Origin of the sequence: Verrucomicrobium sp. BvORR034, assembly GCF_000739635.1 — a bacterium.
Taxonomy (GTDB): Bacteria; Verrucomicrobiota; Verrucomicrobiia; order Verrucomicrobiales; family Verrucomicrobiaceae; genus Verrucomicrobium.
In genome coordinates this window covers 1-57,671 of sequence record NZ_BATQ01000133.1, presented here as the reverse complement: position 1 = coordinate 57,671, position 57,671 = coordinate 1, and the positions used below count along the sequence as shown (strand labels likewise).

General features: G+C 59.9%; 49 protein-coding genes and 1 pseudogene (1 of these 50 running past the window's edge). 30 read left to right on the top strand and 20 right to left on the bottom strand.

Features of this window, described 5'->3' with window-relative positions; translation table 11 throughout:
- Window positions 1-770, bottom strand: the 5' portion of a protein-coding gene (locus tag BV034_RS22390) for a LamG-like jellyroll fold domain-containing protein (RefSeq protein ID WP_050029200.1). It extends 922 nt beyond the left edge of the window; 770 of the gene's 1,692 nt are visible here — the first part of the coding sequence; the start codon lies at window positions 768-770; its stop codon lies beyond the left edge, outside the window.
- Entirely contained in the window at window positions 760-1,332 is a 573-nt protein-coding gene (locus BV034_RS22385; protein WP_050029199.1) for a sigma-70 family RNA polymerase sigma factor, read from the bottom strand. Before BV034_RS22385 ends, BV034_RS22390 begins: the two co-directional genes overlap by 11 nt.
- A 197-nt stretch (window positions 1,333-1,529) precedes the next feature.
- Between BV034_RS22385 and BV034_RS22380 the strand changes: the two genes are divergently transcribed.
- The 6 genes from BV034_RS22380 to BV034_RS22355 all read left to right on the top strand — a co-directional run bounded on the left by BV034_RS22380 (window position 1,530) and on the right by BV034_RS22355 (window position 12,616).
- Window positions 1,530-4,469 (top strand): PSD1 and planctomycete cytochrome C domain-containing protein, encoded by a 2,940-nt coding sequence (locus BV034_RS22380; protein ID WP_050029198.1) that lies wholly within the window; start codon window positions 1,530-1,532, stop codon window positions 4,467-4,469.
- 80 nt (window positions 4,470-4,549) lie between these two features.
- Window positions 4,550-5,986 carry a DUF1501 domain-containing protein gene (locus BV034_RS22375; protein WP_050029263.1) on the top strand — a complete coding sequence of 479 codons (1,437 nt, stop codon included), beginning with the start codon at window positions 4,550-4,552 and terminating at the stop codon, window positions 5,984-5,986.
- A gap of 139 nt (window positions 5,987-6,125) precedes the next feature.
- Window positions 6,126-6,875 (top strand): orotidine-5'-phosphate decarboxylase, encoded by a 750-nt coding sequence (pyrF, locus tag BV034_RS22370; protein WP_050029197.1) that lies wholly within the window; start codon window positions 6,126-6,128, stop codon window positions 6,873-6,875.
- Window positions 6,876-6,986: 111 nt separating this feature from the next.
- The gene (locus BV034_RS22365; protein WP_050029196.1) at window positions 6,987-7,973 is read left to right on the top strand and encodes a malate dehydrogenase; all 987 of its coding nucleotides are present in this window, start codon (window positions 6,987-6,989) and stop codon (window positions 7,971-7,973) included.
- Between the two features lie 423 nt (window positions 7,974-8,396).
- Entirely contained in the window at window positions 8,397-11,078 is a 2,682-nt protein-coding gene (locus BV034_RS22360) for a PSD1 and planctomycete cytochrome C domain-containing protein (RefSeq protein ID WP_050029195.1), read from the top strand.
- Between the two features lie 158 nt (window positions 11,079-11,236).
- Window positions 11,237-12,616, top strand: a complete 1,380-nt coding sequence (locus BV034_RS22355; protein ID WP_050029194.1) for a DUF1501 domain-containing protein — start codon at window positions 11,237-11,239, stop codon at window positions 12,614-12,616.
- 90 nt (window positions 12,617-12,706) lie between these two features.
- On the opposite strand, the gene BV034_RS22350 is transcribed toward BV034_RS22355, so the two are convergent.
- The gene (locus BV034_RS22350; RefSeq protein WP_265593334.1) at window positions 12,707-13,747 is read right to left on the bottom strand and encodes a GlxA family transcriptional regulator; all 1,041 of its coding nucleotides are present in this window, start codon (window positions 13,745-13,747) and stop codon (window positions 12,707-12,709) included.
- Here BV034_RS22350 and BV034_RS22345 point away from each other — a divergent pair.
- Window positions 13,746-14,963 carry an MFS transporter gene (locus BV034_RS22345; protein ID WP_050029193.1) on the top strand — a complete coding sequence of 406 codons (1,218 nt, stop codon included), beginning with the start codon at window positions 13,746-13,748 and terminating at the stop codon, window positions 14,961-14,963. The genes BV034_RS22350 and BV034_RS22345 overlap by 2 nt on opposite strands.
- A gap of 54 nt (window positions 14,964-15,017) precedes the next feature.
- Here the strand turns inward: BV034_RS22345 and BV034_RS22340 are convergent, their stop codons facing one another.
- On the bottom strand, window positions 15,018-15,509 hold the full coding sequence (locus tag BV034_RS22340; protein ID WP_050029192.1) for a cytochrome c oxidase assembly factor Coa1 family protein: 492 nt from the start codon (window positions 15,507-15,509) through the stop codon (window positions 15,018-15,020).
- A 151-nt stretch (window positions 15,510-15,660) separates the two neighbouring features.
- Between BV034_RS22340 and BV034_RS22335 the strand changes: the two genes are divergently transcribed.
- From BV034_RS22335 to BV034_RS22310, 6 genes are read left to right on the top strand one after another with little or no spacing between them, the layout of a single operon-like run.
- Window positions 15,661-16,575 carry a UbiA family prenyltransferase gene (locus BV034_RS22335; RefSeq protein WP_050029191.1) on the top strand — a complete coding sequence of 305 codons (915 nt, stop codon included), beginning with the start codon at window positions 15,661-15,663 and terminating at the stop codon, window positions 16,573-16,575.
- A gap of 46 nt (window positions 16,576-16,621) precedes the next feature.
- Complete coding sequence (locus tag BV034_RS22330; RefSeq protein WP_050029190.1) at window positions 16,622-17,806, top strand: 3-dehydroquinate synthase; 1,185 nt, start codon at window positions 16,622-16,624, stop codon at window positions 17,804-17,806.
- A 39-nt stretch (window positions 17,807-17,845) separates the two neighbouring features.
- On the top strand, window positions 17,846-18,298 hold the full coding sequence (moaC, locus tag BV034_RS22325) for a cyclic pyranopterin monophosphate synthase MoaC (RefSeq protein WP_050029189.1): 453 nt from the start codon (window positions 17,846-17,848) through the stop codon (window positions 18,296-18,298).
- 55 nt (window positions 18,299-18,353) lie between these two features.
- Window positions 18,354-18,842, top strand: coding sequence for a MogA/MoaB family molybdenum cofactor biosynthesis protein (locus tag BV034_RS22320; protein WP_050029188.1), 489 nt, complete (start codon window positions 18,354-18,356; stop codon window positions 18,840-18,842).
- Between the two features lie 23 nt (window positions 18,843-18,865).
- Window positions 18,866-19,279 carry a TfoX/Sxy family protein gene (locus BV034_RS22315; protein WP_050029187.1) on the top strand — a complete coding sequence of 138 codons (414 nt, stop codon included), beginning with the start codon at window positions 18,866-18,868 and terminating at the stop codon, window positions 19,277-19,279.
- A 15-nt stretch (window positions 19,280-19,294) separates the two neighbouring features.
- Window positions 19,295-19,717 carry a secondary thiamine-phosphate synthase enzyme YjbQ gene (locus BV034_RS22310; protein WP_050029186.1) on the top strand — a complete coding sequence of 141 codons (423 nt, stop codon included), beginning with the start codon at window positions 19,295-19,297 and terminating at the stop codon, window positions 19,715-19,717.
- A 122-nt stretch (window positions 19,718-19,839) separates the two neighbouring features.
- Here BV034_RS22310 and BV034_RS22305 read toward each other — a convergent pair whose 3' ends face one another.
- The 10 genes from BV034_RS22305 to BV034_RS22260 form a co-directional block, all read right to left on the bottom strand.
- Window positions 19,840-20,166, bottom strand: coding sequence for a DUF3820 family protein (locus tag BV034_RS22305; RefSeq protein ID WP_050029185.1), 327 nt, complete (start codon window positions 20,164-20,166; stop codon window positions 19,840-19,842).
- Complete coding sequence (locus BV034_RS22300) at window positions 20,163-21,221, bottom strand: DUF72 domain-containing protein (protein ID WP_050029184.1); 1,059 nt, start codon at window positions 21,219-21,221, stop codon at window positions 20,163-20,165. The genes BV034_RS22305 and BV034_RS22300 overlap by 4 nt, the downstream gene beginning before the upstream one ends.
- Window positions 21,222-21,227: 6 nt before the next feature.
- On the bottom strand, window positions 21,228-22,442 hold the full coding sequence (locus tag BV034_RS22295; protein ID WP_050029183.1) for a homoserine O-acetyltransferase: 1,215 nt from the start codon (window positions 22,440-22,442) through the stop codon (window positions 21,228-21,230).
- A gap of 71 nt (window positions 22,443-22,513) precedes the next feature.
- Entirely contained in the window at window positions 22,514-23,983 is a 1,470-nt protein-coding gene (locus BV034_RS22290) for an ATP-binding protein (protein ID WP_050029182.1), read from the bottom strand.
- Window positions 23,980-24,630 carry a response regulator transcription factor gene (locus tag BV034_RS22285; protein WP_050029181.1) on the bottom strand — a complete coding sequence of 217 codons (651 nt, stop codon included), beginning with the start codon at window positions 24,628-24,630 and terminating at the stop codon, window positions 23,980-23,982. Before BV034_RS22285 ends, BV034_RS22290 begins: the two co-directional genes overlap by 4 nt.
- A 39-nt stretch (window positions 24,631-24,669) precedes the next feature.
- On the bottom strand, window positions 24,670-25,884 hold the full coding sequence (locus tag BV034_RS22280) for an ABC transporter permease (RefSeq protein WP_265593332.1): 1,215 nt from the start codon (window positions 25,882-25,884) through the stop codon (window positions 24,670-24,672).
- Window positions 25,885-25,946: 62 nt separating this feature from the next.
- On the bottom strand, window positions 25,947-26,660 hold the full coding sequence (locus tag BV034_RS22275) for an ABC transporter ATP-binding protein (protein WP_050029180.1): 714 nt from the start codon (window positions 26,658-26,660) through the stop codon (window positions 25,947-25,949).
- Complete coding sequence (locus BV034_RS22270; protein ID WP_050029179.1) at window positions 26,657-28,024, bottom strand: efflux RND transporter periplasmic adaptor subunit; 1,368 nt, start codon at window positions 28,022-28,024, stop codon at window positions 26,657-26,659. The genes BV034_RS22275 and BV034_RS22270 overlap by 4 nt, the downstream gene beginning before the upstream one ends.
- A gap of 55 nt (window positions 28,025-28,079) precedes the next feature.
- On the bottom strand, window positions 28,080-29,501 hold the full coding sequence (locus tag BV034_RS22265; RefSeq protein ID WP_050029178.1) for an efflux transporter outer membrane subunit: 1,422 nt from the start codon (window positions 29,499-29,501) through the stop codon (window positions 28,080-28,082).
- 132 nt (window positions 29,502-29,633) lie between these two features.
- The gene (locus BV034_RS22260; protein ID WP_050029177.1) at window positions 29,634-30,107 is read right to left on the bottom strand and encodes a MarR family winged helix-turn-helix transcriptional regulator; all 474 of its coding nucleotides are present in this window, start codon (window positions 30,105-30,107) and stop codon (window positions 29,634-29,636) included.
- Between the two features lie 94 nt (window positions 30,108-30,201).
- On the opposite strand from BV034_RS22260, the gene BV034_RS34245 reads away from it, so the two are divergent.
- Complete coding sequence (locus tag BV034_RS34245; protein ID WP_063768862.1) at window positions 30,202-30,843, top strand: TIGR03067 domain-containing protein; 642 nt, start codon at window positions 30,202-30,204, stop codon at window positions 30,841-30,843.
- Window positions 30,844-30,856: 13 nt separating this feature from the next.
- On the opposite strand, the gene BV034_RS22250 is transcribed toward BV034_RS34245, so the two are convergent.
- From BV034_RS22250 to BV034_RS22230, 5 genes are all read right to left on the bottom strand, one after another.
- On the bottom strand, window positions 30,857-32,314 hold the full coding sequence (locus BV034_RS22250) for a glycoside hydrolase family 130 protein (protein ID WP_265593331.1): 1,458 nt from the start codon (window positions 32,312-32,314) through the stop codon (window positions 30,857-30,859).
- Window positions 32,311-34,596: a glycosyltransferase family 4 protein gene (locus BV034_RS22245; protein ID WP_050029176.1), complete on the bottom strand. Its 2,286-nt coding sequence runs from the start codon at window positions 34,594-34,596 to the stop codon at window positions 32,311-32,313. Before BV034_RS22245 ends, BV034_RS22250 begins: the two co-directional genes overlap by 4 nt.
- A 119-nt stretch (window positions 34,597-34,715) precedes the next feature.
- On the bottom strand, window positions 34,716-35,459 hold the full coding sequence (locus tag BV034_RS22240) for a hypothetical protein (RefSeq protein WP_265593330.1): 744 nt from the start codon (window positions 35,457-35,459) through the stop codon (window positions 34,716-34,718).
- Between the two features lie 168 nt (window positions 35,460-35,627).
- Window positions 35,628-36,059 (bottom strand): hypothetical protein, encoded by a 432-nt coding sequence (locus BV034_RS22235; RefSeq protein WP_050029174.1) that lies wholly within the window; start codon window positions 36,057-36,059, stop codon window positions 35,628-35,630.
- On the bottom strand, window positions 35,962-36,783 hold the full coding sequence (locus tag BV034_RS22230) for a hypothetical protein (protein ID WP_050029173.1): 822 nt from the start codon (window positions 36,781-36,783) through the stop codon (window positions 35,962-35,964). Before BV034_RS22230 ends, BV034_RS22235 begins: the two co-directional genes overlap by 98 nt.
- Window positions 36,784-36,960: 177 nt before the next feature.
- Here BV034_RS22230 and BV034_RS22225 point away from each other — a divergent pair, with 177 nt between their 5' ends.
- Window positions 36,961-38,034 carry a PA0069 family radical SAM protein gene (locus tag BV034_RS22225; RefSeq protein ID WP_050029172.1) on the top strand — a complete coding sequence of 358 codons (1,074 nt, stop codon included), beginning with the start codon at window positions 36,961-36,963 and terminating at the stop codon, window positions 38,032-38,034.
- A gap of 34 nt (window positions 38,035-38,068) precedes the next feature.
- Here BV034_RS22225 and BV034_RS22220 read toward each other — a convergent pair whose 3' ends face one another.
- Entirely contained in the window at window positions 38,069-40,039 is a 1,971-nt protein-coding gene (locus tag BV034_RS22220) for a hypothetical protein (protein ID WP_265593329.1), read from the bottom strand.
- Between the two features lie 167 nt (window positions 40,040-40,206).
- Between BV034_RS22220 and BV034_RS22215 the strand changes: the two genes are divergently transcribed.
- From BV034_RS22215 to BV034_RS35145, 15 genes and pseudogenes are all read left to right on the top strand, one after another.
- Window positions 40,207-42,096: a DUF1549 domain-containing protein gene (locus BV034_RS22215; RefSeq protein WP_050029170.1), complete on the top strand. Its 1,890-nt coding sequence runs from the start codon at window positions 40,207-40,209 to the stop codon at window positions 42,094-42,096.
- Window positions 42,097-42,101: 5 nt separating this feature from the next.
- Entirely contained in the window at window positions 42,102-43,421 is a 1,320-nt protein-coding gene (locus tag BV034_RS22210) for a DUF1553 domain-containing protein (RefSeq protein WP_265593328.1), read from the top strand.
- Window positions 43,422-43,426: 5 nt separating this feature from the next.
- The gene (locus tag BV034_RS22205; RefSeq protein WP_050029168.1) at window positions 43,427-44,875 is read left to right on the top strand and encodes a DUF1501 domain-containing protein; all 1,449 of its coding nucleotides are present in this window, start codon (window positions 43,427-43,429) and stop codon (window positions 44,873-44,875) included.
- Entirely contained in the window at window positions 44,872-45,912 is a 1,041-nt protein-coding gene (locus BV034_RS22200) for a glycosyltransferase family 2 protein (protein ID WP_081888029.1), read from the top strand. Before BV034_RS22205 ends, BV034_RS22200 begins: the two co-directional genes overlap by 4 nt.
- A 57-nt stretch (window positions 45,913-45,969) precedes the next feature.
- Complete coding sequence (locus tag BV034_RS22195) at window positions 45,970-47,952, top strand: hypothetical protein (RefSeq protein WP_050029166.1); 1,983 nt, start codon at window positions 45,970-45,972, stop codon at window positions 47,950-47,952.
- Window positions 47,953-48,038: 86 nt separating this feature from the next.
- Window positions 48,039-49,160, top strand: coding sequence for a glycerate kinase (locus BV034_RS22190; RefSeq protein WP_050029165.1), 1,122 nt, complete (start codon window positions 48,039-48,041; stop codon window positions 49,158-49,160).
- Between the two features lie 42 nt (window positions 49,161-49,202).
- On the top strand, window positions 49,203-50,135 hold the full coding sequence (fabD, locus tag BV034_RS22185; protein WP_050029164.1) for an ACP S-malonyltransferase: 933 nt from the start codon (window positions 49,203-49,205) through the stop codon (window positions 50,133-50,135).
- Between the two features lie 96 nt (window positions 50,136-50,231).
- Complete coding sequence (locus BV034_RS22180) at window positions 50,232-51,251, top strand: enolase C-terminal domain-like protein (RefSeq protein WP_265593327.1); 1,020 nt, start codon at window positions 50,232-50,234, stop codon at window positions 51,249-51,251.
- A 5-nt stretch (window positions 51,252-51,256) separates the two neighbouring features.
- On the top strand, window positions 51,257-52,495 hold the full coding sequence (locus tag BV034_RS22175) for a M20/M25/M40 family metallo-hydrolase (RefSeq protein WP_050029162.1): 1,239 nt from the start codon (window positions 51,257-51,259) through the stop codon (window positions 52,493-52,495).
- A gap of 149 nt (window positions 52,496-52,644) precedes the next feature.
- Window positions 52,645-53,100, top strand: a complete 456-nt coding sequence (locus BV034_RS22170) for a hypothetical protein (protein ID WP_038167105.1) — start codon at window positions 52,645-52,647, stop codon at window positions 53,098-53,100.
- A 253-nt stretch (window positions 53,101-53,353) separates the two neighbouring features.
- Window positions 53,354-53,884 (top strand): hypothetical protein, encoded by a 531-nt coding sequence (locus BV034_RS22165; RefSeq protein WP_050029161.1) that lies wholly within the window; start codon window positions 53,354-53,356, stop codon window positions 53,882-53,884.
- Window positions 53,885-53,951: 67 nt separating this feature from the next.
- Complete coding sequence (locus BV034_RS22160) at window positions 53,952-54,386, top strand: NUDIX domain-containing protein (RefSeq protein ID WP_050029160.1); 435 nt, start codon at window positions 53,952-53,954, stop codon at window positions 54,384-54,386.
- Window positions 54,387-55,856: 1,470 nt separating this feature from the next.
- Entirely contained in the window at window positions 55,857-56,309 is a 453-nt protein-coding gene (locus BV034_RS22155; RefSeq protein WP_050029159.1) for a hypothetical protein, read from the top strand.
- A 98-nt stretch (window positions 56,310-56,407) separates the two neighbouring features.
- Complete coding sequence (locus tag BV034_RS36330) at window positions 56,408-56,542, top strand: hypothetical protein (protein WP_265593326.1); 135 nt, start codon at window positions 56,408-56,410, stop codon at window positions 56,540-56,542.
- 406 nt (window positions 56,543-56,948) lie between these two features.
- A pseudogene (locus BV034_RS35145) lies at window positions 56,949-57,671 on the top strand (IS3 family transposase); the annotation flags it as partial.

The window sequence follows — 57,671 nt, the reverse complement described above, 5'->3', positions numbered from 1 at the left end:
GTGTTGCCATCTTTCCCGACGGAGACTCCCAGCTCTGTGCCAAGGTCCGTGACAGCTCCGCCGGGGGTTTCAATGCAGAACCCTTCTGCGCCTTTTGGCACTCGCAGCCGCACTCGACCATCGTGGCAGAGGATGCGATCGGCGGTGAGAAGGTCGAGCTGTGCTGGTCCTTCCACATGCAGCACGACTCCGCTGGCGAACATGAGGCTCAACCGGCCTGACTTCAGCATCAGAGGACCGGCCGTGAGGTTCATGCCGCTGGCCGGTGGTTGCGGACCCCAGGTGCCGGCCGCTTTGGCATCCTCCACCTGCACCAGAACCGCCAAGGGAGGGAACTTCCGTAAGTCGGTTTCGCGATTGGCTGGTCGCAACGTCAGCCAGATCGTCAGAATTCCGGCAACAGCGATCGTGGCGGCGAGCCCCAGCCAAGACCATCTCGCAGCCCAGCCAGCTGGCTGATGCGAGGGTTCGTCCTGGAGAGCTGCTCGTAAAGTAGCGTCAAACTCCGCGTCTTCATGGGACGTGCCAGTGTTTCCGTTCTCGATCCCGAGAACCTCATTCAACTCAAGCCATCGAGGTTCCGGGGCTTGGGCCAGCCGAGCCTGCGTCAATGTCCAGACTTGCAGTGCCAGTGCTTTGCGAAAGGTCGCATCATCTCGCACCCGTTGCAGAAGCTCTGTCGTCCGCTCCTCGTTGATACCGTGGGAGCTCTCCTGCCAGGCAATGAGGGCATCTTGGAGGTCCTTTTCAAATGTTGATTCAGGATTCACTGGCAACCTCCTTTTCCACGCATTCGCGCAGCAGTTTCAGAGCTCGATATTGCAGTTGGTACACGGCACCGACGGTGGTTTGCATCTCCTCAGCGAGTGCGGTCGATTTTCCGCCATCCATCCAGCCGCGCACCACCTGGCGCATGCGTTCCGGCAGCTTGTGAATGCAACCGAGCATGGCCTGAAGCTGAGCCGCCCCGGTGCGTCCGGCCTCCTCGTCCAGCTCTTTGGCCAGGAAGGTGGAGGCGTCTTTGCGAAACTTTGCCAGGGCATCGTGCCGGCGGCCCGATTTCTCAAAGTACTTCAGCAGCTTGTTGCGGGCGATGCCGCGTAGCCAGGCCCCAAGGTCCTGGTCGCGTCGAAACTTGGGGAGCCCTCGATAGGCGGCGATGAAGGTCTCCTGAGCCACGTCATCCACATCATCCAGATGGTACATCTGGCTCGCCAGATAGGCCCTCAGGGAGGGACGATAGGCGTGAACGATGGTGAGGAACGCATCCGGATTGCCGTTCAGGACGGCCTGGATTGTTTCGTTCAGCGTGGTTGGCGGGACTTCAGCCATTGCTCCATTATTTCAGGCACTGATGCGATTCTCACGAGAATTTCGGCGATTTCTGTGCTGGTCGGTGGAAGGACAATTTTTTGTGAGATATGCCCCCTGGTCAGAAAGTTTGGGGAGTAAGCACCATGTTGACCCGCTCCTTCCCATCTCCTGGCTGTCGTCACCTTTCTACCCCGCTCTTGGGTGCGGTATTGGCCATGTTGGCTCTTCCCATCCCACCTCTGGCTGCCGCAGTAGAGCCGTCGGGCAAGGTGCGATTCAATGAGCAGATCCGGCCCATTCTCTCTGACATGTGCTTTCACTGTCACGGGCCGGATGACAAGACTCGCGATGCCGATCTGCGACTGGACACGCGTGAGGGAGCACTGGAGAACCGGGCTGTCGTCCCCGGCAAGCCGGATGAGAGCGAGCTGATGGTGCGGATCCTTTCCCATGATCGATCAGAGATGATGCCTCCGCCCAAGGCCAAGAAGCCGTCCCTCACAGAGGCGCAGGTGACGACGATCCGCCGCTGGATCGAGCAGGGGGCCGAATATGAAGGGCACTGGGCCTTCCTGCCGCTGCGACAGACTCCTCCCCCTGCACCCAAGAATGAGGCTTGGTCGCGCAATGGAGTGGACCGGTTCATATTGACCCGCCTGGAGAAGGAGGGGATTCAACCCTCCGCCGAAGCGGATCGGGCCACGCTGATCCGTAGAGTCTCACTGGATCTGACCGGGCTGCTACCCACCCCGGCGGAAGTGAGGGCATTTGAGAAAGACGCCGATCCACTCGCCTACGAGCGACTGGTGGATCGTCTGCTTGAGAGTCCCCACTACGGGGAGCGCTGGGGTCGTCATTGGCTTGACCAGGCCCGTTACGCCGATTCCAATGGGTACACCATCGATGGGGAACGTGGCATGTGGCCCTTTCGGGACTGGGTGATCAAGTCCCTCAATGATGACCTCCCTTTTGACCGTTTCACCATTGAGCAACTGGCAGGAGACCTGCTTCCCAAGCCGACAAAGAACCAACTCGTCGCCACCGCATTCCACCGGAACACTCTGATCAACGAAGAAGGCGGCACAGATCCTGAGCAGTTCCGCGTGGAAGCAGTGATGGACCGCGTGAACACGACCGGTGCCGTCTGGTTGGGGCTCACCGTGGGCTGCGCCCAGTGCCATACGCACAAGTTCGATCCCATAACGCATGAGGACTACTACCGCATGTATGCGTTCTTCAACCAGGGCACGGACGTGAACAACAAAGGCACCACCATGGAAGTGGGAAAAGGGGAGGTCTTTGGGAAAATGGTCAAAGCCACCCCGGAGCCCGCCCCGCTGGCGAAGAGGGCCAAGACACCCGCCAGCACGCAAGTGCCGGGCTCGGATGTGATTCACACCCGTCTTGCCAGTCTGATGTGGCAGCCGGTCGAGTATGTGGAGTACGACACCACGGCCAATGCCGGCCTCAAACTGCTGCCGGACAACTCCCTCCTGGCGGACGGTGGCGGTTCCTTCAACGACACCTACCGTGTGGTGGCGAAGAGCTCGCTTAAGAAGATCGCTGCCGTGCGCCTGCGGGTGTTGACACATGAATCCCTTCCCAAGGGTGGCCCCGGGCTCGCGGGGAACGGAAACTTTGTCCTGACCGATGTCGAGATCAGCGTGGGCGGCAGGGAACTGCCCGTCAAACTGGCTTCTGCGGACCACTTCCAGCCGAACTATCCCGCGCAGGCGGCGGTGGATGGGGATGCCAAAACCGGCTGGGCGATCAACGTGGCGAAAGGCTCGGCGACCGGGGCCAGGATGAATGCAGATCACGATGCGGTGTTCGTACTGGAGCAGCCAGTCTCTCTGGATGGCCAGCAATTGGAGGTCAGGCTTCATCATGACCTCAATGAGAAGTATCTCGTGGGACGATTCGCTCTGGAAGTTGTGGAGGCCGTGCCGGATTTGCCCAGGTCTGCACCCGTGGTGGCCACTGCCCCGAACACGCTCACGACCGCAGCCAAGAAGACGAAGCCCGGTGCCACGGGAGACTCGGCAGAACTCATGATCATGAAGGATCTGGAAAAGCCGCGCCAGACGTTCCTGTTCCAGCGGGGTGATTTCCTGCGCCCCGATCAGAAGCTGGGGCCGCTGACGCCTGGTGTGATCGCCGCAGTGCTGGCAGCCATGCCAGAGTTGCAACGTCCACAGCACTTTCAGAGCCGGCTGGACCTGGCCCAGTGGCTTGTGAATCCCTCGAACCCACTGACGCCCCGGGTCACCATGAACCGACTGTGGATGCACTACTTTGGCCGCGGAATTGTGGAGACTGAGGAGGACTTCGGCTCTCAAGGCTCAGCCCCGGTGCATCCAGAGTTGCTGGACTGGCTGGCCGGGGAATTCATCCGCCAAGGCTGGAGCTTCAAGGCCATGCACCGGCTGGTGGTGAACTCTGCCACCTATCGACAAAGCTCACGCAACCGCCCAGACCTGGCGGAAAAGGATCCGCGGAACCTTTTGCTGGCCCGACAGGAACGCGTGCGGGTGGAGGCTGAGATTATTCGAGATGCCGGATTGTGCGCCAGCGGTCTGCTGAATCCTGCGGTGGGTGGTCCGAGCGTTCGGCCTCCTCAACCTGAAGGGGTGTACTCCTTCACCCAGAACAAGAAGAACTGGATCACGAGCGTGGGTCCGGACCGCTATCGGCGCGGCATGTACACCCTCTTCTATCGCAGTGCTCCGCATCCTCTTTTCACCACCTTTGATGCGCCGGACTTCCAGCAGGTCTGCACCCGGAGAAGTCGCTCCAATACGCCTCTACAGGCGCTGACGGTCGCCAATGACGAAGCGTTTGTGGAAATGGCTCGCGCCATGGCCGCCCGCCTCTGCAAGGAGCTGCCGGGGCCGGTGTACGCTGGACTTCGTGAAGGGCGGATTCTGCTCGCCTGTCGCATTGCCTACAGCCGAGGTCCTTCCTTGGAGGAGTTGAAGCTGCTGCAGAAGCTCTCCACCGATCTGCTTGGCGAGTATGAAAAAGACCGTGCTGCGGCTGAGGCCGCCTGGGGGCCGCAGCCCCTGCCTGACAATGTGGCCGTGGCAGAGGCCGCGGCCCTCGTCAGTGTCACCCGTGCCATCCTGAACACAGATGCCTTTGTCACCCGGGAGTGATTTCCTGAATCTTCGAATCTCTTGATCACCTGCTCATGAATCACTGCACTCCACAACTGCTTGCCGAGACGGAACGCCGCATGGTGCACGACCAGACGCGTCGTCATTTCCTCGGTCGCTGTGGCATCGGTCTCGGCACTCTGGCCTTGAATCACCTGCTGCAGCAGGATGGCTTTGGGGCCATGGTCCCGGGCAGCCTGAAGATTGATCCCGCCAAGCCGATGTCGCCGCGGGCGGCCCCGCAGCCGGCGACGGCCAAGAATGTAATTTTCCTGTTCATGGCCGGCGGTCCCAGCCAGTTCGAATTGTTTTCCGACAAACCGAGGCTTCGTGAGTTCAGCGGTCAGGCACCCCCGGCCAGCCTCATGGCGGGCAAGCGCTTCGCTTTTTTGAAAGGCAACGAGACGTTGCTGGGCTCGAACCGCAAGTTCTCGCAGTACGGCCAGAGCGGCATGACCTTGAGCGAACTGCTCCCTCACCACCAGAAGATTGTGGATGATGTGTGCTGGCTGCGCGGGGTGAGTACGGACGTGTTCAACCACGGCCCTGCCAAGCTCTTCATGAACACGGGCTTTCAGGTGCCGGGGCGGCCCAGTTTAGGGGCATGGCTGACCTATGGCCTCGGCAGTGAATCCCAGGATCTGCCCGGCTTTGTGGTGCTCCAGAGCGGTCCACGCGGCCCTCGTGGTGGGAACTCCCTCTGGAGTAGCGGCTTTCTGCCGACTTCCTATCAAGGAGTGCCCTTCCGCAGCAGCGGCGATCCCATCCTGAATCTACGCAGCCCTCAGGGCATGTCACCTGGACGGGAGAGGAAACTCTACGACACGGTGGCAGCGCTGAACCGCAGCCGCCTGGATGAAGTGGGGGACCCGGAGATCATGACTCGCATCAACGCCTATGAAATGGCAGCCCGCATGCAGACCAGTGCTCCGGAACTGATGGATCTCAGCAAAGAGTCCGCGTCCACTTTGGATTTGTACGGGGTGAAGGCCGGGCAGCCCAGCTTTGCCACGAACTGCCTGCTGGCCCGGAGGTTGGTCGAGCGTGGCACCCGTTTCGTTCAGCTCTATCACACAGACTGGGATCATCACGGGGACCAGAAGAACAACCTGAGCGATGCTCTGGAGCAGCGCTGCAAAGAGGTGGATCAAGCTGCCGCCGCCCTGGTGATGGACCTGAAACAGCGGGGCATGCTGAAGGACACCCTCGTGATCTGGGGCGGGGAGTTCGGTCGCACGCCGATGGGTGAGGTGCGGCAGACGGTCGGCCGGGACCACCACATCGAAGGCTTCACCATGTGGATGGCGGGGGGCGGGGTTAAACCCGGCTGCCTCCACGGCGAGACGGATGAACTGGGCTTCGGCGTCACCCAGGACCGTGTGCATGTGCACGACCTGAATGCCACCATTCTGCATCTCCTGGGCTTTGACCACGAGCGCCTGACCTACCGCTTTCAGGGGCGGGACTTCCGCCTCACGGATGTGCACGGGGAGGTGGTGAAGGGGATTCTGGGGTGATGGTAGCCATTGAATCAACCACAGAGGCACAGAGAACACAGAGGGTTTAGGAACCAGGAGAACTGAGATTCTAAAATCCTGAAATTCTCTGTGCCCTCTGTGCCTCTGTGGTTAATCTAGAGGTCCTTTCTTCCCTGACATGACCTACCTCGAAAAGCTCCGCCATCGCATCGCTGTCACCGGTTCCGGCCTCTGTGTCGGCTTGGACATTCGCCTGGAGAAAGCTGACGACGCTGCCCGGGCGTTCATCGCGGACGTCATCACCCAAACCGCTCCCTACACGGCGGTGTACAAGCCGAACTCCGCCTACTTTGAGGCGCTGGGGTGGGAGGGGATGAAGCTCCTTGAGGAAACGATTGCCATGATTCCGAAGGACATCCCGGTGATCCTTGATGCCAAACGTGGCGATATTGGCGAGACCCAGCGGTACTACGCGAAGGCTTGTTTCGACATCCTCGGTGCAGACGCCGTGACGCTCAATCCGTACATGGGACGGGACACCCTGGAGCCGTTTTTGGATTATCAGGACAAGGGCATCTATCTTCTGGGGGTGACCTCCAACCCTGGGGCGGTGGATATTGAGCTCCAGACTTTGCAGGGTGGGGGACAGGTGTTTGAACTGGTGGGCAAGATGACTGCCCAGCATCCCCAAGCTGGCCTTGTGTTGGGGCTGACCAATGCCACTCCGGAAACCCTGGCCCGGATTCCCGATGTGCCGCTGCTGATTCCCGGATTGGGCGCTCAGGGTGGGGACGTCGCGGCGCTCCACGGCGCGGCCCGTACCGCTCCCTGCGTGGTGAACGTCTCCCGCGGCATCCTCTATGCGGAGCCAGAGCTTACCTTCGCCCAGAAGGCCGAGAAATGGGCCCGGGTGATCGCGGGCAAGTGAGTCCCTCCCTTTCGCCTTGAGGGGAAATTGGGATTTCTCGGACACGGGAACGTCAAATTTTCCCGGCGGACCTTGCGTTCCGCTCCGGCTTCGCTTTGGTGTGGGCTCTCTATGAAGTCTCCCATCACTGTTGCTGTCACCGGAGCGGCTGGCCAGATCGGCTACTCCCTGCTTTTCCGCATCGCCTCCGGTTCCATGTTTGGCCCGGATCAACCGGTGGCCCTCAGGCTGATTGAAATCGAACCCGCCCTGCCGACCCTGGGTGGCGTGGTGATGGAGCTTGATGACTGCGCCTTCCCGCTGGTGCACAGCATAACTCCCACTTCCGACCTCAACGAAGGCTTCCGTGGCGTGAACTGGGCCCTGCTCGTCGGTTCCGTGCCGCGCAAGGCCGGGATGGAGCGCAAGGACCTGCTCAACATCAACGGGAAGATCTTTGTGGGCCAGGGCCAGGCGATTGCCAAGAACGCCGCCTCCGATGTGCGCGTGCTGGTGGTGGGCAACCCCTGCAACACGAACTGTCTCATCGCCATGAACAACGCCAAGGAAGTGCCGGCGGAGCGCTGGTTCGCCATGACGCGTCTTGATGAGAACCGCGCAAAGTCCCAGCTCGCCCAGAAGGCTGGCGTGCACACCACGGATGTGACCAATCTGGCCATCTGGGGCAACCACTCGGCCACCCAGTATCCCGACTTTACCAACGCCAAGATCAAAGGCCAGGCAGTGACGGAAGTGATCAGCGATCAGGCCTGGCTCGAAGGTGATTTCATCACCACCGTGCAGCAGCGTGGTGCGGCCATCATCAAGGCCCGTGGCTCCTCCTCCGCTGCCTCCGCCGCCAATGCGGTGGTGGACACCGTGAAATCCCTCGTGACGCCGACCCCGGCGGGTGACTGGACCAGCGTGGCCGTCGTTTCCGATGGCAGCTACGGCGTGGAGAAGGACATCATCACTTCCTTCCCGATCCGCACGGATGGCTCCAAGTGGGAGATCGTGCAGGGCGTGCCGGTCAGCGAGTTCAGCCAGGGCAAGATCAATGCCACCGTCAACGAGCTCAAAGAAGAGCGCGACGCGGTGAAGGAACTGGGCCTCATCTAAGAGCAGATCCCAACGATCTGATATTTCTGGAAGCGGAACCTGCAAGGCGGGTTCCGCTTTTTTGTGCCCGTTGATCAAGGCGCCCGAAGAGAGCAAGGCGGAGCCATTTTGACAAAAAAGACAGTTTTCAGACCAATTCTCCCTAATTCCCATTGACTGAGTGTGGTATTGGGTTAGAACTAGCATGTGCAGGGCTGACCCAACCAATGGGATGCACCTCCGATGCCATGTAGAGCACTGACCGGTCGTCCGGAGTTACTCGCAGGCATTTGCCGCCACACCACCAATAACGACGGGATGACTGTTTCCCGGGCCAGGCATGTGGAGTCGAAGCAAGCGCTTCGGCCATAGATGGCCCCATCTCTCGTTTTCCCTGGCTGGTGAGGCTTCCTCGCATCGCATTGCCATTCCCCAGTTACTTCCATGGAGCCCTCATTCCATCCCTCTCCCCTAAAAGACTTTGTTGGAGCACAGGCAGCCGTGCTGCGTCGCACGGTAGGTGCTGTGTCCGTTGTTGCCGGGCTTGCTGCCCCTTCACTACTGGCCAGTCCAGCGGTGGATGCTGGTCAGGACCAGTCGCCTGAGTTCTTCGAGAAGAAGGTTCGCCCCATCCTCGTCAATCATTGCTACACCTGCCACTCTGCGGAGACCAAGCCCGCCGGCGGTTTGAGAGTGGACGATCGCAATGGCTTGATCATGGGCGGCGACGAAGGTCCGGCTGTGGTTCCAGGAAACCCAGACAAGAGCCTGCTGCTGACCCGTGTGCAGCGGAATCACGCCAAGGTGATGCCGAAGGAGGGTGAACTGCTGACCGACACCCAGATTGCCGATCTCTCCCAGTGGATCAAGGACGGCGCAACGTGGCCGCGGGAGCGCATTCCGGCCTCCATCGGTCGCACCAGCGCGGAGTACGACAAACTCAAAGCGGAACACTGGGCCTGGCAGCCCTTGAAGCCTCCGACGGTGCCTGCAGTGAAAGACACCGGATGGGCTCGCGACACCATTGATCAGTTCATTCTGGCCAAGTTGGAGGAAAAACAACTCTCCCCGGTGGCTGATGCGGACAAGGTCACCTTGATCCGTCGCGTCACCTATGATCTCACCGGCCTCCCTCCCAAGCCGGAGGACGTGTATGCCTTTTTGAAGGATTCATCGGACACTGCCTTTGCGAAGGTGGTGGATCGTTTGCTGCAGTCCCAGCAGTTCGCTGAGCAGTGGGGACGTCACTGGCTCGATGTGGCCCGCTATGGGGAGTCCACCGGCCCGTCCCGCAACATCCCGTATCCTCATGCGTGGAAGTATCGCGACTACGTACTGGATGCGGTGAACCGTGACATTCCTTATGATCAGTTCATTCGTGAGCAGATTGCAGGAGATCTCCTGCCGGCAGAGTCGTCCGCCGAGCGTGACCGGCTGCTGACGGCCACTGGTTTCCTCGCCCTTGGCGTGAAGGATGTGAACCAGCGCTTCAAGGTGCGGTTTACCATGGACAACGTGGACGAGCAGATCGATGCCGTGACCCGTTCTGTCCTGGGGCTCACGGTGAGTTGCGCCCGGTGCCACGATCACAAGTTCGATCCCATCCCGGTGACGGACTACTACGCACTCGCAGGCATCTTCACGAGCACCGACCATTGCGCCGGTGTCCGCAACAAGATGGGTGGGGGAGGACTGGACTATTATGATCCAGCCATGCTGGTGAAGCTGGCCTCCGATGCCCCTCCTGTGCCGGAAGGGGATGTGGAGAAACTCAAAGCTCAAGTAGCGGAAGCCAAGGAAGCCTGGGACAAGATCCGTGGCACGCCAGAAGGCCTTGCTCGTGGAGCCAACGGCCAGCCCAAGCAACGCGCTTTCCGTCTCAAGTTTGACCGCCTCCAGGGCGACCTGTTGGCTCTGACCGATCCCGCGGCTCGCGGCCATGCCGTTCATGGTGTTCGTGACGCTGCGACGGTAGCGGACACGGAAGTTCGTATCCGTGGTGAAGCGGAACGTCTGGGGCCTACGGTACCCCGTGGTTTCCTCAGCGCCTTCCAGGTTCCCGGAACGGAGCCGGTCAATCCCCAGCAAAGCGGTCGTCTGGAACTGGCCAAGTGGCTCACCAGCGCGAACAATCCTCTCACCGGACGTGTTATCGTGAACCGTGTCTGGCAGAGCCTCTTCGGCACCGGCATTGTGAACACGGTGGACAACTTTGGCATCAATGGCGGTCAGCCCTCTCATCCGGAGTTGCTTGACTACCTGACCCAGGAGTTCGTCCGCGAAGGCTGGTCGCTCAAGAAGCTCGTCCGCCGGGTGGTGCTGACCCGCTCCTATCAACTAGGTGTGGAGGCTCCCGATGCCAATCGAGAAGTTGACCCCGCGAACCGACTGGTCTGGCGTCACTCCCCACGCCGTCTTACGGCGGAAGAGATTCGGGACACCTTGCTTGTCACCTCCGGCCAGATCCAGCCCAAACCAGAGGCCTCCGCGGCCAAAGAGTTGCGCATGATTGAGATGCGGGACAACGGCGCAGAGGCGGCATCGATCCATCGCGCTGCAGACAAAAGCCTCTCTCGCAGCGTCTATCTGCCGCTCCTCCGTGGGGTGACTCCTGGGAACTTGCAGGCCTTTGACCCCGTTGAGCAGACATTGGTGACCGGTCAGCGTGATGCCACCACGGTGCCGACCCAGGCGCTGTATCTGCTGAACTCACCCTTTGTGAGGAAGGAAGCGCTTGCTCTGGCCAGCAAGGCGGCCAGTGATACAGCAAGAACACCCGGTGATTGGGTGCGCCAGATCTACCTCTTGACCCTGGGGCGCTCACCCAGCGATGTCGAAGCCGCCCGTGCCGAGCAGTTCCTGGCAGATTATGCGTCCACCTACCAGACAGAGCTCGGTGATGCTCCTGTGCTCGCCCAGGCGGACGTCCGGGAAAACTCCGACACCAGCACCACAGACGAGACGGCCGCCAAACCGCCGGTTGTACCCGAGAACCCTGACAATGTGGACCGCTCCGACCAGGTGGTGGTTGATGAAGCGGTGGTGGCCCCTGACGCAAAAACAGCCGCGTGGCTCAACCTGGTGCAGGCCCTCTATGCCTCTGCTGAGTTCCGTTTCGTGAGGTGATGGGGGAGAGGGTTAAGGATTAGAAGTTATGAGTTATGAGCTGTGAAGGCAATTCCCGGGAGCACTCCCACTTCTAATATCTAACCCTTAACGCCTAACCTTTCTCCTCATCTGAAGTGCCTCCGTCCATTTAACAAGCTTCCCCAATCCTAGTTTCCATGTTTCGTTCTCCTCAATCTCCCCAGCTGTCCCGCCGCACGGTGCTTCGCTCCAGCGGCGCGGGTTTTGGTTACCTCGCCCTCGCTGGCCTGCTTGGCCAGGATGCGCTGAAGTCCCAGGCATCCGCCGCAGTGGAGCAGCCACTGCTCCCGAAGGCCCCGGTGCTGCCGACCAAGGCCAAGCGCATCATCTTCATCTTCATGGAAGGGGCCATGTCTCAACATGACACCTTTGACTACAAGCCGGAACTCATTCGCAGCAATGGCAAATCGGGCCCAGGAGGCGGCACGGTCACGGCCTCCAAGTTCCGCTTCAAGCAATATGGCGAGACCGGCACCTACTTCTCGGAGTTGCTGCCGAACATTGCCAAGCATGCGGACAAGATGTGCTGGTTGCGTGGTCTGCACACGGACACGCCGGCCCATCCGCAGGCAGTGGTGCAGCTTCACACCGGCAGCGCCAATGCCGCACTCACCCGACCCAGCATGGGATCGTGGCTGCTTTACGGTCTGGGCACAGACAACCAAGATCTGCCCGGATATGTGACCATCAACCCGCCGCCGAACTTTGGCGGTGCGGTGAACTACGGCAGCGCGTTCCTGCCAGCCCACTATCAGGGGACGCGCATCACCGATCAAGGATATCTCCCGAATCTCAAAGCCGCCTCCGCTGCGAAGCTGCAGCGCAAGCAGCTCGATCTGATTCAGGGCATGAACCGTGACTTTGCCCGTCAGGCCGGATCCCCAGATCCGGTGGACGGCATCATCGCCTCCTATGAGCTGGGCTTCCGTATGCAGGACAAAGTTCCTGAACTGCTCGATATCTCCAAGGAGCCAGAACACATCCGTGATGCCTACGGCGTGAAGGACGGCGCGGCAGGTTCCTTTGCCCGCCAGTGCCTCATGGCCCGGCGTCTGAGTGAAGCAGGTGTGCGGTTCGTGGAAATCTGCCAGGGCGGCTGGGATCACCACAACAATCTGCACAAGGGCTTGCTGGATCGCACGGCTTCTATTGACCAGCCGACGGCGGCGCTGCTGTCCGACCTAGAGGCCCGGGGCATGCTCAATGACACTCTGGTGCTCTTTGGATCGGAATTCGGGCGTCTTCCCACGGCTCAGGGGCAGGATGGTCGCGACCACAACATTACCGGCTACTCCATGTTCCTGGCCGGCGCGGGTGTGAAGAAGGGCTTTACCTACGGTGCCACGGATGAGCTGGGTATCAAGGCGGTGGAAGGTCGCATGCACACCAATGATCTGCATGCCACCCTGCTCGCCCTGATGGGACTGGATCATGAGCGCCTGACTTACCGCTATGCCGGTCGCGACTTCCGTCTCACGGATGTGGCCGGGGAGGTGGTGAAGGATATCTTTGCCTGAGAACACAAATTATGAATTAGGAATTTTGAATGATGAATTGCGGCTCAAGCATCCCCAGATGTCTTCGATATCTGTAGCCCAATTCATAGTTCATAATTGCTCAGTCCTAATTTGGGTCGTCCCTCTCCTCATCTGCCTACGGAGGGACTGCGGACTCTGTCCGTAGAGTTTGACGAAGGCTTGGCGCATTCTCTCCGCCTGGCCGAATCCCACACTGGCGGCGATGTGCTCAAGCGGCTCATCGCCGTCTTCAATGCGGGGACGGGCGGCCTCGGCGCGAAGCCGTTCCACCGCCCGGGCGGGAGTTTGGCCGGTCTCAGCGAGAAACACGCGCCCGAACTGACGGGTACTCAGGCCCACCGCCGCGGCCATCGCCTCCATGGGGAAGTCTTCAGCCAGATGCTCTCGGGCATAGTGCAGGGCATCGCGGATGCGGTGGGATTCTGGTTCCAAGTCCAGCATGGCCGAAAACTGTGACTGCCCGCCCAGACGGCGGTGGGACATGACCAGTTCGCGGGCCACGGCTTTGGAAACGACGGTGCCCAGATCCTCCTCAATCAAAGCGAGGGCGAGGTCAATGCCGGCCGTGATCCCGGCGGAGCTCCAGACTTGGCCGTCTTTGATATAGATGCGATCGTCATCCAGCATCACCTCCGGGTGTTCCGTGCGGAACCTCCCCGCGTGCCGCCAGTGCGTGGTGGCTTTGCGACCGGAAAGCAAGCCCATGCGAGCCATGAGGAAGGCTCCGGTGCACACGCTGGCCACGCGGCGGGCCCTTTCTGCCGTCCGCCGCAGTTTTTCACATGAGCCGGGGTTGGTGCAGCTCTGATGGACGCCCCGGCCTCCCACCACAATGAGCGTGTCCGGTGGAGAGTGATCGGGAGGGGAAGATGAGACCACCAGACCTGCGGAACTCGGCATCAATCCGCCCGTCTCTGAGACCACCTGGGTGCTGTAGCTGCCGGGGCAGGCACGCTCCGCCAGATCAAACGCTGAGAGCGGTCCGCTTAGATCGAGCAGCTGAAATTGCGGATAGATGAAAAAAGTCACCCTGCGGATCATGGCGTGAAATGTGGGAATAATGTCGTTTGAGACAAGAGTCTTCTGGGCCAACCATGGAAAGTCAACCATGAACCCCAGTACCCACAGCCATCGCAACGCCCGGATTCTCGCGATCTGCCAAGCGCTCTACATCTGCGCCATCTCCATCGACCTCACGCTCACGGGCCTGACGGGGTACGAGCTGGCTCCTGACAAATCTCTGGCCACGCTGCCGTTTGCCATGATCACGGTATCCGGGGCTGTGGTGTCGTATTTTGCGGCCCTTCTTCTGCAGCGTCTGGGCAGGCGGTTGGGATTCACTTTGGGGGCGCTCATCGGCGCTGTGGGAGGTGGGATATCCGTGTGGGCGGTGATGGAAGGGCGCTTCTGGCTCTTCTGCGCAGGCACGGCTGGGGTGGGCGTCTATCAGGCCTTCGCTCTCTACTACCGACTGGCGGCAGCGGATGCGGTGGAGCCTGAAGCCAAGAGTCGTGCCATCTCCACAGTGTTGGCTGGTGGGGTGCTCGCTGCCATCGTCGGACCTGCGCTCGCTGCCTGGAGCAAGGATCTGATTCCTTCAGCCCTGTTTGCCGGAGCGTACCTCATGGTGGCCCTGTTGGGGGTGATTGCAGCAGGGCTGCTTTGGACATTCTATCGTGATGCGGATCCCATTTTGGCGGGTGGTAGTGCATCCATGGACGATGCGGGCCCGCGTCCCCTGGGGATCATTGTTCGTCAGCCTGTATTTGTGGCTTCCATGGCCAACAACGTGATTGGCTCCGTCACCATGTTGTTTGTGATGACCGCTGCACCGCTCGCGGCCGTATCGTGCCACCACAGTATCGATGATGGGGCGAGCATCATTCAGTGGCACTTGGTGGGCATGTATGCCCCGTCTCTTGTCACCGGGTGGTTGATCCGTCGATTTGGGCTGCTCAATCTGCTAGTGGCTGGGGGAGTCCTGAATGTGGCATGCGTCGTCGCGGCCGTGTCTTCGACGAGCTTGCCAGCGTTTTATGTAGCGCTCTTCGCCCTCGGGGTGGGGTGGAACTTCATGTTCGTAGGCGGCAGTACGCTCCAGGCCCAGTCCTATCGCCCCTCCGAGAGGGCCAAGACCCAAGGGGTGTCCGAGTTCCTCCGCTATGCTACCACGGCGGGTGCGACCCTGGCGGCTGGGCCAGTGCTCCAGCACTATGGCTGGAGTACCGTCAATCTTGCCATTCTGCCGCTGTTGCTTGTCGCGACGGCGATGACGCTGTGGTGGGGGCGGACTGAACGTCTCAAAAAAGAGCCCCTGCCAGCGTGACCACTGGCAGGGGCGGATTCGAGAAATTAGACGGATGACTGGGTAGGCCGGTCGTTAGTTCTGCGTGGCAGGAGCCGGAGCTGCCGCAGGATCAGCGGGCTGGCCTTCGGTCAGGAGGTCAATGTCAGGACCGCTCGGGGCGACCTTGGCATTCAGAACGCTGAACTGCCACTCGCCGTCAGCGGGCTTGGTGGCGGAGGCGGTGACCACGGCAGCGCGGCCATTGGTGCCTTCCAGGGTGAGGACAATATTGGCTTCACCGGCACCGTTGTTGATGCTGGCCGAGCCCATCGGCGAGAAGAAGTTCTCCTTGATGGGTGAGCCAATGGCCGCCTGGAGACCGGGGGAGTTCTGGGCCTTGGACAGGGCGATCTTGTACGCATCGGTCTGCTTGATGGCACCCAGAACGATGAAAACGAAGCCCACCACGCCGGCGATGCCGAGCGCGATCAGGCCGAGGCAACCGCCACAGCCAAAAAGGACCCATTTCTTACCGCTGCTCTTCGGAGCGGGATTCTGCTGATATGCGGGAGGTGTCGAGGTCATATGAAGGTATAGATTAACTGTTTTGTGTATCGAGCAACTGACGAAATTGGGATGTATGGACTTCCGCCAATGTGACATAGGATTTACCTGCCCTTGACGTCGGAGTCACGCCTCACGAACGTGCCCGCTCACTTTTTTTGGTGAATCCCTCATGAAATTGCTCCGCCCCTGGCTGGAACTGGCCCGCATCTCCAACCTGCCGACTGCATGGACAAATGTCCTGGCGGGGTGGTTGCTGGCGGGCGGCGGGCGGGACTACGGGGTGGTGGGGTGGATCTTGCTTGGCGGATCGCTGCTCTACACTGGTGGCATGATCCTGAATGATGCGGCGGACGTGAAGTTTGACCGGGAACATCGCAAGGAGCGTCCCATTCCTTCTGGCCGGGTCTCTGCGGGCACGGTCTGGCTGGTGGGGCTGGGGATGATGGTCGCCGGTGCCGGAGCGTTCATTTTTGGCGCCGGTGCCTGTCCCTGGCTGGTCGGGGGGCTGGTGTTGGCCATCCTGGCTTATGACTTCTACCACAAGCCCTGGGCGGGTTCGGTCTTCGTCATGGGCAGTTGCCGCACCTTGCTGGTGCTCTCCGCTGCCTCCGCGGTGACCGGCGGACTCGATCCCCGAGCGGATCTCCCAGTGATCCTGCGGGCCATCGCCTTGGGCGGCTACATCGTCGGCGTCACTCTGATTGCCCGGCACGAATCCCGGCCCGCCCAGGCAGGCGGGTGGCAGCGCGTCGTGGGGTACTTTGGCCTGGCACTCCCGGTGCTGGTCACGGCGGGCATCCTGGCCACCCAGCAGCCGCTGGCTTCCTATTTCCAAAAACCCCAGTGGACTCACGCGGTGGCCCTGGCCGCCATGTTGCCGGTCATCTTCTGCGTGAGGAAGGCCCTCCGGCTCATGCGCACCCCACCGCCGTCAAACATCGGACGCGCCGTCGGCCTTTTGCTGGCGGGGATCGTATTTGTAGATGGGCTCGCCGTCAGTCTGACGGCTCCGGCGTTCACCCTCGTCTTCGTGCTGTGCTTCCCGTTGCTACTTCTGTGGCAGCGAAAGATCGCGGCCACGTAAGCGTAGATATCCACCCTTCATCACCCTCCCAGAAAGACTCTGTTAGATGTTAGAAAATCGGTTCCACGTGGAGTACACGCAGCGTGTGTTGTTTACACGGCACGTGTTTGACAAGGAGAATCTCACCTTGCGCGAGCTGCTTCAATCCGCCCGGGAGGGAGGAAGGCCTACAAAGGCCATCGCCTTTGTGGACAGTCATGTGGCAGATGCCAATCCGACCTTGCTGGCGGACATGGAAAGCTACGCTGCAGCGCATTCTGATGTTTTTGTGCTGGCCGCGCCCGGCGTGATCATCCCCGGTGGAGAGCCGTGCAAGAATGACTTCGATCTGGTCCAACAGTGCTGGCAGCAGATCAATGATGCAGGCATTGACCGCCATTCCCAAGTCTTCGTCATTGGCGGTGGGGCTGCCCTGGATCTGGTTTGCTTCGCCGCAGCCACCGCCCATCGGGGTATCCGTCATGTGCGCTTTCCCACCACCACGCTGAGCCAGGGGGACGGCGGAGTGGGCGTGAAGAACGGAGTCAACTTTTTCGGCAAGAAGAACTGGGTGGGGTCTTTCTCGGTGCCCTACGCCATCGTCAACGATTTTGCCTTCCTGGACACCTTGCCCGAGAGGGAAAGGCGCTGCGGATTGATCGAAGCGATCAAGGTGGCCTTGATCCGTGACGCGGAGTTTTACCTCTGGCTGGAAAGCAACGCGGATAAACTGGCGTCCTTGGAACAGGATGTGGTGGAGGAGGCCGTGCGGGCCAGTGCCGCGCAGCATGTGCAACACATCACCACGAACGGTGATCCCTTCGAATACGGCTCCGCTCGCCCACTCGACTTCGGTCACTGGGTGGCGCACAAGCTTGAGCAGGTGTCCAATTTTGAGATCCATCACGGAGAGGCTGTCGCCATCGGGATGGCCGTGGATTTGCTGTACTCCGTGAAAGCGGGCATCTTGGACGAGGCGATTGCCCAACGCGTCCTCACGCTCATTGAGCAGGTGGGTTTTGCGACCTTTGCCCCCCAGTTGCTGGAGCGCACTCCCAAAGGGGAATTGGTTATCCTCGCGGGCCTGGAAGAGTTCCGCGAACATCTGGGCGGGGAACTCACCATCACGCTCGTGCCGGAGATCGGCCGCAAGCTGGAGGTTCATGAAATGGACCGCGCCAAGATCGTGGCGGCGGTACAGGATCTCAAAGTGCGGGGCAATGTCTTTGGCCGGCAACTGGTGGAAGCCTGAGCTTGAGCCGTGGGCCAGTCCAGCGCTATACAGTTTTTCATGTCACTGACCCACATTAACGAGCAAGGCGAGGCCAGCATGGTGGACATCTCCGGGAAGGCGGTGTCGCGGCGTGAGGCCGTGGCCGCCGGACGCATCCAACTGGATCCTGGCACGCTGGCACTGATCCGTGACAACCAGATTCAAAAAGGGGATGTGCTGGCGGTGGCTCGCATTGCGGGCATCCAGGCGGCAAAGCAGACCCAACATCTCATTCCACTTTGTCACCAACTGGCCCTGACGAAGGTCGCTGTGGACTTTGTGCTCACGGACGACGGCGTCACCGCCACGGCCATGGCCCGCACCACGGGCCAGACTGGCGTCGAAATGGAGGCCCTCACGGCGGTGTCTGTGGCGCTGCTGACCATCTATGACATGTGCAAGGCGGTGGACAAGGCCATGCGGATCGACGGGGTACACCTGGTGAGCAAGACCAAGGAAGCGGTGGGGTAAGCTCGCGTTCGGTTTGCCAGCTTGAATCAGGGTGGGCTTGAGCGTACATCCAGAGATGGCAGCTCCCATCTCTGTTGGCATCATCACTGTGTCTGACCGCGCCAGTGCCGGCGTCTATGAAGACTTTGGCGGTCCGGCTGTGCGGAAGGCATCCGAGGGCTACGGCTGGACGGTGCTGGCCGAGGCGGTGGTGCCGGATGACCAGCCTGCCATTCAGCAGGCGATACGGTCCTTTTCCGCGCAAGGTTGCGGACTGGTGCTCACTACAGGTGGCACCGGCATTGCCGAGCGCGACGTGACTCCGGAGGCGATCCGCGGAATCATGCGTGTGGAGATTCCGGGCTACGGAGAGGTGATGCGGGCGAAGTCACTGGAGATCACCCCCAACGCGATTTTGAGCCGCTGTCTCGCTGCCATTGTGGATCAATCTTTGGTCATCGCTCTGCCGGGCAAACCGCAGGGCGCGGTGGAGTGCCTCAGCTTCGTCGTGGGGGCCATTCCGCACTCAGTGAAGCTCGCTCGCAAAGAACCCACGAGCTGCTAGGCGTTTTTCACCTTTCGTCCACCATGTCTGCCTTCGTTGACTCGCTTTTGGATCTCCTCACGCCTCTAGGCGAGGTGTCGGCGCGCAAGATGTTCGGCGGCTATGGGGTGTACAAGGAATCGATCATGTTCGGGCTGGTGTCGCAGAATCGGTTCTATATCCGCACTGACGACGAGACCAAAGACCGATTCATTGATCAGGGGTGTGAACCCTTCGTCTTCTGCCTGGACAAGGCGGGCAATCCCGTGGTTTCCAAGTACTACGAGCCCCCGGAGATGGCGTTCGCCAATGCGCAGCGCATGAAGCCCTGGGCCACGATGGGGTGGGAGTGTGCCTTGCGTTCGGTCAAGACGAAGGCGGCCAAGAAAAAGCGGGCCAAGTCCGCCCAAGCCGCGGCTGTGGAAAAGCCGAAAACAAAGAAGAAGAAGAGTTCATAACCCTGCATTCATCCTATGGCGGCCCACGCAGACACTTTTTTGATCAACACCCGCGGCAAGGGGACCTATGAAATCACCGACGCCGTCGAGCTCGTCGTAAAGGCTGCGGGCATCAAGACCGGCACCGCTACGGTCTTCGTGCAGCATACCAGTGCCAGCCTCGTCATCTACGAGAATGCTGACCCCTCCGCCCGCAAAGACCTGCATGAGTACTTTGAGCGCCTCGTGCCAGAGAACACACCGTGGTTCGTCCACACCAGCGAGGGCCCGGACGACATGCCCAGCCATCTTCGCATGGTCCTCACTCGGACCAGCGAAGTCATTCCCGTCATCAATGGTCGCCTCGCCCTCGGCACCTGGCAGGGCATCTTCCTCTTCGAGCACCGCCGTGCCCCGCACTCCCGCCGGGTGGTGGTGAGTGTGGTGGGCGAGAAGTAGAGAAATTATGAATTAGGAATGAGGAATTATGAATGGAGAAGCAAGCCGCTTACGCGGTGCGATCTCCAGACTGGCAAAGAAGCCATCCTGTTAATCTGCTCCCCGATCTTGTAAATCCTGTCTCAGAAAGGGTTCTCTTCACCCGCCCGCCACTCTCTCGGCCGTTCTTCGCGCAACTGGCTGCGGCCACCACGGCGGCGGCGCATGCCGTCAAAGGCGGAGTCTGAGCCGTCTGCCTTCATCTGGTGCACGATCTCGAGCAGCTTGCCGAGTTTGCCTTTTGGAAAGCCCTTTTTGGCAAACCAGCCCAGGTATTCTGCGGGCAGATCAAAGATGGGGATGCCGTGAGGAGGGAAAGACTGGGGGCCGAACTTGCCGAACGGCATGTACGTTCTTTCGATGTCGGCCAGATCGGAGGCCATACGGGCGGCGAGTTCCTCAGGGCTCATAGAAGGGTGGCAGGTGGGTTTGAGGAAGGGGAGGTGATGGACGGCGGCAGGAAACCGAGCTTTTCCAGCTCAAGCCGTACCAGGATGGCAATGATGGTCTGTAGGGAGTTTCCTTCAAGCCGGTTGTTCACGTACACGAAAATGGCTTTCCGCGAGGGCTTGGGCGCGGGTTTCAGGTCGTACTCCACCGCAGGGCGGATCAGGGCGGTGGCGGCTTCTCTAGCACCCTCGTGGGGTTCCTTGATGGCCGTGTAGGGCGAGAACAGTTTTACAGCGTCCTCAAAACTACGTCCCTGTTTGAGGAGAAACCGGGCAGTGATGAAGTCCGCGCAGTCCAGACTGCCTGGCAAGGCTATTTGTTCGGAGGCGTCCGGCATGCGGGCCCACTGGTTGATGACATGGCCTACACCGTGGGACTTGAGCATGGCAAAGTACTCTGGGTGGAGGAAATTACGATTCCGGATCTCCACCGCGTAGCGCCATCCTTTGGGCAGAGCTCCCAGGAACTGGTCCAGCGCTTCCATGAAGTCCCGCCCGCGCTCAAAGTCCCGGGCATGAAAGTGGCTGAACTCAAAGATCAAAACGCCCACCTTGGACTTGAACGGTGCAAAGGGCGTGAGGAAAGCCCGGGTGAAGAGGTCCGCATTGAGGAAATGCTCGTTGCGTTTTCCGGCCTTGTCGCCATGCCGGGGTAGATTCGGAAAGGTGCGAGCCGTGATGTCATCGGTGACCTTGAAGGTGAACCGGTAGTGATCGGGCGTCTGCTCCATCAGACCTTCCACATACTTGGGTGAGGGGAAGCGATAGTAGCCTGCGTCCACACAGACGGACGAAAACGTCTCAGCGTGCTCGTACAGACAGTCTCGTTCGAAGCGCGCCTGGGAGAACTTGCCCCGGGTCAGGTAACGTTCGGGGGAGTAGATGCTGCCCAGCCAGCCTTCATACTTCCAGGAAGAGGTGCCGATGTACACCTCCCGCCCGGCCAGCCAGCGCAACTGCGCCGCCAGCAGGTAGCGGTCGATGACGGGAGCGCTGCTGGCGGCGGAAGGGTTCATGTCGGCTCAGATGCCGGGACTGGCGGCATCGTGATCCCAGGCATCATTGAGCTGCACACCCCGGCGCAGCGTGTAGCTGAGGTGCGGGGTGTAGAGTTCCGGTTCCAGGAGAAACGAGTCGTGTCCCTTGTCCGAGTGCACGGTGATGTGCATGGAGGAGACGTCCGCCTGTTCCAGCCAGCGCACGAGCTCCGCCTGTTCTTCCGGATAGAAGCAGAAGTCGGAGTCGATGCTGAACACCAGCCAGTGGTGACCAGCGCGGCGGCTGATGGCGAAGAGGGCACCATGATCCTCGACACCCGCGTCTTTGAGGGGGTCGAAGCGAAGCCACATGTCACAGATGCGCAGGTAGGTGTTCGCGTCGAAGCGCTTCACGAACTTTTTGCCCTGGTGGAGCATGTAGCTTTCCACGTTGTGTCCCACCCGGTACCAGGAAAGCTGGTCGTCCCTCTGAATGACGTCACCGCGGGCGCGGCGCTCGATTGCATCCAGATGGACGAAGGTTTTGTGACTGATCATACGAGCCAGGGCCAACCCATAGGCGGGCGGGTCACTGTCGTAGTACTTGCCTCCTTTAAAGTGAGGATCGTTCTCGATCGCCATCACTTGCTCGAAGACACCAAGGCGGGAGAGCACCGTGGTGCGCTGACCACTGGCAATGGAGACCACCAACCGGACTCGCTCTGGGAACAGGGTGGCAAAGTTTAGCGTGAGCAGGCCACCCACGGAGGCTCCCATCACGGCATGCAACTTGTCGATGCCAAAGTGGTCCAGCAGCAAAGCTTGGGAACGGACGACATCTGCCGTGCTGACCTGGGGAAACTCGGGGCCATATGGCTGGCCCGTTTTGGGGTTCAGCGAGGCCGGGCCGGAACTGCCGTAGCAGCCCCCCAGATAGTTGGCGCAGATGACGAAGAACTTCTGCGTGTCCAGAGCCTTGCCTGGCCCGATGAACAGGCTCCACCAGCCCTGTTGGCAATCCTCAGTCCATCGGTCGCCCGTGTTTGGTACATGGCGACAGACGCCCGAGGCGTGCTGGCTGCCCGAGAGCGCGTGGAAGACAAGAATGGCATTGCTCTTGTCCTCATTGAGCTTGCCGTGGGTCTCGTAGGCCAGGGTCAGATCATCCATGACCATGCCCGAAGTGAAGCGAAAAGGCTTCTCAGGCGTGGCAAAACGCAGAAACTGCGTCTGACTTTCAGGGATGGTCTTGTTGGACATGGGAGGATAACCATGACGGGAACCGCGTTTTAGTAAACCGGCAATTTCCAATAAACCGGAAATTCATGGCGCTATAGGCTCCTGTCGCTCCTGAGGGTAACCTCAAAAGTGGAGCCTTGTCCAGGGGTGCTCTGGACGGCGATTTCTCCGCCGTGGTTGTCCACAATCGCCTTGGCAATGGCCAGTCCCAGGCCCGTGTGTCCAGCGGCACTGGTCCGCGCCTTGTCCGCCCGGTAGAAGCGCTCGAAAATGTGCGGGACATGCTCACCCGGGATGCCTGGGCCGTCGTCGTGGATGGCAAAGAAGGATTCGCCGGTGGCCCGGGTGCCGCTGGAAAGCTGGACGGTCCCCTGGGGACCCTGGTGATGTTGCAGGGCGTTGTTCACCAGGTTGGTCGCCAGCACGGAGAGAGCCCCGGGATCGCCCACACAGGGGGCGGGGTGCAGATCCGCTGCCAGGGTGATGCCCCGCTCCGCGGCCAGCGGCGTGAGATGAATGCGGGTATCCTCCAAGATTGCGGCCAGATCGCAGGTGCTGGCGTGGCCGTTGAGCCCCTGCGTCGTTTCCTGGCGGGCCAGTTGGAGCAGCGCTTCCACGAGGTGCCGCATACGCTGGGCGGTCATGTTGCAGGTCTGCAGTGCTTCACGATACTCCTCGGGGGTACGGTCCCGCTTCAGCACCCGCTGCGTTTCGGAAAGTAGAATGGTGATCGGCGTTCGAAGCTCATGGGAGGCATCGGCGGTGAACTGACGCTGGCGCTCGAAGGCGTCATTGAGACGGTCGAAGGTGTTGTTGAGCACCTTGCTGAGCTGCCCGAGCTCGCTGTCCGTGTCGGTGATGTCGATCCGGTCTTTGAGATTGCCTTCGGCGATGCGGGTGGCTGTGCGTGAGATGGTCTGAATGGGGCGGATTGCCCGGCCGGACAACCACCATCCACCCCCCAGCCCCAGCACCCAAAGTCCCAGGCAGGTTGCGGCTTGAGTCCAGGCAAAGCGGGAGGCGGCATCCAGATCCTGGGAGATGTCCCGACCTACCACAATTCGGAAGCCACTGGGACTGCTCCGGCGCACTTCCCTTCGTCGCTCAATGGTGCGGGTGTCTTCGAGGTGATCCGACTTGGCGGGCGGCAGGAAGATGATGTCTTCCGGGGCATTGGGAGAAGTAAGCAGCACCTCGTCCTGGGAATTGCGGATGCTGAAGTAGGCATAGCCTGGCTCATGTCCTTGAAACAGCGCGGCCACATCGACCGATGGGGTGATGGGTTTCTCGCGGAGGTACTCCATGAGCTGGCCCAGTGAGATCATGGGCCGGTCTCCATCCTTGTCCTTGGTGGTGTCTGGATAGAGAGAGGTGCGTGCCGATTCCATGAGGGAACGGAAGAGGCGACGCTCCATCTGGGAGATATCTTTATCGATGCGCTGAAGCTGGTTCTCCAGGGCGATCTGGTAGCCCGGGGCGCAGAAGCCGGCGACGACCAGAAGGAGCAGGAGGCCGTGCCAAACCTGAAGCCGCCAGCGGATGGATTGGAAGGGGGAGGTCATTCGATGCAGTAGCCGTGTCCACGACGGGTGGTGATGACCTCTGGGCCCAGCTTCTTGCGGAGGTTCGAGACATGAACGTCCAGAAGGTTTGAGAGCGTGCTGTCGTCCTCGTCGAACAGGTGCTCATACAGGGTGGTGCGACTCACCACTTCCCCTTGATGAAGGGCAAGGTACTCCACCAGGGCGTACTCACGGGCGGTCACAGGGATGTCTGCTCCTTTCAGCAGGACCTTGCGCGAAGCGGTGTCGATGGAGAGGTCGCGAATGGAGAGGACCGGCAGGGTCTGCCCGGCCGCACGGCGGATCAGGGCACGGACACGGGCGAGGAGTTCTTCGATGTCGAAGGGTTTCGTCAGGTAGTCGTCCGCCCCCTGGTTGAGTCCTTTAACCCGGTCGTGAACGGCATCCCGGGCGGTGAGCATGAGCACGGGGGTGGTGTTGGCGGGGCGCAGTTGCTGGAGGATCTCCCATCCGCTCAGCTCTGGGAGCATCACATCCAGAAGGATGATGTCGTAGGCATTTTGCTTTGCCTTGTCGAGTCCGTCCCCGCCATCTGCGGCAACGTCCACGGCGTAGTTCTCCTCGCGCAGTGTGGCAGCAAGGCTGCGGCGCAGGTCGGGATCATCTTCTACGACGAGGACTCTCATGTCAGGACGGAGGCGATTCAGGCCAGCAGTGGCTGCCTATCATTCATGCCGGAGGGCTTCAATGGGATCCAGCTTGGCCGCACGGCGGGCGGGTGTGAAGCCGAAGAGGACGCCCACTGCGGCGGAGAAGATGAAGGCGATGACGTTGATGCGGGTGTCGAACTGGAAGGGCACCTGGATCACTTGGGCGAGGAAGTAACAGAGGCCGAGGGCAATGCCGATGCCGACCACGCCACCCACGCAAGAAAGGGTGATGGCCTCCACAAGAAATTGAAGCAGAACTTCCCGGGCGCGGGCACCGATGGCGAGGCGGATGCCGATCTCCCGGGTGCGCTCTGTCACCGAGACCAGCATGATGTTCATGATGCCGATACCGCCCACCAGCAGGCTGACCCCAGCCACGGCGGCGAGAAGCATGGTCATCATTTTGGTGGAGGAGCTCAAGGTCTCTGCAATCTGGCGCGTGTCGAACACGGAGAAGTTGTCATCCTCATTGGGGCTGAGGTTGCGCCGCTGGCGCATGAGTGAGGTGATCTCGCCGATCATGGCGTCGCTGTTCGTGTTGTCCTCGGCGGAGATGTTGATCTGGTTCACCGACCGGGCGGAGGTGCGGCCGGTGAGCCGGCGCTGCAGGGTGGACAGGGGGACGACGATGGTGTCATCCTGGTCGCCCATGCCGGACTGGCCCTTGGCGGTGAGGAGGCCGATGACCTCGCAGGAGGATTTGCCGATGCGGATCTTGGCCCCGATGGGGTTCTCGGAGCCAAAAAGCTGGCGGCGTACCGTTTCTCCAATAACGCACACGGCTGCGCCCGAACGCAGGTCAAGATCGGTGAACAGCCGGCCTTCGCCAATGGTCCATTTGCCGATCTGAAAGTAGTCCGGAGTGCTGCCGGTGATCTGGGTGGTGCGGGCGGTCTGAAGGTAGATGGTGCTGAGGGAGGTCTGGGCCACTGGGGCGACGGCTGCGACGCCGGAGACCTGTTCCATGACGGCCTGAGCATCCTGAGTGGTGAACCGAGGGACCCCGGCTGAAGTGGAGCGCGGGCCGAAGCCTGATCCGGGGCGCAGCACGAGCAGGTTGCTGCCGAGGCTGGAGATCTGGTTTTTCACCGCCTGCGTGGTGCCCTGGCCGAGGGTTACCATGGTGATGACTGCCGCCACACCAATGATGACCCCCAGCACGGTGAGGAATGCCCGCATGAGATTCCGGCGGATTTCCCGGAGGGCGATGAGGAGGGCGTTGAAGAACACGGCGGGTGAAAATTAGGAATGATGAATTGGGAATGAGCGGGGCATCTCCAATTTTGAGCTGATCATTTTGCCTTGCTGAGATCGGACTCAATGTGGCCGTCTTTGACCCGAACGGTGCGTTTGGCGTAGGAAGCGACGTCGTCTTCATGGGTGACCATGAGAACGGTGATGCCGCGATCCTCATTGAGGCGGGTGAGGAGTTCCATGATGTCCTCGGTGGTGGAGGAATCGAGGTTGCCGGTAGGCTCATCAGCAAAGAGGGTGCTGGGGCCGGTGACGATGGCGCGGGCGATGGCAACGCGCTGTTGCTGACCGCCGGAAAGCTCCGCCGGGGTGTTGCGCATCTTGGTGGGAAGCCCGACTGAGGCCAGGGCATCGCGGGCGAGGGCGTGGCGCTCATTCCTGGGGATGCCACGGTAGAGAAGAGGGAGTTCCACATTCTCCAGGGCACTGGTGCGGGCCAGAAGGTTGAAGCCCTGGAAGATGAAGCCCAGGGCATGGCGGCGCAGCAGGGAGCGCTGGTCTGCGTCAAGCGTTTCGACTGGGATGCCCTGGTAGAGGTAGCTGCCTGTGGTCGGGGTGTCCAGGCAGCCAAGGAGGTTCATGAGCGTCGATTTCCCGGAACCGCTGGGGCCCATGACGGCGACGAACTCACCCTTGTTGATGGTGAGATTGATGCCTCGAAGCGCCTGAAAGGCCGCGTCGCCCTTGCCATACGTTTTGGTCAAGCGACGCAGCTCAATCAGGGGTGGGGGCGTGGAGGGGGCGACGCTCATGACGCGGAAGGGATATTGGCACGGATGATCACCTGGAGGCCTTCGGAGACCCCTTCGCCGGAAACCTCGGTATTTCGACCGTCGCTGAGGCCTGCTTTGACGTCCAGCGCCACTGGCTGCCCGTCTTTCAGGATCCAGATGCGGGCCATGCCGTCGTGATGCTGGGAGGACCGCTTCTCCCGCCCGCCGCCGCCACCGGGACCACCACCAGGGCCACCCCCTTCACTGGAACGGGGACGGTTGCTGCTGAACCGGCGGGGGCCAGGCATGAGGTTTTGCACAAAGGACTTCTTCTCCTGGGGAGGGCCGCTACTCTGGGTGGAGGCTGTCGGGTCAAAACGGAGGGCCGCCGTGGGTACGAGGAAAGCATCTTTACTCTCGGCCACGTGGATGTCCGCCGTGGCGGTCATGCCGGGACGAAGGCTGAGGTCTTTGTTGGAAACTTCCAACTCGGTCTGGTAAGTGACGACGTTGTCTGTCACCACTGAGCCAAAGGAGACCCGTCGGACATTGGCGCTGAAGGAGCGGTCCGGCCAGGCGTCCACAGTGAAGGTGGCCTTTTGCCCTGCGGCCACACGGCCGATATCTGCTTCCGCGACAGCGACGTTGAGCTCCATGAGCTCGAGGTTTTCTGCCAGCACAAAAAGTTCCGGGGCGGTGAAGCTGGCGGCGACGGTCTGGCCCGGCTCAAGGCTGCGGGTGAGCACAATGCCGTCAATGGGAGACTTGATCACAGCCTTCTCCAGGTCACGCTCGTTGATCTTCACCTGGGCCTCGTTTTCTTTTACGGAAGCCTCCGCCGCGAGAAGGTCGGCTTGGTCGCGGTTCGTGGCCGCAATGGCAGCGTCCATGTCAGCCTGCGCCGGCATCTTGCCGTTGCTGATGCGCTGCAAATCCTTAAGGCGGCTGAGCGTGGCTTCTGATTCCTTTAGCGTTGCCTGGACCTGGGCGACCTTGGCTTTGGCTGATACAACTGTGGCACGGCTGCTTTCGGTCTGTTGTTCCAGTTTGGTGGTGTCCAGTTTGGCCAGAGGCTGGCCCTTCTTCACCCGGTCATTGATATCGACATAAACTTCGAGCGTGGTGCCCGAAAGCTCGCTGCCGATGGTGACCTCGTTGGTGGGCTCAAGATTGCCGGTGGCGGTGACGGTGAGCCGGATCTCCCCTTTGCGCACGGCTTCAGTGGTGTAGGGGGAAATTTGGTTCTGCGCCTGCTGTTGGAGTTGCCACCAGTACCATGCACCGGCACCGGCCCCGATCAGCAGCAGTATGAGAAAGAGACGAAATACGATGGATTTGCGTGATCCGTTGGCGTGGATGACATCTGCCAGATCCTGTGGTGGGGCGACGGCGGTGGCTTTCATGGGTGAACGGGCGGGGGAGGTTTTTCCTGGAAAGGAGGTGCGAGGAAATCTAATACTAGGAGGTCCAGCCGCCACCGAGGGCCTTGTAGAGCTGGATGTGGGCGCTGGCCTGATTGGCCAAGGTGGTGACTTCCTGGTCTTCCAGGCTCAGCAAGGTCCGCTGCGCCTCCAGCACCACCAGCAGATCCACGAGACCAGCTTCATACTGTTGAGTGGACAGCTCTTCTGCCTGACGCGCGGCTTTGAGGGCCTGCTCAAGGATGACCAACCGCTCTGCGGTACGCTGGATGCCGATCAGGGCGTTCTCCACCTCGGACAGAGAGGTGAGCACGGTGGCTTCCCAGCCGATCAGGGCTTGGGACTCCAGCTCGCTTTGAATGTTGATGTTCTGCCGGATGCGGCCTGCATCAAATATGGGGGCTGCCAGTGAGCCTGCGATACTGGCCGCGACATTCTCAGGGGAGAAGATGCGGCCCGCCTTCAATGCATCCACCCCGATGGAGCCAGAGAGGCTGAGGTCCGGGTAGCGCTCCGCCACGGCGGATTTCGTGCGGGCAACAGCGGCGTCCACCCGGCGTTCCGCCGCGCGGACGTCGGAACGCTGGCGAAGGGTGTCTGCGGGGATGCCGATGGCGATGCGTGCTGGAAGAGATGGCATCTTGTCGGATCGGGTGAGCAGCTTATCCAGCGCACCTGGCGGCAGGCTGGCCAGCAATGCCAGCTGATTCTGCGTCTGGCTGATGGTCTGTTTGAGATTGGGCACTTGGGCGCGTGCCTGCTCCAGGGTGGAAATGGCCTGCTGAGTGTCGACCGATCCGGTGATCTTGGCCTCTTCCTTCCACTTGGCAATCTGGGTGGTCTCGGTACGTGAGGCGAGAGTCCGTTCCACCACCGCCAGTTGGGCCTCAGCCTGTCGCAGGGAAATGTAGGTGTCTGCCACTTCGGCCGCGAGAGAAACTTGGGCGGCGTAGAGATTCTCGGCGGCCTCGTCGAGGTCTGCAGTGGCGGCTTTGATGTTCTGGCGCTGCTTGCCAAAGAGGTCCACCTCCCAGGTCATGTCGATGCTGGCACCGTAGTTCTCACTGGAACTCACACCAGTATTTCGGTTGTCGGTGCGCTCACCACGCGCGGTGACTCCGGCGTCCACGGTGGGGAAAAGACCAGCTACCTGGACCCCTCGACGGGCGCGGGATTCCCGCACCTTGGAGACCGCAGTGCGAATGTCAGTACTGTTGCGCAGGGCGGTCGCGACAAGGTCATTGAGGACCGGATCACGGAAGCGCTCCCACCACTTGGGCAGGGCGGCGGTGTTGAGCGGGCGTTGCGAATAGCCCGCGCGACCAGCGCTTTTCCATTTTCCAGGAACCTTGAGGTCAGACTCCGCCCGGGGAGGGTTGGTACCTACGCACCCGACAAGTCCTCCCGCGAGGGCGAGCATCAACAACGGAGATACAGCCTTGGCAGGCAGACTATTCATAGGCAGGAAGCGTGATGGGGGCGGTTTTTTGACCTGTTGCCGCCCAGTTTGCTTCAGAGAACCTTTAGAGAAGGTGAAGGAGAGGGACGGATTTGTAGAATTTCGCCTTCTGTGGGGAAGAATTGCAGCGGCTCAAAGGCTCTTGTACCCAGGGTGGACGCCCGGAGTCAGCCCGTGGTGGATGGCGAGCTTTTGACAGAGCCTTTTCAGGGTTTCCTGTTCTTCAGATGAGAGGGGCGCAAGAAATGAAGCGTCATGGGTGGCGGCCAGGAGGCGCATTTCGCCGAGTGTTCTCTCACCCTGTTCCGTGAGGGCCAGCTCGTAGTTGCGCCTGTCTGTGGCGCTCCGGCGGCGCTCCAGGAGCCCCAGCTGGGCCATTTCATCTATCAGCACAACCATGCGGCTGGGCAGGATGCCCAGGTGGGTTGCGAGCTTCTGCTGGCTGCAGTCGGGGATCATCGCGACAAGCCGCAGGATCCCTGCGTGCGGAGGCGTGATGCCGAGGGGCTCAATGTGCTCCGCGAAGCGCCTTGCCGCGTGGGTGCCCAGTTGGGTGAGAAGAAACGCAGCACCGGGGGCCCGGTTCTCAGACGACAAGGGAGGCATCGCGATCAGCCTAAACGAAGCCGGATGAAAAAGATAGACACAACAAATGATTCACTATATGAATGATTCATACAGTGAATCAAAATCCATCTCTATGAAGACTGCAACTATCCGCTCCCTTCTCCGCTGGCTTCACATCGTTCTGAGCATTCCGATTTTGGGATACATCTATGGTCCCGTGGCGAGCATTCCTGCCGCCTCGTTTGCCACGAGGTACGTCTTTCTGCCCTTTGTCGTCCTTTCCGGTCTTTGGATGTGGAAAGGGCACTGGATCAGGCGGAAGTTGTCAGCAGGTTTTACTCTGCTGGCCAGTCTGGTGATGCTGACCGGGAGCAACCTCCTGGCGACCGAGCCTGATGCGGCAGTTCCCCAAGAACTCCGTGGGACGTGGCAGGCCACGGCGCTGGAGGCTCACGGGCAAAGTGCGCCTCCCATGGTCGTCGGGGGATTCCGGGTCGAGTTCACGGCGGACAAGATGATCATCAAGAAGCGGACCAGCCGGACCGATCTGGAGTCGGTGGTGAAGGTGAATGCAGCCACGTCCCCCAAGTCCATGGATCTGACATCGCTCAACGGACCCAAAAAGGGACAGACGACGCTGGGAATCTACAGCCTGCAGGGGGACGTGCTGAAGATCTGCACGTGCGAGTTCAGCAATGATCCGCGACCGACAGAGTTCGCCACCCGCGAAAACGATCGCCTTGGGGTGATGACGCTGCGTCGGGTGGCAGAATGAGCCGGACCAGGGGCTAGGCGGTGAGGGCTGCCAGTAGCTTTTTCAGAGGCACGCTGGCTACGGCAGTCGCCTTGTCGCTCATCGCATAGGGCAGGATCAATTCCGTGCCATGGATGAGAGAGCCACAGCTGTACACGACGTTGGGAACATAGCCTTCACGCTCGTTGCCTTCCGGGGAAAGCAGCGGTTCGCGGAGTCTGCCAATGACCTTGGTGGGATCATTCAAATCGAGCAGGGCCGCACCCAGGCAGTATTTTCGCATGGGCCCCACGCCGTGAGTGATGACCAGCCAGCCAGCCTCCGTCTCAATGGGGGAGCCACAGTTGCCCACTTTGACCGTTTCCCACGGTTCTGCGGGACGGAGAAGGATCTGGGGATCATTCCAATGGTGGGGGTTGTCGGAGAACATGATGAAGAGGTTCTCATCATCCTGCCGTGACAGCATGGCATAGCTGCCGTTAACCTTTCGCGGAAACAACGCCATGCCCTTGTTCTGCACCGCGTTGCCATTGAGCGTGAGGATGCGGAAGTGAAGAAAGTCCTGCGTCTCAATGAGCTGGGGAAGAATGGCCCGACCATTGTAGGCGGTGTAGGTCGCGTAATACATGACCGTTCCATCGTCTTCCACAAACCGGACAAACCGGGCGTCTTCTATGCCATTGCTCTCGTTGTCCGAGATGGGGAAGATGATGCGCTCACTGAGCGCGAGATTGGCAGGGAACTGCACCTCATAGTTGGAGTCCGCCAGCCATTGGATGCACTCCAGAGTGCGCCGGAAATCATGAGAGATTGGTTGGGTTTCACGGCGGACCTGGGACACGGTGAGCGTGAGTTCGCTCCTCGTGAAATCGTCGCCCAAGGGACTCATCACTGCGACAGCGCACTCGTTGTAGAACCCGATTTCGTGCAGTTTGACAATGAAGCGTTTCTTGCGGTAGAGGGGATTGGGGACCACCTCTGGAAGGGTGACATAGCGGGATACCGGATTGATGCTAATGGTGCCCTCGGGAGACAAGAGCCCTTCGCGAAACTCAATGGAAGAGATGTGGCCTTCGCCCGTGGCGCGAAGGCTCATGATGAAGCGGAGCCCGCCTTCGGGCACATTGGTCTGATCCGGGTGGGGAACGATGGAGGGATTGAAGAGGGCTGCCGACTCGAGGGCATATTCGCCGGAGAACTGGGCACCAATGAGGAGGCGACGCTCACGTGAAGGGGGACGGTCGGTGAAGATATGTCCTTGCACCTTGAAGAACTGCTCCATAAGCAGAGTCGCGACATCAAAATGCCGGGAATCAAACTCCCCAAAAACAGACTGCAACTCCCGGGCAACCTCCTCATCTGAAAGGGCCAGCGTCCGGCCGATGATGGTGGCGATGCGTTGCGGGCTGGTGGGAATGAAAGGCCGGATGATGACGCGCGCGCTCTCCGGACCTAGGATGATGTCGTGCCGGTGGATGGGAATGGCGCTCATGTGGGAGAAAGTAGCAGGTGAGTGAGGGGACTTTGAGCCCACTTCATCTCGGCAAGGGCAAGCAGGAAGGCGAGAGTGGACTCCGCGCCCTGGTTTTCGTTGACACGATCGACGTGGAGTCCGTCGCCACAGCCACCGTTGCTGGAGTCGTAGAGGGGAAGGTTCAGATCATTGCGGCCGAGAAACCACTCGAAGGCCCGGCGGGCTTCACTGAACCAAGTGGAGTCCTGAGTGGCGTGGTAGGCTTCCAGGCAGGCGGACACCATGGCTTGGGCTTCCACGGGTTGTTGATCGAAATCGGCGCGGGCACCCTCCTTCACGTAAAAACCATTGCTGCCGATAGGGCGGAAATGGCCTCCTTGAGTCCGCTGAATCGAAGCCAGCCAACGGAGGGAATTGAGTCCAATCTGCAATGCCTCGGGATGGGGCATCCAGCGGCCGCTCAAAATCAAAGCCTGACTGAGGCGGGCATTGTCATAGGTGGCGCTGGACTCAAACCACGGCCAGTTTTCATCGGCACAGTCTTTCCAAAGTGTGACCAACCAATTCGTCAATGTCTCCCTGACCTTTCCTGCTTTGGGGCAGGTGGGGTGGTTGCGAAGGTATTCATGAATGCCGAGAAGGGTGAATGCAATGGCACGCGGGGAGGTGAAGTTCAACACCGCAGGAAGGCCAATCTCAAAAAGCTGCACGCAGAGCCGACGGCGTCCTTCATTGCGGGAGTGGCCCGCCCCGTTGCCGAGGGCCCAGAGCGCGCGGCCGTGACTGTCCTCACTGCCGCAATCTTCCAGCCACTGTCGCCCATGACTCATGAAGTTCCGGAAACGACCCGTGTCGCGGTTCAACGCGGCGGCAAGGAACGCGAGATAGCTGCTGGCCAGATGATCAAGATTCTCTCCCGGAGGGGTGGCACCCAAGTCGGCCAGGAGATTGCACAGGATGAAGGCCCGGGCGTTGTCATCGGTGCAATAGCCTTCGTGATAGTTGGGTACGTTGAAGATCGCGTGCTGAAAAATGCCAGTGTGGTCACTCATCCGTACCAGGTGATCGAGCCGCACTGGCGGGAGGTCATAGGGGCGGCTGGCGAGTGTCCAACCGGCAAAGGCGGTGCGGGGAGCGGCCTTGCGGTCAGCGCGCGCATGCTGGAAGGCCTCAAGATAACGCTGGGCGACCGCAGGCCAGATCATCTCCCGGCCGTATTGGTGGGCTTGTCTGCGGGTGACCTCAAACCGGTCCGGATGGTTCAGGTAATCACAGACCGCATCGGCGATCGCCTTCGGATTGCGAAAGGGGACCAGGGTGCCTCGTCCGTCTGCCAGCAGTTCCTGGGCATGCCAGTAGGGGGTCGAGACGACGGCCTTTCCGGCGCCAAAGACGTAGGCGAGGGTGCCTGAGGTGATCTGGGCCTCATTGAGATAGGGCGTGAGGTAGATGTCCGTCGCACCGATGAACTCCTTGAGATCCTCAAGGGATACGAAGCGGTTATAGAAGATAACGTGGTCCTTCACTCCACGATCCTCTGCAAGACGCTCCAGGCTGAGACGGTAGCGCTCCCCCTCCCGGGCCACGAGGTGAGGGTGGGTGGCTCCCAGAACCAGATAAACGACGTTGGGATGTTCCTTGACGATCGCGGGCAGGGCTTCGATCGCATGCTCGATGCCCTTGCCGGGGCCCAGCAGACCGAAGGTAAGCAACACCACGCGGCCTTCGACCCCGAACTGGGCCTTGTAAACAGCGGAGTCAGAGAATGCGATGTCGGGAATGCCATGGGGAATGATGTCCACCTTGGCCTCTGGCACGCCGTAGGTTTCACGCAGGATCTCAGCGCCTTTCCGGGCCATGACCACCAGGCGATCGCTGCGCATGGCCAGTTCTTCCATCACCTTCCGCTGTTCGAGATTGGGCTCCCGCAAGACGGTGTGCAAGGTGGTTACCACGGGCATGCGCACTTCTTTGAGAAGGGCCAGCAAGTGACTGCCCGCCGCGCCGCCATAGATGCCGAACTCGTGCTGCACGCAGAGGACGTCCACATTGTTGAAGTTCAGGAAATCGGCGGCCCGACGATAGGAGTCGAGATCCTTTTCCTGCAACTCAAACCGGACACGGGGAGGGTACCTGTAACCCTCTGGCCGATCATTCACGGCTCCCGTGATGCACTGCGCGGAAGGGGCAGCGGTGCTGACCGCTTCGCATAGATCATGCGTGAAAGTGGCTATTCCACAAAGCCTCGGCTCGTAGCCACCCAGAAAAGCGATGCTCCCTGTAGGAGCCTGTCCGCTCAAGATAATCCTCTCAACTGCTGCGACATGGGAGACAATAAGCCCCGGTTCTCACTAAGCAAGACGTTGTTCCATGAAACGGGGTCCATGGAACAGATAATAGGCCGGTGCTGTTCGCCACGCTAAGGTTTGGGCGGACTCTCGGTCACGCCCAGGCTGTCCACCCACTTGGCTTCCATCAGGGAGTCGATGTAGGGCACGAGGACTGGCTGCTTGTAGATGCCGGCAGCTCTTCCCAGCCATTCGTTGCCTTCCACCTTCTTGCTTTCCTGGTAGGCAAAGGCCGCCTTGCTGTAGTAGTAGGCGGGGGTGTCATCCATGAAGGTGAAATTCTTCGCGATCTCCTGAGCCCCCGACACGTTACCCTGTTTGAGCCGGCAGACGAGCACCTTAAACTGGCTCAGATGCCGCACCTCGAGCTTCAGCTTGGGATAGTCGGTCAGCAATTTGGAGAATCCCGCTTCAGCTTCCGGATACTTGCCTTCCACATAGTCCAGCTCCACCAGGTTGAACTTCGGCTCGAAAGCCTCCGGACTCAGAGAACGGGCTTTTTCGAAGTTCTCCCGGGCCTTGGGGATGTCCCGCATTGCGGTGAAAATGCTGCCGCGGACATTGGGAATGAGGGGGCTGCTAGGCTGGAGCAGTTCTGCCTCATCGAGCTTCTGCAGAGCGTCAAAATTCTTCTGCGTGGCGTGCAAGCCTTGGGCTTCCCGGATCAGATTGAAGAACCGGGCGTCTTCAGGACTCGGGCTTTCGTTCCCCGCCTTGGCCTCGGCTTTTTCAGTGTCCTTCCCGTGAGCGACGGGAGCGGCCAAACCGCCGGCGAGGAAGAGCAGAGCGAGAAGGGAGGGGATTCGGAGAGCCATGGGGAGGGGAGTTGCGAAAGACCAGACGAACAGTTTGCCCCTCGCCGTGCGGGGCTGCAACGAAGTTTCCGTGGCAATTGGGAGGCACAGGTCTTTGCGGGGCAAAAAAAAGCGCACCCTGAGACAGGGTGCGCTTGAAATGACTTGGTCAAAACCAAGGCGATAACCTTAGTACACGTCGCGACGGTAGCGCTTGCTGGCCTTGAGGTTGTCCATGTAGGCGTTTACTTCCTCGGGGGATTTACCGCCTTCTTTGGCGACGATCTCGCGAAGCGCGTTGTCCACGTCCACCGCCATACGGGCAGCGTCGCCGCACACGTAGAAGATGGCTCCCTGCTCGAGCCAGTCGAAGAGTTCCTTGCCGTTCTCCAGCATCTTGTGCTGGACATACAGCTTCAGGGCCTGATCGCGCGAGAAAGCGGTGTCCAGGCGAGTGAGGGTGCCGTCCGCGAGGTAGGCTTCGAACTCGGACTCATAGAAGAAGCAGGTGGAGCGGTTGATCTCACCGAAGAACAACCAGGCTTTGCCCTTGGCACCCGTGGCCTGACGTTCCTGAAGGAAGGAGCGGAAGGGGGCGATGCCGGTGCCGGGTCCCACCATGATAATGGGTGTTTCTTCTTCCGGAGCGGGGAGACGGAAGCCCGCGCCCGACTTGATGAAGGTGGGCAGGGGGGGTGCTCTCGTCGATCCGGTCCGCCAGGAAGGTGGAGCACACGCCACCGCGCATGCGGCCGTGGCTCTCATAGCGCACGGTGGCCACGGTGAGATGCACCTGCTCTGGATTGGCGGCGAGGCTGGAGGAGATGGAGTAAAGGCGGATGTTCAGTTTGCGCAGCAGGCCGGCCAGTTCGGCGGGCTCAAACTTGGCGGTAGGGTTTTCCTGAAGGATGTCCAGCACGTCACTGCCCCAGAGGTATTTCTTGAGGTCTTCTTTGCGCTCGGGGGTGGTGAGGGAGAGCAACTCGCTGTTGCCTGCCTTGTCCGCCACGGCCTTGAGAATCTTGCTGTCCACCTCCGTGATCGCGTAGACCTCGATCAACGCCTGGCGGATCGTGGTTTCACCGCCCTTCGGGTGGGGCACCACTTCGGAACCGCTGAAACCCTGCACCTGCAGGATCAAGTCAACAAGGGCCGGGTCATTCGTGGGTAGCACCGCCAGGGAGTCACCTGGCAGGAATTCCATGCCGGAGCCGGTCAGGTCGATCTCGTAGTGACGCGTGTTCTTGGATGCACCGGGGCCGGTCAGGTCAAAGGCACGCTTAAGGCGCGCGATGAACGGATTCTTGACGTTGTAAGCGGGCTTGTTCGTTGCGGCAGTGCTCATGTGTTCGGTGCGTAGCAGATGGAAAGAGGGCGGTCAAATTAGGGGGGCGAAGTGGGCTGTCAACCCGACGGGGGATCTTCCTTTGGCTCAATCCGGGGCTAAAGAAGCAAAACCCTCGCCAACGTGGGTATGAGTTACAGGTTTGACATGTGTTCAAATGAACTGTATTCTCGGCGCATGAACGAAGCAGCTCACGCGCAGGCACCCCGTCCTCGCGGACGTGGAGCCGGAGACAATCCGGACCAGAGGTTCACCCAGCTTCATGTGAGCTATGAGGAGGGTGAGGCTCCTTCAAAGGTGACGACGAAGTTCTTTGTGGATCATTCCCAGAGCATCATCACGACCAACAACAGCCCGGACCTGGGATTTGGCGGGAGCATCAATCCCTACCGCGGATGCGAACATGGCTGTGCCTACTGCTACGCGCGCCCCACGCATGAGTACCTTGGGTTCAGCGCCGGGCTGGATTTTGAGTCGCGCATCATGGTAAAGCCGGATGCCCCGGGACTCTTGCGGGCGGCACTCATGCGGCCGAAGTACGAACCCGACCGTCTGGCCATGAGCGGGGTAACGGACTGTTACCAGCCGGTGGAGCGGAGCATGAAGATCACCCGAGGCTGTCTGGAAGTGCTGGCGGAGTGTCATCACCCGGTGGTGCTGATCACCAAGAACCATCTGGTCACCCGGGACATCGATTTGCTGGCCAAGCTGGCTGCGGATCATGCCGCGGCAGTGTATCTCTCGATCACGTCTTTGGATCCCAAACTCGCGCATGTGCTGGAACCGAGAGCCTCCTCGCCCGCCATGCGTCTGCAGGCCATGCGGACTTTGCATGAGGCTGGGGTGCCGGTCGGAGTATCAGCCGCGCCCATGATCCCTGGTCTGAACGATCATGAGCTGCCCGCCATCATTGAGGCAGCAGCAGAGGCAGGGGCGAGCTTTGCCAGCTACACCGTCGTCCGGCTTCCCTTCGCGGTGAAGGATGTCTTCGCCGACTGGCTGAATGAGCACGTTCCCGGGCAAAGGGAGAAGGTGCTGGGCAGGATTGAGGAATCACAGGGGCGAACCTTGTCACACCCTGAATTCGGCAAACGTCTCAAGGGGGTGGGAGTGTGGGCGGACCAGATTGCCCAAGTGTTTCAAGTCAGCCTTAGAAGAAGTGGCATCGCGCAGAAAAGGCCGCCGGTGCTCAGCGTGGCGGCCTTCCGTAAGCCGGTGGTGCGAGGTCCTCAGATGGAACTCCAGTTTTGACAGGATTCACAGGAGGGGCTTTTGCAGGAAATGCTCAGTTTGAGTCGGGGAACTCTTTGGACTGGGCTTTATCTTTGCCTCCCTCGGTCTCGATGGAGACGGCTCTGGCGCCCTTGTTGACTTTGATGAGAGCGGGAAGGCGGGCCACCCGGTTGTCTTTAACGTTGAGCGCCCAGGCTTCAAGGGCGAGGTCTCCGTCAGGCAGGGCAGGGGCCTTCACAATGCCTTTCCAAGGATACAACTGGGGAACGGTGAGATCCTCAAGGTTCGAGAACTCATAGTCGAGTCCGTAGATGCGCAGCCACTGGTGGGTCTGAGGCTGCATCAGGCCGATGACTTTGTCGCCTTGGGTGATGAGCACAAGATCGCTGGGGTGCTTGGTGCCGAATCGCGCATGGCCGGAGATCTCCAGCCCGCCATCCTCCTGGAACTGTGCGGTCAGGACGTTCGCCTTGTCCTTGGGCATGGGTTTCTTGTCCTTTGTAAACGTGCTGAGATCGGGCGACTCCAGAATGCGAGTTTTGAAGAGTCCCTGGCTGCGAAGGATGTTCACGGCATCCAGGCAGTATTTGTAGTCCTTGCAGAGCACGTTCATCTCATCCCGGCTGAGCTGGAAGTGCGGCAGGAACATGGTGAGCCCCTTCGACTGCCAGCGGGCGCGGTGCCAGATCTCTGTGAGGTGGAGTGAGTAGCGCCAGGAGGGAATCTGGGCGGTGCAGAAGACGGCGAGCATCGCGGTGGCGATGATGGCGGGGGCATTGGAGGGAAGGAAACGCGCGGCCCAGTTGGCTGGATTTTGTCGAAGCCATGCCAACCACTCGCGACTGTGCAGGTAGGCCAGGGCCATGGTCGCGATGGGCAGGAAGGAACTGATGACCAGATAGCGGGTGGTGGTGGACCGGTGTTCCCCGATGTGGGCCCGCCCTTTGCTGATCGAGAGAGCGACCCCGATGACGTAGGCAGCGAGAGCCAGCCAGGGCAGGGCCTGTGGCCAGAGCCTGCGGCCAGTTTTGGTGAAGACGGTCAGGGCGGCCACAATCAAAAACGCGACGAGCACCCACATGCCAAAGAACACAGACGAGTCCAAGGGATGATCTTCAAAGGGCGTGCGCGCGAAGGGATTGCCAAGGAAGCCCATGAAGAAATTCACGAACTTCTTGATGTTCTCCGCCGAGTTGAGGCTGATGCCGCCTTCCAGGGCGTAGTCACCTGGCTTCAAATTGTAGGCGTGGAAGGCGACGTTGTAGAAGTTGCTGAAGTAAGAAGCGATGGTGCCTGCGGCCACGGCAATCCAGATGCCTCCCATGAGAAGGCGGGTCTTCAGCGGAGCCAGATTGGGATGCAGGAGGATGTAAACCAGGATCACCGGCCAGAAGACCAGGCCATGCGAGAAGGAGTGGGTGGCCATCTCCGCCAGAAGCAACGCGGCGGCAAACAACAGCCAGGGGCGTTTGGCCGTCGGAGGGATGGCAGGTGCCGGAGAGTCGGGAGTGAAGGCATTGAGAATGGCCAGCAGGCAGGGCACTGGAATGGCCATCCACATGGCCGCTCCCCAGAAAAGGATCTGGAAGAGCATCGGTGAAAAGATGAGCAGATTGGCGGCAGAGGCCATCGCCGCCACCCAAAGGCTGCGCCCCAGGGTTTTGCTCATGATGCGCCAGGTCAGGAGGCCGCTCAGAAGGAACAGGAGGAACGTGAAGTAGTTCTCCCAGCGGAAGTCTCCGCCGCTCAAATGGCTCAGGGTGAGGATGATGAGGCGCGGCACCACGATGCGGTGCTGGATCTGTGGGGCATAGAGGTCATGCCAGCTCAGGATGCCGTTGTGCCACTTCTGCAGGAGCGGGGCATTTTCCCAAGTGTCCCAGCAGGCGATGTCCACGCTCTTCTCCCAGACGAGCAGACCGGTGAAGAGGGCCGGCGTGAAAGCCAGGAGAAAGATCAGGATCCGCTTCCAGGAAAGCGAGCGTCTGTTGAGGTCTGTGGGCTGGCTTTTGTCGAGGTTCATGTGAGCGTCGGGCCGATCCATAGCCGGGTATTACCGGGGTGCGAGAGTAAATCCATGAACAAAAGTTTAATTGATGCTGGCTGTGAGGAAAATAACCTCGGGTTGTCCCAGCACCTCCGGCAGGAATGGCAAATGTACCCGCGACCCCATACTCCCGGCATCCTTGGATGTCTTCCTTTGTCGTCTTGATGTTGGGCGGGGCTGCGGTCCCGGTCTCTGCAACGGACGCCACTACGGCCCTGCAGTACAACCGGGATATCCGGCCGATTCTGGCCGACCATTGCTTCAATTGCCACGGAGCGGACGAGCGGCAACGCAAGGCCAAGTTGCGGCTTGATGAACGAGATGGGGCCTTGTCCAGCAAGGCCGTCGTGCCTGGTCATCCTGAGGCGAGCGAACTGATCAAGCGCATTCTGACAGAGGATCCGGAGGAGGTGATGCCTCCGCCCAAGTCCCACAACACGCTCACGGAGGATGAAAAGGCCACTCTGCGGCGCTGGGTCGAGTCCGGGGCCGAGTACCAAAAGCACTGGGCTTTCATCCCACCTCAGAAGGTTGAGGTGCCCACGCCCAAGACCCTTCCACCAGGATGGGAGGGGGCCGTGGATGCCTTTGTGCTAAAGCAGCTGGAGGACCACGGCATGGAGCCCGCCGGGTCGGCGAGTCGAGAAGCGTGGCTGCGCCGGGTGACCTTCGCTCTCACTGGCTTGCCACCAGGGATCAAGGAAATGGACTCTTTCCTTGGCGACAATTCAGGAACGGAAGCCGATGCACGGGCCAAAGTGGTGGATCGCCTGCTAGGCTCGCGCTCCTATGGTGAACACCTGGCCAAGGACTGGCTGGATGCGGCGCGCTATGCGGACAGCTATGGCCGTCATGAGGACGGAGACATGCTGGTGTGGCCCTGGCGGGACTGGGTGATCCGCTCCTTCAACAACAACCTGCCTTACGATCAGTTTGTCCTCGCCCAAACTGCCGGTGACCTCCTGCCGGGATCCACACGGGATCAGAAGGTGGCCACCGCCTTCAACCGGCTGGCTCAGCAGTCGAACGAGAGCGGAAGTGATCCCGAGGAATTCCGGCTGGATCAGGTGAGCGACCGGGTTCGGGCCAATGGTCTGGCCTTCATGGGGCTGACCATTGAGTGCGCCAAGTGCCACGACCACAAGTACGACCCTATCAGTCAACGGGAGTACTGGCAGATGGCGGCCTTCTTCGACAACATCGACGAGAACGGCGTGTACTCCCAGTTCTGCCCCAAGGCCACGCCCTCACCGTCCTTGCTGCTGCCAGATGCCTCCCAGGAGGCGAAGCTGGTGGACCTGCAGCATCAGATTGAAACTCGCGAACATGCCCTGGAGGTCATGCGCAAGGAGGCGAGGCCTGCCTTTGAGAAACAGATCGCTGACGATGGGATCCCCGGGGCGTCCAAGTCCGGTCTCGTGAATGGCATCAAGGCGCTGTTTGGCTACCGGGAATTCAATCCCTGGACCCAACGGGCCAAGGCGCACTTCGACTTTGAACCCGAGTCCGTGGGCAGGCAGGACGGTGATCGGGTGCTGTTGAATCGTGAGGACAAGGAGAAGTCTGCACGGCTCCGCGTAAAGTTGGATCCCGTGGAGAAAGGTGCGCGTGGCAAGGCCATGCTCATGAAGGGGGACGATGAAATAAACATCCCACGCATGGGCGATTTCAACGAGTATGACGCCTTCAGTTTCGCGGTCTGGCTCCAGCCAGGTGAGACTCGTGAAAGGGCGACCGTGGTGGCCTGCTCGCGTGGCGGCAATGATGATGGGCGGGGCTACGAAGTGGTGCTGGACCATGAAGTGCCGTCCTTCGCCCTCATGCACTTCTTCCCTGGTAATGAGGTTCGCATTCGCGCTCGGACGCCCTTGCCGCTGAATCAGTGGAGTCATCTTGCTGTGACCTATGACGGCTCCAGCCGGGCCACAGGCATGAAGATGTACATCAACGGGGAGCTGGCATCCGTGGAGGTGGTGCATGACAACTTGAAGCGGGATATCTCCCGCCGTGAGGAGTGGGGGACATCGGCATAGACCAGGTGCGATTCACCTTGGGCGGGCGCGAGCATGATTCGCCGCTCAAAAACTGCGGGGTGGACGAGTATTACGTGTTCGGCCGCGACATCTCCGCGGGAGAGGTGAAGAACCTGGCCGGTGTGCCTTCGCAGTCTGAAGACTGGCTGGACTGGTGGCTGGCTCTCAAGCATGATGGCTGGAAGACGGCGCAGGCGGAGCTAAGGAAACTACGCGAGGCTCGTACTGCTGTGACCAACGAGGTGCTGGAGATCATGGTGATGCAGGAGCTGCCCATGGCGCGGCCTGCCTTTGTGCGCCTGCGGGGTGATCACCGCCAGAAAGGGGAACCGGTGCAGCCGGATGTGCCGCAGCAGATCCTGCCGTGGCCGGAGGGCGCACCGCGCAACCGGCTCGGCTTTGGCCAGTGGCTGGTGAGTCCGCATCATCCGCTAGTGGCCAGGGTGGCGGTCAATCGCCTCTGGCAGATGTTCTTTGGCCGCGGGTTGGTGGGCACGCCGGAGGATTTTGGCACTCGCGGGGAGCTTCCTTCTCACCCGGAACTTCTCGACTGGCTGGCTTGTGATTTCCGTGATCACGGCTGGGACGTGAAGCGGTTGTGTCGCATGATTGCGCTTTCGGGAACCTTTGGGCAGAACGCGATGCCGGAAGATCCTACGCAGTTGACGGCTGATCCCGCCAATAAATGGCTGGCCCGGGGGCCGGTGGTGCGTCTGGCAGGGGAGGAACTGCGTGACCAAGCGCTGGCCGCCAGTGGTCTCTTTGCAGACAAGGTGGGCGGCCCCAGTGTGTATCCCTACCTGCCGCTGGGAATCTACCGCGACAGCGGCTTGCAGCAGAACTACGTGGAGAGCCAGGGGGAGGGCCTGTATCGACGCAGTCTCTACACCTTCTGGAGGCGCACTCTGGCCCCGCCCAATCTGGCGGCGTTCGATGCCCCCACACGTGAGGTTTGTGTGGTGCGCCGGGAGAAAACCAGCACTCCGGTGCAGGCACTCGTGTTGCTGAACGATCCCCAGTACGTGGAGGCCCAGCGGGTGCTCGCGGCCCGTGTATTGAAGGAAGCGGGGGAGGATGATGCGGCGGCCTGTGCTGCCGCCTTCAGGCTGCTGCTGGGCCGGCTTCCCACCGGGCAGGAGCAGGCTGTCCTGCAGCGCCTGCTGAACGGGCACTCTGATCACTACCGGGCTCATGAGGATGAAGCCAGAGCCCTCTTCCAGAACGGCCACCATGTGGCCGATGAACATCTCGAACCCGCCCGTGTGGCGGCCATGGCCATGGTGGTGCGCACGCTCATGAGCCACGTGGAAGCCGTCAACCGCTGATCCCCATGACTGACTATTCCAACCTCACGCGGAGACAGATGTTGAGCCGGGCCGGCTGTGGTCTGGGCGGCCTGGCTTTTGCCAGCCTGTTGGGAGCCGCAGAATCGGGCGCAGGCCCGGGACTGGCCGGTTTGCCGGGACTGCCGCACTTCGCACCCAAGGCCAAGCGGGTGATCTTCCTCTTCATGAGCGGGGGGCCGTCTCATGTGGACAGCTTCGACAACAAGCCGGTGTTGCTGAAGCGCCAGGGGGACAGCCTGCCTGAGAGCTATCGCAAGGGAGCGCAGAAGCTGCCGGGCATGTCAGGCAATCAGACGCTCTTCCAACTCAAAGGTTCCTCGTACCCGTTCAAGCAGTACGGCCAGAGCGGGGCGTGGGTCAGTGATGCCTTTCCCCACACGGCGAAGATGGTGGATGACCTCTGTTTCATCAAGTCGATGCATTCGGAGTCGGTGAACCACGACCCGGCCATCACGTTTATTCAGACGGGCTCCCCTCTGGCAGGTCGCCCCAGTGTGGGGTCCTGGGTGCAGTATGGGCTGGGGCGTGACAACCAGAACCTGCCGGCCTTCATCACCATGATCTCACGCCGTTCCGTGGATCAGCCCTTGAGTGCCAAGTTGTGGGGCAGCGGCTTTCTTCCCACGCAGTATGAAGGGGTGCAGTTTCGTGCCTCCAAGGATCCTGTACTTTACCTGGGAGACCCGGTTGGTGTGAGCCGCGACACGACGAAGCGGGTGCTGGATGGTCTGAGGGATCTGCAGGCTGCACAGTCAGGGGTGAGTTCCCAGGCCGCCACGGCAGCCGCGCTCGATGCCCGGTGGGCGGAGTACGAGATGGCCTTCCGCATGCAGACCTCCATCCCAGAGGTGACTGACCTGAAAGGGGAACCAGATCACGTTTTTGACCTCTATGGTCCCGAGGCTCGCACCCCAGGGACTTTCGCCGCGAACTGCATCCAGGCCCGCCGACTGGCTGAGCGAGGGGTGAAGTTCGTCCAGCTCTTCCATCCAGGATGGGATCTGCACAGCAACATGGAGAAGGGGTTCCCCGTCCTGGCTCAGGAGGTAGACCAGCCTTGCGCCGCACTCATTGCCGACCTCAAGCAGCGGGACATGCTGAAGGATACCCTGGTCATCTGGGGTGGGGAGTTTGGCCGCACCTGCTATCTGCAAGGACGGCTGGGTAAGATGGGGCAGGGAGGCAGGGACCATCATCCGAATTGCTTCACCTTCTGGATGGCGGGAGGTGGCGTGAAGCCGGGGGTGACGTATGGGGAGACAGATGAGCTGGGACACGCCATCGTGCGGGACCCCGTGCATGTGCACGACTTCCATGCGACGCTCCTGCACCTGTTGGGTATTGATCACGAGCGGTTCACCTACCGTTTTCAAGGGCGGGACTTCCGGCTCACGGATGTGTCGGGGAGTGTGGTGAAAGGGATTCTGGCATGATCGGGTCGCGTTCTGCGGACTTTTCCCAGTTGCATCCCGGGGCCGACGGTGGAGTATCCGCGCCGATGACAGAGTCCCCGGCACTGCCGAAGTTTTGTGTGGTGATACCCTGCTACAATGAGCAGGAGTCGATCCCTGTGCTCGTGGAGAAACTGACTCCGGTTCTGGAAGAGGGAACGGCTGGCTCCTGGCAGATTTTGTTTGTGGACGATGGCAGCCGGGATGCCACCCCTTCCATGATCTGGGATCTCCATGCCAAGGATCCCCGATACTTGGGAATCCGGCTGAGCCGCAACTTCGGGCACCAGCCCGCGGTTTGGACCGGGATCGTGAATGCACGAGCCGAATGCATTGGGGTCATCGATTGCGACCTCCAAGATCCGCCGGATGTTCTGATGCAGCTCTACCGCCGAGTGGTGGACGGCGGGGTGGACATCTGCGCTGGGGTGCGCGGCAAGCGTGAAGAGGCCCCCTGGTGGCTCTGCATTGCCTACAAGACCTTCTACCGTCTGATGGGCTGGCTGGCGGAGCATGACTACACCCTGGACAGCGGGGACTTCTGCGTGGTGAACCGCCGGGCGCACGCCGCTCTCTGCCGCCTCGGGGAGGCGGCCCCCGTCCACCGTGGACTGCGCTCCTGGGTGGGGTTCAAGCAGGACACAGTGACCTATCTCAGGCCGCCGCGCCTCCACGGGCAGAGCAAGTACAACCTGACTCGTCTCGGAGTGCTGGCGATCAACAACCTGGTGAACTTCAGCACCGCCCCCCTGCGCCTGGCCACTTTGGTCGGGTTGTTCATGGGGTTCATCACGCTGATGGCCGCAGGATTGTTCCTCTTAAATCGGATTTTCCCCAGTTTCTCGCTTTTTGGCTACTATGTGGGTGCCAATCCCGGCACAGCGACGCTAGTGCTCTACACTTCCTTCATTTCCTCCGCCCTCTTCTTTTGCCTGGGAATCATCGGGGAATATCTGGCCGTGGTGATCAAAGAAGTGAAAAGGCGGCCAGTCACTGTGATCGCGGAAAAAACGGAGTGACGAGCTAATGCTTGCCGAGGGGCACCGGGGGTGCTTTGATCCGCGCTTCCTCGTACTATGGCATCAGAGATTGTCCCAGCCCCCGCCACACGCAGCCGTGTCTGGTTTGAAACCGCATGGCCCTGGCTGAAGCGGATCGTGCCCTGGTTGCTGGTGCTGCTGCCCGCGATCCTGCTCAATCGCCTGATTCAGGAGCACAAGGTGAACATCCCGTTCCTGGATGACTGGATGTTCGTCCACATGGATGCCAAGCTCGCCGAGGGCACCCTCCGCTGGCAGGACTTCTTCATGGTGCAGATGGAGCACCGGATGGCGTTCGTCCGGGGTGTCATCATGCTGTTTCACCATTTCTCGCCCGGGAACTACACGGGGCAGATGTGGCTCAGTTGGGTGCTGCTGGCCTTGACGCTGGTGAATGTGGGAGTGCTGCTGCGCAAGACGACGGGGGCGCCGTTCCGGGTCTGGTGGCCGCTTCTGGCGCTGGCCAGTGTGGCGCTCTTTTCCCCGGTGCACTACCGTATCGTGCTGTGGGCCATGATGTTCCAGGTCATCTGCCCGGCCTTCTTCCTCTCCCTGGCCATGGTACTGCTGCTGTCGCGTTGGCCGCTCTGGCTCCGCTTCATCGGAGCAGTCCTTTGTGCCCAGTGTGCCACCCAGTGTTTCGCCACTGGGATTCTGGTCTGGGTGCTGATGATCCCGATGATCCTGTGGTCGGGGGCGATCCCCAAGACGCAGAGTCGTTATCTCTTCCTGGTAGCCTGGATGGGAGTCTTCCTGGTGACCATGGGGCTGTATTTCCAAGATCTCAAGAACGAGACGGATCCCCAGTTCTCCTACAAGCAGGGGGAGGAGCAGACCATGGGGAGGAACTTCAGTTCCTTCTTCAAGAACCCGGGCAAGGGACTGGAGTTTGTGGTGCGGTTCCTGGGGTGCCACCTGGGACGCGGCTGGAGCGTTTCCGTGATGGATGCGTCCCTTTTGCTGGGCGGGCTTTCCTTGGTGCTGGTGGTGGCGTTCTCCCTCTTGTGGGTGAAGAAGTTCAAGGATGAAGCGCTGCGGCAGCGTCTCCTGCCGTGGCTGCTCTTCGGTGGCTACTCCGTGGGGGCGGCCGTGCTCACGGCGGTGGGCCGGAGCTGGGCCTCTCAGTCTGGGGACAATGCCATCCATGCCCGCTACACCATTCATGCGGTGCCGCTGACGATCGCTCTAGTGGTGCTGGTGTGGATGATCTCGCGAGAAATCCGGCAGCGCCGACCCCACTGGAACAAGGTGATGGTGCAGACCGTGACGGCGGGGGCCTACATGCTGGTGGTGATTCAGGCGGTGTCCTGGACCTTCGGCGAGCGCATGATGGCGGTCTGGGAATCCTCCCGGCTCCGCGGGGCGGCCAATACCCTGTTCTTCAACACGGTGTACAATACGGAAGGGGATATTGCCGGGAACCGCGATCTCGCCCGACAGGCCAACGAGCTCAATCTGCTCAAGCCTCCCATGCTCAAAAACACCCGGTTGGACAACTTTAGCCTGACGCCGAAGCTGCTGAACCAGAACACCGCCTTCTTCCGGTCGTGCGTGGTACACTCTGCGGAAGGTGAGTCCGAGGCGGTGGTGGAGGGGTACGCGTGTCTCCCCAATCGTGTCCGGGTGGCGGATGCCGTCATTTTTGCCTACAAAGACAAATCAGACGGGCACTGGGAAATCTTCCACGTCTGTCAGGTGATGGGGATGCCGCTGTACCTCGTCGATCTGATGGCGCGGGACCTCCAGTTTGTTCACACACCGCCCGGTTCTCTGGAGCAGGAGGGGCTCGCGGGTTTCCGGGGGAGCTTTTCCTTCCAGCAACTCCCTCCGGGGGAACACAAGATCATGGCGTGGGCCCTGGACTACAAGAGCCAGCGGGTCTATCCGATTTCCGGCTTCTTCGAGGTGGATACCGTCAAGAAGAGGGTGAAGAAGCTGGGCAGCGATCCTAAAGAGGTCAATCTGCACTGGTTCCTGGAGAAGGGGAAAGGCAACCCAAACTGGGAACAATTGAAATGACAACGGGGGCGAAACCAGCCCAAGATGGGGTGAAGGTTCTCCCCAGAAACCGTTGAAACTCCGATCACTGCTGCTAGGAAGACACCATGCGTATCCTGCTTGCTCTGGACAAGTTTAAAGGCTCCCTGTCCGCCCGTGAGGCGTCGGATGCCGTCCGACGCGGGCTGGCCGCGGCAGGAGTGGAGGCAGAGATCTGCGCATGCCCCATCGCGGATGGCGGGGAGGGCTTTACCGAGGCCATCATGACCTGCGTGGGCGGGCAGTGGCATGAAGCGCCGGTCCACGACGCCCGGGGACGGGACCGGATCGCCCGATACGGCATCATCGACCGCAAGGGCCACACGGAGGCGGTCATGGAGATGAGCGCGGCTTCGGGGCTGGCCATTGTGAATGATCTACCACTGGATCCTGCCGTGGCCACCACACGGGGGACGGGCGAGCTGATGCTCCATGCTCTGGAGCAGGGGGTGAAGCGCATTTTGATCGGCATCGGCGGGAGCGCCACCAACGACGGCGGCACGGGCATGGCTTCGGCGTTGGGCGTCAGGTTTCTGGACTCTGACGAAGTGACCGTCGAAGACCTGCCCGCGGAAATTGAAAAGGTGCGTCGGATTGCCAAGACGCATCGCCTGCCGGTGGACGTGGTGGTGGCGTGCGACGTGACCAATCCGCTGCTGGGCGAACACGGGTGCACACATGTCTATGGACCGCAAAAGGGGGTGAAGGACCTGGCGTTCTTTGAGCAGCGTATGACCCGGTTGGCGGACATGGTGCGCCGGGATCTGGGCTGTGATCATCAGAACGAGCCCGGGGCCGGCGCTGCGGGTGGGCTGGGATTTGGCCTGATGAGCTTCTGTGGAGCCCGTCTCCAGAGCGGATTCGACCTGGTGGCTGAGGTCACAGGTCTGCGAGAGCATATCATGGAGGCGGACCTGGTGATCACGGGTGAGGGCAAACTGGATGCCCAGACCCTGCACGGGAAAGGCCCGCTGGGCGTGGCTGACATGGCCCGCGAGGTCGGGAAGCGGGTGATCGGCGTGGGTGGCATCATTGATGACAGTCCTGAATTGCGCCGCCGTTTTGATGGCCTGGTGCAGGTGAAACCCCCTGAGGTGCCCATTCCGGAAGCCATCCGCCGAGCCTCCGAACTCCTCGAGCAGGCCATCACCAAGTGGGCCTCTCACTACGAATTTATGGCTCCTGTGTGAGCCGTTTCACTCATTCACTTTCTCGTTAGATCTGTTGAATTTATGGGTAAAAAAGTTGTTTTGTTGTTCTCGGGCCAGGGTGCCCAGAAGGTGGGCATGGGCCAGGATCTGGCCGCCGCGTATCCCAAAGCCAATGCCTTGATCGACCGTGCGGATGAGACGCTGGGCTTCAAGCTTTCCGAGGCAATGTTTCAGGGGCCAATCGAGGAGCTTACGCGTACCTCCCGCTGTCAGCCCGCCCTCTACACCCATGGCCTGGCAGTATTGGAGGTGTTGAAGGACCTGGTCCCAGATCTGGAAGTAGCTGCTTGTGCGGGCCTGTCCTTGGGAGAGTTTACCGCCCATGCCGCGGCAGGCACGTTTGATTTCGAAACCGGGTTGAAGCTGGTCTATCAGCGTGGCACCTTCATGGAAGAAGCCTGTGAAGAGACCAAGGGTGGCATGGCCGCCCTGATCGGGGGCGAGGAAAGTGCCGTGCGTGAACTCGCCGCGGAATGTGATGTGGATGTGGCCAACTTTAACTCCCCTGGACAGATCGTGGTGAGTGGCAGGGAGGAGGGCATCGCGAATGTGATCGCACGGGCCAAGGACAAAGGCATCCGCAAGGCAGTGCCGTTGCCAGTTGCAGGAGCTTACCATTCCCGTTTGATGAAATCTGCTCAGGACAAGCTGGCCTCCGTTCTTCAGAGCACCTCTTTCAAGGTCACCGGCATTCCTGTGGTGAGCAACTACGAGGCGGATGTGGTGACAAGTGACATCGTGATCCGCTCCACCCTGGAGCGCCAGGTGACAGGCTCTGTACGCTGGGTGGAATCCATGCAGCTTTTGCTCAAAGAGGGGCATGATCTCTTTTTGGAGCTGGGCCCGGGCGGAGTGCTGGGTGGCTTCATGGGCCGCATTCAGAAAGGCGTGAAGGTGCTTTCGATTGAGGACGTGAAAGGTCTTGAGTCGGCAGTGACAGAGTTGAACGCCTGATCCTCCAGGGGATAAAATTTCGGTTTCGGGGCGGCTGCTTTCATCGGAGGGCCGCCGCTCTTGTGCGTCCGGCCAAGTCGTTCTATGGTCGGTTCCATGAGTGCAACACCCCTGCAAGCCGGGCTGAAGACCCTGCAACTCACGGAACCCTTTCGGATTGCTCACGGCACCTCCACGGAGCGGCAGGTGCTGCGGCTGCGCTGGAACGGGGCGGTGGGAGAGGCTCCCGTCGTGCCGTATTACAAGGAGAGCGCTGCCGTCACATTGGAATGGTTGCAGGCCCTGGACTGGAACGGCAGCCCCGCTCCCAAGGATGGCCCACGCTTGGGGCGTCTCGCGCTGGACTTGCTCTGGCATGATGCGGTGGGCCGGGAAAAAGGGCAGACGCTGGGTCAGTTGCTCCATCTGGATCCAGCCCAGACTCCGCCCGGTTGCCGATCCTTCAGCATCCCCACTGACCTCGAAGAGTTCGCGAAAAAAGTCGCGCAGGTGAGCAGGCAGTTTCAGGTGCTGAAACTCAAGACTGGCAGTGGCAACGTCGAGTTCGACGAGGCCATCGTGGCCACCGCGAGAAAGGCGGCGCCAGACGCCAAGCTGCTGGTGGATGCCAACGGGGGATGGACGGTGGAGGAAACGGTAGCGATCCTGCCCAAGCTGGCCAAGTATGACCTGACACTGGTGGAACAGCCGTTTCACCATGATGGCGGCTCTGAGTCCTGGCGGGAGTTGAAGTATCTGCTGCCATCACATTCCATTCCGCTCTATGCCGATGAAAGTGCACAAGGGCCGGACGATGTGCTGACGCTGGCGGGTCTGGTGGATGGGGTGAATGTGAAACTACTCAAATGTGGCAGCATTGCGGAGGCCCAGACGATGATCCGCTTTGCCCGGGCCAGCCGCATGGGCGTGCTGTTGGGGTGTATGATCGAGAGCAGCATTGGCGTGACGGCAGCAGCCCATCTGGCTCCGCTTGCCGACTGGATCGATCTGGACGGCCATCTGTATGTGGCGGACGATGACTACCAAGGCGTATCGTATGATGAGCAGGGACGTCTCCAGTTGCGCGACCTCCCCGGACTGGGCGTGACATCCCTCGCTGACGGATCTCCATCTTGACCGCTATGAATTCACAGCCCTTGATTAACTGGCTCACCTCCCAGATGCCGGAGGCGCTCGAATGGCTGGAGCGCATGGTGCGGATCAACAGCTTCACCACCAATCGGGAAGGTGTGAACATCCTCGGGAAGCTGACGGCGGATGCTTTCGCCGAGCTGGGGTTTGAGCCCGAGTTTGTGCCCTCCACAGATCCAACGCACGGATCACACCTCTATCTCCAGCGTCCAGGGGCAACCGGAGCGCAGATCCTGCTGGTGTCTCATTTGGACACGGTGTTTCCTCCCGAGGAGGAGTTGCGGGAGAATTTTCAATGGGAGCCCATGCCAGAAGAGGGGCGCATCTATGGTCCCGGCACCGTGGACATCAAAGGCGGCACCGTGCTGATTTGGATGATCCTGGGGGCACTGCAACGGCTGGCTCCGACCGTGTTCGAGGAAACGAACTGGCTCATTGCCCTCAATGCGTCGGAGGAGGTGATGAGTGCCGACTTTGGAGTCAGGACGGCGGAGCGCAACCCCCCGGGGGCGACCGCGGTGCTGGTGTACGAAGGTGGCCCCATGGTGGGTGGAGCCTATCATCTGGTGACATCCCGGAAAGGAAGGGCGAGTTACCGCCTCACAGCCCATGGGAAAGCGGCCCATGCGGGCAGTTCCCATGCCGAGGGGATCAATGCCATCGTGGGACTGGTGGATGCTGTGAAAGCGGCGGCAGCGCTGACCAGCTATGACGATGGACTTACGGTGAACGTTGGGGTGATTCACGGAGGCACGGTCACGAACCGGGTGCCGCATGAAGCAACGGCCGAACTCGAGATGCGGGCCTTTGATCCGCATGTCTTGAAAGAGGCTCAAACGGCGGTGGAGGCCCTCGCGACCGAGGGAGATCCTTCGAGGAGTGAACCCAGAATCGAAGTGATCTGCGAGGGGGACACTCCCGGTTGGCCCAATGACGAACGCACGCAGCAGTTGTTCCAGTGCTGGGCTGATGCCGCAGCATCCCTGGATCATCAGGTGATCTCAGTGCCCCGTGGTGGGTTGAGCGATGCGAACTATCTTTGTCACCTGGGACCTACTCTGGATGGCCTTGGCCCTTTTGGAGCCAATGCTCATTGCTCGGAGCGTAGCGCGGACGGGACCAAGGTGCCCGAGTACGTGGTGCCGGCTTCCTTTGTGCCGAAGGCTGCGATCAATGTGCTGGGGATCTTGAAGCTGCTGGGGCGTGAGGCGGAACTGGAAGGGGCCTGAGAGATGCCACCTTATTGCGAGGATCCTGTTCATGCAGAAGAGAATCTTCTTGCTGTTTTTCGACATTTTATACGTAGATGTTGGGGCTTCTTCGCGTCCAAGTGTTGAGTGTAGTTGTTTGTTGGAGGTAACACGTCAACGGAAATGGTATGAAAACAGTCGCCGTATTAGTGCTCGCTCTGGTCGTTATGTTGTCTATCCTTGGAGCGGTTGCCCCCGATGATCCCGTAGATCATGAAGTCAGGGCGAGTAAAATTCCTGGCGTCTATTTGGACGGCGATGTGGAAGATTTTGTCATAATTTTCTTCTCTGATGGAAGGGTTATGACATCTTGGTGGAATATTCCGCCAACGTTGCAGCTTGAGGACTGGCATAGGCGCGGTCGTTGGGCGGAATCTCCAGATGGATCGATTAGCATCAAGTGGGAGCCAAAGTCAACAGACAGGCTGGAAGACCTGGAGCCGAAGGTGTATAGGATAGATTCGCAGCTGAAGGATTGTCTGCGGTCTCCCGATGGTAACTATCATATGAGGATGGGTGGGGTGACTGAGCTTAGGGACACGAATGCCCGTCTGAGGAATGAGCGAAAGTTGAAAGAGAAATAGAATGAGACGTTCGCGCAGGAGTAAGCTCAGCCACCCGAATGCTAGGGGCGATGCGTATGCCCTGGCGGACAACCGCATCTCTCGGGAGGTGTTTGGCGGGCATGATGCTGGCACTTCGAGCTGCGCAATTGAAAATGGTGCTGGTGCCAATCAAGTTCCCAGCATGACGCGACTTGTCCCAGATGCTTGGCTGATTTGGTGCTCCGCCCGTGTTGCTTGCTCTATTACCCGAGCTTAACGTCATCTTGCAGCTATGACTCGCAATAAGGCACTTCTAGGATTGAAGGTGATTGCCGTGTCAATCGCTCTTTCGGCAGTCGATGGGTTGGGGGATGACCAGAAATCCCCACCACAGGAAGCAAAATCGCCCTGGTCTTCAGACGATGAGCAAATATTTATCCTAATGAAGGATCGCGACCCCCTTCTCCTAAAGTTCTATATTGATATACTTGCCGGTTCCAAGCAGCCCGAAAAACGCATGCTGGCCCTTGAAGCCTTAGCGTATGATAGAATGTTTCACGACGCCACGGAGATCTTCGGAGAGAACTACCGAGTCAACCACCTGGCCAAACTGTTAGTGGATGAAAGAGTGGAAGTGCGACGTCTCGCTAGAGATGTGCTGGATCACATAACGTCAGCGGAAATCGTGGAGATGGTTGGGCGCCTGCAAGCTATTGTAGGCCAGAGTGGTGCGACAGAAGGGAGGGCGGGAGAATTGAAGTCGGCCATTGAACACATGAAGCAAAGACTGCTGGATATTTCCAGTGGTAAACTGAAGGGTTGATGTCATGTCTATCAGTAAAACACTGAAATCGGCTTAGACGGGAGTCGGAGCTGCAACCTCTTGAACGATGTCGCCTTACTACAAAAAACTTCGCAGTGTGTACGGAAAGGGGCTGCTCATCATGCCCTCTGTTGCGGCCGTCATTCGCGACGAGGCTGATCGTTTGCTCTTGATCGAAATGCATGACGGCAACTGGAGTCTGCCGGCAGGTGCGATTGAGCCTGGTGAAACTCCGGAGCAAGCGGTCGCCCGGGAAGTGAAGGAGGAGACGGGAATGATCTGCACTGAGTGCCGATTGCTGGCATTGCTGGGCGGATCTGGATATCGGTACACCTACTCGAACGGGGATCAGGTGGAATACCTCGTGGCCCTGTATCGATGCGCGGCCAAGGAGGATGGTGAGCCCACCGATGTGCAGGAGACCCGGAGCGTGAGTTATTTTGCGAGGGAGGCGATGCCGGGACTGGCTCTGCCTTACGATCTTGATCTATTGTTCCAGTGATGGATAGGAGCGGAAAACAAGATTGTGAGGGACCTGAAAGTGTCCAGCGAAGTCCATCAAGAGCCCACATCTAGAGGCTGCGGCAGTCTACGAACGAAGCAAGTCCTTTATAGGGAGGTCTGGAGTGAGGTTGCAACCAGGTGTTGTAAATGCCAAGAACTTTGTGATAAGAATTTGCCGTGAAAAATACTCGTCTCCCCAAAAGGAGGCACCATATGCCAAAGTGAAGTCGATTGGTAATGCAGGCTCGGTACCGATGCGGTAGTTGTCGAAACCATCCGAGATCCCGCGAGGAGGGATCCCCCTGATTTATTGGCATCAGGTGATCGAGTGATCGGTCAGATGGCTTTTCTTGATCTGCTCGCAGAAAGACTCCTAGGTCCGTTGTAGAAGGAAGTGAGCACAAGTGATCGTAGTCGGAGAATGCCAAACTTGGGTCTAGGGCCAAGGCCCCATCCGGTGCCAGATGGCAGTTGCCCATTTGCCGCATGATCCTGTAACTAAAGATCTCTCTAGCAAAAATGTGGTCGAATTGACTTAAGTCTTCGCCCTGATTGAAAGCACTTTGAGGTAGCAGCACCTTCCTGTGTGAAGTAATTGATTTTAAGCTATGGCGCAACCCAGGGGAGGCGCGATAGAAATTACCTACATTGCCCCCACCATAAAAGAGGAGCGTGTCTGCCTTGTCCGACGGCTCAAATGCTTTGCCAGGTCGTCCGTGCCGCACTAGTTCGATTCCACTCCTGGCAAATAGCTGTCTGAAGCCCATGGCGATTAATTGATCGCCTGGATTTCCGAATGGGTTGTCTATCATTTCGCATTTTGAACCTCGAAGCAAGTCGATCAGCGGCGCGAAATGATTGTCGTCAAGTATGGGACCCATGAAAGTCGAAGTGTGTTTCCAATGTGAAGTGAGACTGAAGCGCGTTGTGGAAGGTTCATGGTGCTTCACTCAACAACAAAGTATGATTGCCATCCGATTTACTAAGGTCAAGCAATAGCGCTCTCGTGATGGATTCTCCAACTTGACGCATGACTGTGCGTATTCTCTGAGTTTTGGTCGAAGTTTTTGCAGGCTTCCGCTCGATCAAAATATGAATTGCAGATGGATGACGTTGGTGCACAAATGGTGGAAGCGTGGCAAGAGGGGGCTCGAATCTCGATTCTCAGATTGAAGATGGCTCAAGATCTTTGCTAGATTTTGTGTTTGGGAATTTGTCGCTGCACAGTTCCAAGACGAAACAAGTTGGATCCTAATCGTTAGCCATTGCCATTCGCATGTTGACCGTCGTCCTGACCAGCTACGCTCGGCACAAAAATGTGCATCTGATCCATCGGGTTCTGTAAGCGCAGAGTGTGAAGCCGAAACTGTGTCTTTGGGACAACAATCCTACAACCCAGCTGGATGCATTGGGGTGGGATCTCTATGCTGCTTCCACCGAGAACCGGTTTTGCATTCCGAGGTGGCATATGGCCAAGCTGGCATCCACGCCCTACGTTGCAGTGATGGATGATGATCTGATTCCTAACGACGAGAATTTTCTTGGTGATGTGGAATCAATCCTATGTGAGCACCCGGAGATTGCGGCTGTAGGCTTGTTTGGTGTCATTCTGCAGTCCGAGACCTGCTACCGCCATTGCGCCCATATACCGAACCGAAGATTTCAAGGGGATGTGAATGTGAGTTTGCTCAAAGGCAGATTTGTCGCTTTCAGAGTCGAGAGCATCATGGACTTCACGCCGGTTACCTTTGACTGTGAAGATATCGAGGCCTCGGCGCACCTCGGCTCCCTTGGAACCCTGGTGGTTCCTGAGTTGCTGTCCAACCGTACCCGAGATCTTCCACGACAAGGGGGACTGGAATTTCGGCCGGATCACTACGACAGGCGAGAGGTGGCGCGCCGCCGTTTCTTCAAATGTTGAAACTTTGCGTCTCAAAAGGGAATTGCTTCTGCCAATGAGGTAAGTAGGTTTCAGTTTTGGGAAGGTTTACGTTGAAAAACTGTCATGCCCTTGGAGGTATGCGTGACTTTGCAAGCAACGCGGAACTGATCAAGAAGCTCAGTCTCCAGGTCTTCATTGCGGGACGGTTGATCCGTGGTGCCGTGAACAAACAACCACCCTCCGTGAGTAATGGCGGTACGCAAATGCTTTAGTGGATCAGGGGTGGTTGTGTTAGATACAATGCACACATCTACGGTGTTCGGTTCGAGAACTGGTAGTCGAGCGTCTGAAACTAACCGTATGCTCTGCGAGGCGTGACGAGAGCTGCTCTTGAAAACCGCGGTTAGGTATTCGCAAACCCCTGGACTTCCCATAATGAGAATTCGACTGGTCGGCTTGACTACGCACAGGATGGCGGTGGTTTCATCGTCGTGAATGAGGTCGCTACCTTGGGTGTGGCTCCATGTCCGACGCCCACGCATCCCTCCAATGTTGTCGCTGGAGAAGTGTCTTTGAAGGGCAATCCATCTGAGGTGGACCCCGAAAATCGGACCAGTGCTGAAGTTGTAGTTTTGGATTTGGGCGGGGCTGGAGTAAACCAGAACCCGACCATTAGAAATGAAAGCCAGACGCAGAAGACACGATCCTGAATTTAAAGCCCGTGTGGCGCTTGAAGCGCTCAAGGGACACAAGACCATCTCTGAAATTGCCAAGGAGTTTGACGTTCATCCGGTGCAGGTGTCCGACTGGAAGAAAACGTTGCAGGCCGGGATGGCGGGAGTCTTTGGCCAGGAACCTGTCCAGTCCGACTCCGAGGAGCGCGAGCGTGAACGTGCGCAGCTGCACTCCAAGATTGGAGAACTGACGGTGAAGGTCGACTTTTTGCAAAAAAAGTCCAAACAGCTCGGCATCTGGAACGACCTGCCGGGCTGGTCGAAAAAGAACACCCAGTCCTGAGCATGAGAACCCAATGTGAATTGTTGGGGCTGAGTCGCTCAGGGCTGGCTTACGTGGCAGTGCCTGAGAGCGGGGAAGAGCGCCAGCTTTTGAAGCTGCTGGACGAGCTTTATCTCAAAGACCCGTGTCTTGGAACCCGGCGTCTGGTGAAGGTGCTGGAGCGCGATCATGGCCTCCTGGTCAACCGCAAGCGCTTGCAGCGTTTGCGACGTGAGATGGGCCTGGAGGCCATTTACTGCCGTCCGCGCACGAGCGTGCCTGGAGAAGGGCATCGCGTCTACCCGTACTTGCTGCGGGAGCTGGCCGTGGAGCGCCCCAACCAGGTGTGGTGCGCCGACATCACGTACGTGCCCATGCCGCGAGGGCACGCCTACCTGTGTGCCG

Bases quoted from the DNA above. Each gene is read 5' to 3' on its own strand.
- BV034_RS22205 (WP_050029168.1), top strand. From the start codon at position 43,427: ATGACTGACTATTCCAACCTCACGCGGAGACAGATGTTGAGCCGGGCC.
- BV034_RS22180 (WP_265593327.1), top strand. From the start codon at position 50,232: ATGAGTGCAACACCCCTGCAAGCCGGGCTGAAGACCCTGCAACTCACG.
- BV034_RS22155 (WP_050029159.1), top strand. From the start codon at position 55,857: ATGGCCAAGCTGGCATCCACGCCCTACGTTGCAGTGATGGATGATGAT.
- BV034_RS22385 (WP_050029199.1), bottom strand. From the start codon at position 1,332: ATGGCTGAAGTCCCGCCAACCACGCTGAACGAAACAATCCAGGCCGTC.
- BV034_RS22215 (WP_050029170.1), top strand. From the start codon at position 40,207: ATGTCTTCCTTTGTCGTCTTGATGTTGGGCGGGGCTGCGGTCCCGGTC.
- BV034_RS22335 (WP_050029191.1), top strand. From the start codon at position 15,661: ATGAAATTGCTCCGCCCCTGGCTGGAACTGGCCCGCATCTCCAACCTG.
- BV034_RS36330 (WP_265593326.1), top strand. From the start codon at position 56,408: ATGCGTGACTTTGCAAGCAACGCGGAACTGATCAAGAAGCTCAGTCTC.
- BV034_RS22340 (WP_050029192.1), bottom strand. From the start codon at position 15,509: ATGACCTCGACACCTCCCGCATATCAGCAGAATCCCGCTCCGAAGAGC.
- BV034_RS22195 (WP_050029166.1), top strand. From the start codon at position 45,970: ATGGCATCAGAGATTGTCCCAGCCCCCGCCACACGCAGCCGTGTCTGG.
- BV034_RS22345 (WP_050029193.1), top strand. From the start codon at position 13,746: ATGAACCCCAGTACCCACAGCCATCGCAACGCCCGGATTCTCGCGATC.
- BV034_RS22330 (WP_050029190.1), top strand. From the start codon at position 16,622: ATGTTAGAAAATCGGTTCCACGTGGAGTACACGCAGCGTGTGTTGTTT.
- BV034_RS22355 (WP_050029194.1), top strand. From the start codon at position 11,237: ATGTTTCGTTCTCCTCAATCTCCCCAGCTGTCCCGCCGCACGGTGCTT.
- BV034_RS22200 (WP_081888029.1), top strand. From the start codon at position 44,872: ATGATCGGGTCGCGTTCTGCGGACTTTTCCCAGTTGCATCCCGGGGCC.
- BV034_RS22315 (WP_050029187.1), top strand. From the start codon at position 18,866: ATGTCTGCCTTCGTTGACTCGCTTTTGGATCTCCTCACGCCTCTAGGC.
- BV034_RS22270 (WP_050029179.1), bottom strand. From the start codon at position 28,024: ATGAAAGCCACCGCCGTCGCCCCACCACAGGATCTGGCAGATGTCATC.
- BV034_RS22275 (WP_050029180.1), bottom strand. From the start codon at position 26,660: ATGAGCGTCGCCCCCTCCACGCCCCCACCCCTGATTGAGCTGCGTCGC.
- BV034_RS22295 (WP_050029183.1), bottom strand. From the start codon at position 22,442: ATGTCCAACAAGACCATCCCTGAAAGTCAGACGCAGTTTCTGCGTTTT.
- BV034_RS22260 (WP_050029177.1), bottom strand. From the start codon at position 30,107: ATGCCTCCCTTGTCGTCTGAGAACCGGGCCCCCGGTGCTGCGTTTCTT.
- BV034_RS22380 (WP_050029198.1), top strand. From the start codon at position 1,530: ATGTTGGCTCTTCCCATCCCACCTCTGGCTGCCGCAGTAGAGCCGTCG.
- BV034_RS22290 (WP_050029182.1), bottom strand. From the start codon at position 23,983: ATGACCTCCCCCTTCCAATCCATCCGCTGGCGGCTTCAGGTTTGGCAC.
- moaC (WP_050029189.1), top strand. From the start codon at position 17,846: ATGTCACTGACCCACATTAACGAGCAAGGCGAGGCCAGCATGGTGGAC.
- BV034_RS22320 (WP_050029188.1), top strand. From the start codon at position 18,354: ATGGCAGCTCCCATCTCTGTTGGCATCATCACTGTGTCTGACCGCGCC.
- BV034_RS22375 (WP_050029263.1), top strand. From the start codon at position 4,550: ATGGTGCACGACCAGACGCGTCGTCATTTCCTCGGTCGCTGTGGCATC.
- BV034_RS22285 (WP_050029181.1), bottom strand. From the start codon at position 24,630: ATGAGAGTCCTCGTCGTAGAAGATGATCCCGACCTGCGCCGCAGCCTT.
- BV034_RS22225 (WP_050029172.1), top strand. From the start codon at position 36,961: ATGAACGAAGCAGCTCACGCGCAGGCACCCCGTCCTCGCGGACGTGGA.
- pyrF (WP_050029197.1), top strand. From the start codon at position 6,126: ATGACCTACCTCGAAAAGCTCCGCCATCGCATCGCTGTCACCGGTTCC.
- BV034_RS22360 (WP_050029195.1), top strand. From the start codon at position 8,397: ATGGAGCCCTCATTCCATCCCTCTCCCCTAAAAGACTTTGTTGGAGCA.
- BV034_RS22265 (WP_050029178.1), bottom strand. From the start codon at position 29,501: ATGAATAGTCTGCCTGCCAAGGCTGTATCTCCGTTGTTGATGCTCGCC.
- BV034_RS22220 (WP_265593329.1), bottom strand. From the start codon at position 40,039: ATGAACCTCGACAAAAGCCAGCCCACAGACCTCAACAGACGCTCGCTT.
- BV034_RS22365 (WP_050029196.1), top strand. From the start codon at position 6,987: ATGAAGTCTCCCATCACTGTTGCTGTCACCGGAGCGGCTGGCCAGATC.
- BV034_RS22190 (WP_050029165.1), top strand. From the start codon at position 48,039: ATGCGTATCCTGCTTGCTCTGGACAAGTTTAAAGGCTCCCTGTCCGCC.
- BV034_RS22165 (WP_050029161.1), top strand. From the start codon at position 53,354: ATGACTCGCAATAAGGCACTTCTAGGATTGAAGGTGATTGCCGTGTCA.
- BV034_RS22160 (WP_050029160.1), top strand. From the start codon at position 53,952: ATGTCGCCTTACTACAAAAAACTTCGCAGTGTGTACGGAAAGGGGCTG.
- BV034_RS22240 (WP_265593330.1), bottom strand. From the start codon at position 35,459: ATGGCTCTCCGAATCCCCTCCCTTCTCGCTCTGCTCTTCCTCGCCGGC.
- fabD (WP_050029164.1), top strand. From the start codon at position 49,203: ATGGGTAAAAAAGTTGTTTTGTTGTTCTCGGGCCAGGGTGCCCAGAAG.
- BV034_RS34245 (WP_063768862.1), top strand. From the start codon at position 30,202: ATGAAGACTGCAACTATCCGCTCCCTTCTCCGCTGGCTTCACATCGTT.
- BV034_RS22230 (WP_050029173.1), bottom strand. From the start codon at position 36,783: ATGAGCACTGCCGCAACGAACAAGCCCGCTTACAACGTCAAGAATCCG.
- BV034_RS22170 (WP_038167105.1), top strand. From the start codon at position 52,645: ATGAAAACAGTCGCCGTATTAGTGCTCGCTCTGGTCGTTATGTTGTCT.
- BV034_RS22300 (WP_050029184.1), bottom strand. From the start codon at position 21,221: ATGAACCCTTCCGCCGCCAGCAGCGCTCCCGTCATCGACCGCTACCTG.
- BV034_RS22235 (WP_050029174.1), bottom strand. From the start codon at position 36,059: ATGGTGGGACCCGGCACCGGCATCGCCCCCTTCCGCTCCTTCCTTCAG.
- BV034_RS22175 (WP_050029162.1), top strand. From the start codon at position 51,257: ATGAATTCACAGCCCTTGATTAACTGGCTCACCTCCCAGATGCCGGAG.
- BV034_RS22305 (WP_050029185.1), bottom strand. From the start codon at position 20,166: ATGAGCCCTGAGGAACTCGCCGCCCGTATGGCCTCCGATCTGGCCGAC.
- BV034_RS22350 (WP_265593334.1), bottom strand. From the start codon at position 13,747: ATGGTTGACTTTCCATGGTTGGCCCAGAAGACTCTTGTCTCAAACGAC.
- BV034_RS22310 (WP_050029186.1), top strand. From the start codon at position 19,295: ATGGCGGCCCACGCAGACACTTTTTTGATCAACACCCGCGGCAAGGGG.
- BV034_RS22250 (WP_265593331.1), bottom strand. From the start codon at position 32,314: ATGAGCGCCATTCCCATCCACCGGCACGACATCATCCTAGGTCCGGAG.